This window comes from Streptomyces sp. GESEQ-35 (assembly GCF_017948485.1).
Lineage (GTDB): Bacteria > Actinomycetota > Actinomycetes > Streptomycetales > Streptomycetaceae > Streptomyces.
On sequence record NZ_JAFFSX010000020.1, the window covers coordinates 1 to 57,309 of the forward strand.

The 57,309-nt window shown below is 69.6% G+C and carries 48 protein-coding genes and 4 pseudogenes (1 of these 52 only partly in view); 28 read left to right on the forward strand and 24 right to left on the reverse strand.

Translation table 11 applies throughout. The features are described from left to right. The coding region (locus KCH87_RS31425) for an ATP-binding cassette domain-containing protein (protein ID WP_210590108.1) at positions 1-811 on the forward strand (811 nt) is incomplete at its 5' end. Positions 812-878: 67 nt separating this feature from the next. Here KCH87_RS31425 and KCH87_RS31430 read toward each other — a convergent pair. After that, positions 879-1,880 carry a LacI family DNA-binding transcriptional regulator gene (locus KCH87_RS31430; RefSeq protein ID WP_210590529.1) on the reverse strand — a complete coding sequence of 334 codons (1,002 nt, stop codon included), beginning with the start codon at positions 1,878-1,880 and terminating at the stop codon, positions 879-881. A 205-nt stretch (positions 1,881-2,085) separates the two neighbouring features. On the opposite strand from KCH87_RS31430, the gene iolC reads away from it, so the two are divergent. The 9 genes from iolC to KCH87_RS31475 are packed head-to-tail and all read left to right on the forward strand — an operon-like array spanning position 2,086 to position 12,532. Beyond that, positions 2,086-3,069: a 5-dehydro-2-deoxygluconokinase gene (gene iolC, locus KCH87_RS31435; RefSeq protein ID WP_210590531.1), complete on the forward strand. Its 984-nt coding sequence runs from the start codon at positions 2,086-2,088 to the stop codon at positions 3,067-3,069. Positions 3,070-3,073: 4 nt separating this feature from the next. Continuing rightward, a complete protein-coding gene (locus KCH87_RS31440) occupies positions 3,074-3,946 on the forward strand; it encodes an aldolase (RefSeq protein ID WP_210590111.1) in 873 nt (290 codons plus the stop codon). Then, a complete protein-coding gene (gene iolB / locus KCH87_RS31445) occupies positions 3,943-4,815 on the forward strand; it encodes a 5-deoxy-glucuronate isomerase (protein WP_210590114.1) in 873 nt (290 codons plus the stop codon). The genes KCH87_RS31440 and iolB overlap by 4 nt, the downstream gene beginning before the upstream one ends. After that, entirely contained in the window at positions 4,815-6,692 is a 1,878-nt protein-coding gene (gene iolD, locus KCH87_RS31450) for a 3D-(3,5/4)-trihydroxycyclohexane-1,2-dione acylhydrolase (decyclizing) (RefSeq protein ID WP_210590117.1), read from the forward strand. Before iolB ends, iolD begins: the two co-directional genes overlap by 1 nt. 12 nt (positions 6,693-6,704) lie before the next feature. Next, the gene (locus KCH87_RS31455) at positions 6,705-8,201 is read left to right on the forward strand and encodes a CoA-acylating methylmalonate-semialdehyde dehydrogenase (protein WP_210590120.1); all 1,497 of its coding nucleotides are present in this window, start codon (positions 6,705-6,707) and stop codon (positions 8,199-8,201) included. A gap of 34 nt (positions 8,202-8,235) precedes the next feature. Beyond that, positions 8,236-9,189: a TIM barrel protein gene (locus tag KCH87_RS31460; protein WP_210590123.1), complete on the forward strand. Its 954-nt coding sequence runs from the start codon at positions 8,236-8,238 to the stop codon at positions 9,187-9,189. Positions 9,190-9,198: 9 nt separating this feature from the next. Next, a complete protein-coding gene (locus KCH87_RS31465; protein ID WP_210590126.1) occupies positions 9,199-10,647 on the forward strand; it encodes a sugar porter family MFS transporter in 1,449 nt (482 codons plus the stop codon). A gap of 2 nt (positions 10,648-10,649) precedes the next feature. Then, positions 10,650-11,666: a Gfo/Idh/MocA family protein gene (locus tag KCH87_RS31470; protein WP_210590129.1), complete on the forward strand. Its 1,017-nt coding sequence runs from the start codon at positions 10,650-10,652 to the stop codon at positions 11,664-11,666. Further along, positions 11,663-12,532, forward strand: coding sequence for a sugar phosphate isomerase/epimerase (locus KCH87_RS31475; protein WP_210590133.1), 870 nt, complete (start codon positions 11,663-11,665; stop codon positions 12,530-12,532). The genes KCH87_RS31470 and KCH87_RS31475 overlap by 4 nt, the downstream gene beginning before the upstream one ends. Before the next feature lie 150 nt (positions 12,533-12,682). On the opposite strand, the pseudogene KCH87_RS31480 reads toward KCH87_RS31475, so the two are convergent. Then, positions 12,683-13,111 (reverse strand): annotated as a pseudogene (locus KCH87_RS31480) (hypothetical protein); the annotation flags it as partial. A gap of 120 nt (positions 13,112-13,231) precedes the next feature. On the opposite strand from KCH87_RS31480, the gene KCH87_RS31485 reads away from it, so the two are divergent. The 5 genes and pseudogenes from KCH87_RS31485 (at position 13,232) to KCH87_RS49415 (ending at position 17,212) form a co-directional block, all read left to right on the forward strand. Further along, on the forward strand, positions 13,232-13,810 hold the full coding sequence (locus KCH87_RS31485) for a TetR/AcrR family transcriptional regulator (RefSeq protein ID WP_210590138.1): 579 nt from the start codon (positions 13,232-13,234) through the stop codon (positions 13,808-13,810). A gap of 112 nt (positions 13,811-13,922) precedes the next feature. Then, positions 13,923-15,218 carry a hypothetical protein gene (locus KCH87_RS31490; protein WP_210590141.1) on the forward strand — a complete coding sequence of 432 codons (1,296 nt, stop codon included), beginning with the start codon at positions 13,923-13,925 and terminating at the stop codon, positions 15,216-15,218. Positions 15,219-15,256: 38 nt separating this feature from the next. Next, positions 15,257-16,138: an alpha/beta fold hydrolase gene (locus tag KCH87_RS31495; protein ID WP_210590144.1), complete on the forward strand. Its 882-nt coding sequence runs from the start codon at positions 15,257-15,259 to the stop codon at positions 16,136-16,138. 165 nt (positions 16,139-16,303) lie between these two features. After that, positions 16,304-16,842 (forward strand): annotated as a pseudogene (locus tag KCH87_RS31500) (winged helix-turn-helix domain-containing protein). After that, positions 16,839-17,212: pseudogene (locus KCH87_RS49415) on the forward strand (IS630 family transposase). The pseudogenes KCH87_RS31500 and KCH87_RS49415 overlap by 4 nt, the downstream one beginning before the upstream one ends. Positions 17,213-17,309: 97 nt before the next feature. Here the strand turns inward: KCH87_RS49415 and KCH87_RS31505 are convergent. Further along, positions 17,310-18,038 carry an SDR family oxidoreductase gene (locus KCH87_RS31505; protein WP_210590147.1) on the reverse strand — a complete coding sequence of 243 codons (729 nt, stop codon included), beginning with the start codon at positions 18,036-18,038 and terminating at the stop codon, positions 17,310-17,312. Positions 18,039-18,114: 76 nt separating this feature from the next. On the opposite strand from KCH87_RS31505, the gene KCH87_RS31510 reads away from it, so the two are divergent. Next, entirely contained in the window at positions 18,115-18,492 is a 378-nt protein-coding gene (locus KCH87_RS31510; RefSeq protein WP_210590149.1) for a MerR family DNA-binding transcriptional regulator, read from the forward strand. A 334-nt stretch (positions 18,493-18,826) separates the two neighbouring features. On the opposite strand, the gene KCH87_RS31515 is transcribed toward KCH87_RS31510, so the two are convergent. Then, the gene (locus tag KCH87_RS31515) at positions 18,827-19,711 is read right to left on the reverse strand and encodes a helix-turn-helix domain-containing protein (RefSeq protein WP_210590152.1); all 885 of its coding nucleotides are present in this window, start codon (positions 19,709-19,711) and stop codon (positions 18,827-18,829) included. A 144-nt stretch (positions 19,712-19,855) separates the two neighbouring features. Between KCH87_RS31515 and KCH87_RS31520 the strand changes: the two genes are divergently transcribed. Both KCH87_RS31520 and KCH87_RS31525 read left to right on the forward strand, forming a co-directional pair. Beyond that, on the forward strand, positions 19,856-20,866 hold the full coding sequence (locus tag KCH87_RS31520) for an aldo/keto reductase (RefSeq protein WP_247197117.1): 1,011 nt from the start codon (positions 19,856-19,858) through the stop codon (positions 20,864-20,866). Between the two features lie 154 nt (positions 20,867-21,020). Further along, on the forward strand, positions 21,021-21,956 hold the full coding sequence (locus tag KCH87_RS31525) for a PhzF family phenazine biosynthesis protein (RefSeq protein WP_210590153.1): 936 nt from the start codon (positions 21,021-21,023) through the stop codon (positions 21,954-21,956). Between the two features lie 52 nt (positions 21,957-22,008). Here the strand turns inward: KCH87_RS31525 and KCH87_RS31530 are convergent, their stop codons facing one another. Both KCH87_RS31530 and KCH87_RS31535 read right to left on the reverse strand, forming a co-directional pair. Beyond that, a complete protein-coding gene (locus tag KCH87_RS31530; RefSeq protein WP_308298961.1) occupies positions 22,009-24,588 on the reverse strand; it encodes a transcriptional regulator in 2,580 nt (859 codons plus the stop codon). Positions 24,589-25,349: 761 nt separating this feature from the next. Continuing rightward, on the reverse strand, positions 25,350-25,925 hold the full coding sequence (locus KCH87_RS31535; protein WP_210590156.1) for an ABATE domain-containing protein: 576 nt from the start codon (positions 25,923-25,925) through the stop codon (positions 25,350-25,352). A gap of 104 nt (positions 25,926-26,029) precedes the next feature. Between KCH87_RS31535 and KCH87_RS31540 the strand changes: the two genes are divergently transcribed. Next, positions 26,030-27,202 carry an epoxide hydrolase family protein gene (locus KCH87_RS31540; RefSeq protein WP_210590158.1) on the forward strand — a complete coding sequence of 391 codons (1,173 nt, stop codon included), beginning with the start codon at positions 26,030-26,032 and terminating at the stop codon, positions 27,200-27,202. 457 nt (positions 27,203-27,659) lie between these two features. Here KCH87_RS31540 and KCH87_RS31545 read toward each other — a convergent pair whose 3' ends face one another. From KCH87_RS31545 to KCH87_RS31585, 9 genes are all read right to left on the reverse strand, one after another. Beyond that, the gene (locus KCH87_RS31545; RefSeq protein WP_210590161.1) at positions 27,660-28,802 is read right to left on the reverse strand and encodes an MSMEG_0565 family glycosyltransferase; all 1,143 of its coding nucleotides are present in this window, start codon (positions 28,800-28,802) and stop codon (positions 27,660-27,662) included. Further along, positions 28,799-29,635 (reverse strand): carbon-nitrogen hydrolase family protein, encoded by an 837-nt coding sequence (locus KCH87_RS31550; protein WP_210590163.1) that lies wholly within the window; start codon positions 29,633-29,635, stop codon positions 28,799-28,801. Before KCH87_RS31550 ends, KCH87_RS31545 begins: the two co-directional genes overlap by 4 nt. Further along, complete coding sequence (locus tag KCH87_RS31555; protein WP_210590166.1) at positions 29,632-30,480, reverse strand: carbon-nitrogen hydrolase family protein; 849 nt, start codon at positions 30,478-30,480, stop codon at positions 29,632-29,634. Before KCH87_RS31555 ends, KCH87_RS31550 begins: the two co-directional genes overlap by 4 nt. Then, the gene (locus KCH87_RS31560) at positions 30,477-32,063 is read right to left on the reverse strand and encodes an MSMEG_0567/sll0787 family protein (RefSeq protein ID WP_247197118.1); all 1,587 of its coding nucleotides are present in this window, start codon (positions 32,061-32,063) and stop codon (positions 30,477-30,479) included. Before KCH87_RS31560 ends, KCH87_RS31555 begins: the two co-directional genes overlap by 4 nt. Beyond that, on the reverse strand, positions 32,033-33,130 hold the full coding sequence (locus KCH87_RS31565) for an MSMEG_0568 family radical SAM protein (RefSeq protein WP_308298962.1): 1,098 nt from the start codon (positions 33,128-33,130) through the stop codon (positions 32,033-32,035). Before KCH87_RS31565 ends, KCH87_RS31560 begins: the two co-directional genes overlap by 31 nt. 10 nt (positions 33,131-33,140) lie before the next feature. Beyond that, positions 33,141-33,662, reverse strand: a complete 522-nt coding sequence (locus tag KCH87_RS31570) for an MSMEG_0572/Sll0783 family nitrogen starvation response protein (RefSeq protein WP_210590169.1) — start codon at positions 33,660-33,662, stop codon at positions 33,141-33,143. 69 nt (positions 33,663-33,731) lie between these two features. Beyond that, on the reverse strand, positions 33,732-34,547 hold the full coding sequence (locus tag KCH87_RS31575; RefSeq protein ID WP_210590170.1) for an amidohydrolase family protein: 816 nt from the start codon (positions 34,545-34,547) through the stop codon (positions 33,732-33,734). 15 nt (positions 34,548-34,562) lie between these two features. Then, complete coding sequence (locus KCH87_RS31580; protein ID WP_210590173.1) at positions 34,563-35,876, reverse strand: MSMEG_0569 family flavin-dependent oxidoreductase; 1,314 nt, start codon at positions 35,874-35,876, stop codon at positions 34,563-34,565. Next, positions 35,873-36,178: an MSMEG_0570 family nitrogen starvation response protein gene (locus tag KCH87_RS31585; RefSeq protein WP_210590175.1), complete on the reverse strand. Its 306-nt coding sequence runs from the start codon at positions 36,176-36,178 to the stop codon at positions 35,873-35,875. The genes KCH87_RS31580 and KCH87_RS31585 overlap by 4 nt, the downstream gene beginning before the upstream one ends. A 250-nt stretch (positions 36,179-36,428) precedes the next feature. On the opposite strand from KCH87_RS31585, the gene KCH87_RS31590 reads away from it, so the two are divergent. Then, positions 36,429-37,460, forward strand: a complete 1,032-nt coding sequence (locus tag KCH87_RS31590; RefSeq protein WP_210590178.1) for a Dyp-type peroxidase — start codon at positions 36,429-36,431, stop codon at positions 37,458-37,460. 71 nt (positions 37,461-37,531) lie between these two features. On the opposite strand, the gene KCH87_RS31595 is transcribed toward KCH87_RS31590, so the two are convergent. The 4 genes from KCH87_RS31595 to KCH87_RS31610 are packed head-to-tail and all read right to left on the reverse strand — an operon-like array spanning position 37,532 to position 44,130. Next, positions 37,532-38,533: a D-2-hydroxyacid dehydrogenase gene (locus KCH87_RS31595; protein WP_210590180.1), complete on the reverse strand. Its 1,002-nt coding sequence runs from the start codon at positions 38,531-38,533 to the stop codon at positions 37,532-37,534. Further along, on the reverse strand, positions 38,526-39,989 hold the full coding sequence (locus KCH87_RS31600) for an NAD-dependent succinate-semialdehyde dehydrogenase (protein WP_210590183.1): 1,464 nt from the start codon (positions 39,987-39,989) through the stop codon (positions 38,526-38,528). Before KCH87_RS31600 ends, KCH87_RS31595 begins: the two co-directional genes overlap by 8 nt. Continuing rightward, positions 39,986-42,877: an FAD-binding and (Fe-S)-binding domain-containing protein gene (locus KCH87_RS31605; RefSeq protein ID WP_210590186.1), complete on the reverse strand. Its 2,892-nt coding sequence runs from the start codon at positions 42,875-42,877 to the stop codon at positions 39,986-39,988. Before KCH87_RS31605 ends, KCH87_RS31600 begins: the two co-directional genes overlap by 4 nt. Next, the gene (locus KCH87_RS31610) at positions 42,874-44,130 is read right to left on the reverse strand and encodes an aspartate aminotransferase family protein (protein WP_210590187.1); all 1,257 of its coding nucleotides are present in this window, start codon (positions 44,128-44,130) and stop codon (positions 42,874-42,876) included. The genes KCH87_RS31605 and KCH87_RS31610 overlap by 4 nt, the downstream gene beginning before the upstream one ends. 304 nt (positions 44,131-44,434) lie before the next feature. Here KCH87_RS31610 and KCH87_RS31615 point away from each other — a divergent pair, with 304 nt between their 5' ends. The 4 genes from KCH87_RS31615 (at position 44,435) to KCH87_RS31630 (ending at position 49,695) form a co-directional block, all read left to right on the forward strand. After that, entirely contained in the window at positions 44,435-45,790 is a 1,356-nt protein-coding gene (locus KCH87_RS31615; protein WP_210590190.1) for an MFS transporter, read from the forward strand. 30 nt (positions 45,791-45,820) lie between these two features. Further along, complete coding sequence (locus KCH87_RS31620; protein WP_210590193.1) at positions 45,821-46,486, forward strand: HAD-IA family hydrolase; 666 nt, start codon at positions 45,821-45,823, stop codon at positions 46,484-46,486. 37 nt (positions 46,487-46,523) lie between these two features. Continuing rightward, positions 46,524-47,918: an FAD-binding oxidoreductase gene (locus KCH87_RS31625; protein ID WP_210590196.1), complete on the forward strand. Its 1,395-nt coding sequence runs from the start codon at positions 46,524-46,526 to the stop codon at positions 47,916-47,918. 157 nt (positions 47,919-48,075) lie between these two features. Next, a complete protein-coding gene (locus KCH87_RS31630; RefSeq protein WP_210590197.1) occupies positions 48,076-49,695 on the forward strand; it encodes a PucR family transcriptional regulator in 1,620 nt (539 codons plus the stop codon). Positions 49,696-49,830: 135 nt separating this feature from the next. Here KCH87_RS31630 and KCH87_RS31635 read toward each other — a convergent pair whose 3' ends face one another. Further along, positions 49,831-50,763, reverse strand: a complete 933-nt coding sequence (locus KCH87_RS31635; RefSeq protein ID WP_210590199.1) for an endo-beta-N-acetylglucosaminidase H — start codon at positions 50,761-50,763, stop codon at positions 49,831-49,833. 481 nt (positions 50,764-51,244) lie between these two features. On the opposite strand from KCH87_RS31635, the gene KCH87_RS50810 reads away from it, so the two are divergent. After that, positions 51,245-51,448 carry a hypothetical protein gene (locus tag KCH87_RS50810; protein ID WP_210590568.1) on the forward strand — a complete coding sequence of 68 codons (204 nt, stop codon included), beginning with the start codon at positions 51,245-51,247 and terminating at the stop codon, positions 51,446-51,448. Between the two features lie 163 nt (positions 51,449-51,611). Then, entirely contained in the window at positions 51,612-52,307 is a 696-nt protein-coding gene (locus KCH87_RS31645) for an alpha/beta fold hydrolase (RefSeq protein WP_210590201.1), read from the forward strand. 15 nt (positions 52,308-52,322) lie between these two features. Here the strand turns inward: KCH87_RS31645 and KCH87_RS31650 are convergent, their stop codons facing one another. After that, positions 52,323-52,913 carry a helix-turn-helix domain-containing protein gene (locus KCH87_RS31650; RefSeq protein ID WP_210590203.1) on the reverse strand — a complete coding sequence of 197 codons (591 nt, stop codon included), beginning with the start codon at positions 52,911-52,913 and terminating at the stop codon, positions 52,323-52,325. 87 nt (positions 52,914-53,000) lie between these two features. Next, positions 53,001-53,612 carry a TetR/AcrR family transcriptional regulator C-terminal domain-containing protein gene (locus KCH87_RS31655; protein WP_210590205.1) on the reverse strand — a complete coding sequence of 204 codons (612 nt, stop codon included), beginning with the start codon at positions 53,610-53,612 and terminating at the stop codon, positions 53,001-53,003. Positions 53,613-53,731: 119 nt separating this feature from the next. Between KCH87_RS31655 and KCH87_RS31660 the strand changes: the two genes are divergently transcribed. Both KCH87_RS31660 and KCH87_RS31665 read left to right on the forward strand, forming a co-directional pair. Continuing rightward, a complete protein-coding gene (locus tag KCH87_RS31660; protein ID WP_210590542.1) occupies positions 53,732-55,210 on the forward strand; it encodes an FAD-dependent monooxygenase in 1,479 nt (492 codons plus the stop codon). A 15-nt stretch (positions 55,211-55,225) separates the two neighbouring features. Continuing rightward, positions 55,226-55,980 (forward strand): annotated as a pseudogene (locus KCH87_RS31665) (SDR family oxidoreductase). A gap of 126 nt (positions 55,981-56,106) precedes the next feature. On the opposite strand, the gene KCH87_RS31670 reads toward KCH87_RS31665, so the two are convergent. Beyond that, the gene (locus tag KCH87_RS31670) at positions 56,107-57,051 is read right to left on the reverse strand and encodes an alpha/beta hydrolase (protein WP_210590208.1); all 945 of its coding nucleotides are present in this window, start codon (positions 57,049-57,051) and stop codon (positions 56,107-56,109) included. 78 nt (positions 57,052-57,129) lie between these two features. Continuing rightward, positions 57,130-57,309, reverse strand: the final stretch of a protein-coding gene (locus tag KCH87_RS31675; protein WP_210590211.1) for a RidA family protein. Its footprint extends 225 nt past the window's final position; only the last 180 of its 405 coding nucleotides appear in the window; its start codon lies beyond the right edge, outside the window; its stop codon occupies positions 57,130-57,132.

Below are 57,309 nucleotides of genomic sequence, written 5' to 3' on the forward strand. Positions count from 1 at the left end.
GGAGCTGCGCAACGCGGGCAAGGCCTACGGCAACATCCATGCCCTGCACGGGGTCAACCTGAGGGTCCATCCCGGCAACGTCACCTGCGTGCTGGGCGACAACGGCGCCGGCAAGTCCACCCTGATCAAAATCATTTCCGGGCTGCACCAGCACACCGAGGGCGAGTTCCTCGTCGACGGCGAACCGGTGCACTTCTCCACCCCGCGCCAGGCTCTCGACCGCGGCATCGCGACCGTCTACCAGGACCTCGCCGTGGTCCCCCTGATGCCGGTGTGGCGCAACTTCTTCCTCGGCTCCGAGATGACCAAGGGCCCCTGGCCCGTCCGCCGTCTCGACATCGAGAAGATGAAGAAGACCGCCGACGAGGAACTGCGCAACATGGGCATCCTCCTGGACAACCTGGAACAGCCCATCGGCACCCTCTCCGGCGGCCAGCGCCAGTGCGTGGCGATCGCCCGCGCCGTCTACTTCGGCGCCCGCGTCCTCATCCTCGACGAGCCCACCGCCGCCCTCGGCGTCAAGCAGTCCGGTGTCGTCCTCAAGTACGTCGCCGCCGCCCGCGAGCGCGGCCTCGGCGTCATCTTCATCACCCACAACCCCCACCACGCCTACATGGTCGGCGACCACTTCAGCGTCCTGCGCCTCGGAACCATGGAACTGAACGCCTCCCGCGACGACATCAGCCTCGAAGAACTCACCAACCACATGGCCGGCGGCACCGAACTCGCCGCCCTCAAGCACGAGTTGTCCCAGGTACGCGGCGTCGACGTCGAAGAACTCCCCGATGAGAAAGACCTCGCAGCCCTGTAGCGGCATATCCCCAGCAGGGCAAGGCCAAAAGCCCCAACTGCTGGGGGACTTGCCCCGTTGGCCGACGTCAGAACGACGTGTCCGGTGCCGCGTCACTGGTGCCTCGTACCACCAGCTTCGGGTCCAGCACTGCCTCCCGGGCTTCCAGCTCCGGATTCTCCAGCCGCTGCACGGCGAACCGCACGGCGTGCTCTGCCATGAGAGCAGCGTCCTGGCGGACGGTGGTCAGACCGATCGGCATCAGATGGGAGAGGTGGCTGTCGTCGTACCCGACGACGGACATATCGCGTGGGACATCAACGCCCGCCCGCGTCAACGCCATCAACAGGCCCCACGCACACCGGTCGTTGCCCGCGAGGACCGCCGTCGGCAGGCGTTGCCCCTGATCGCGCTCCGCCAGGAGAAGTCGGCCCGTCTCGATGCCCGACTCCTCCGTGTGCTCCCCGGGGATCACCCGCACCTCGGACTCCAGCCCGTGCCGGCGCATCGCGGCCCGGTAGGCACGCCGCCGCTCGGCCGATCCGGGTCCCCGGCCGCCGTCGATGTGCACGATCCTGCGGTGCCCCAGTTCGACGAGATGCTCCATGGCCTGCTGCACACCCTTGCCCTCGGCGCTGTGCACGAAGTCCACGCGGGCGCGGGGCACTCGGCGGCTGACCGAGACGGTCACCACCCGGTGTCCGAGTTCGTCGAGATACCTGGCCTCGGCCTCGGGGCCGAGCAGGATCAGCGCCTCGCAGCGGTGACTGAGCAGCGCCTCGGCCGCCTTCGCCTCGCTACGGCCATCGGTGGCCGCGGAGAGCAGGACGTCGTAGCCGAGGCGTTCGGCCTCGGGGTATATCCCCTGGATGAGGTCCGCGTGGAAGGTCTGGTGCACGGTGAACATCACGCCGAGCGTGCGGCTCCGGCCGCGGGCCAGCAGCCGGGCCGCGCTGTCGGGGTGGTAGCCGATTTCGTCGGCGACCCGCAGCACGCGCTCCCGGGTCTCCTCGCTCGCCCCTGGCTGACCGCGGAAGATGATCGAGACGAGCGCCCGGGACACCCCCGCTTTCGCGGCGACGTCCACCATCGTGGGCCGCCGCTTTCCCGACGCATCCACCTGTGATCCACCCTTCGACGTGCCCACCCTACGGCCCTCTCGAAATCTCCCAGCAACAAGGTATTGACATGACATTTGGACAGGGGTCATCGTACACAGACTAGAGCGCGCTAGTAGAGCGCGTTAGCGAACCTTTGAGAATCCCCGTCTCTGGCACGAAAAGGAAACCAGCGTGATGCCGTTCGAAGTGCTGACCATGGGCCGCGTGGGGGTGGATGTGTACCCGCTCCAGACGGGTGTGGGGCTGGCGGAGGTCACGTCGTTCGGCAAGTACCTGGGTGGCAGCCCGACCAATGTCGCCGTGGCCGCCGCTCGGTACGGCCGCTCGTCGGCCGTGATCACGAAGACGGGCCGGGACCCGTTCGGGGACTTCGTCCGTACGGCCCTGGAGGGTTACGGCGTCGACAGCCGGTTCGTCGGTACGTCGGACATCGCGCCGACGCCGGTGACGTTCTGCGAGATCTTCCCGCCGGACGACTTCCCGCTGTACTTCTACCGCCTGCCGAAGGCTCCCGACCTGGACATCCAGCCGGGCGAGCTGGACCTGGACGCGATCCGCGACGCACAAATCTTCTGGATCACCGGCACGGGGCTGAGCGAGGAGCCGAGCCGCTCGGCCACGCTCGCCGCGCTGGCGCACCGGGCGAAGTCCGGCCGGACGGTCTTCGACCTGGACTGGCGGCCGGCGTTTTGGAAAGGCACAGCCTGGGCCGACGCGGACCAAGCCCGCACCTACTACGCGGAGGCCCTGCGCCACACCACCGTCGCCGTCGGCAACCTCGACGAGTGCGACGTCGCCACCGGTGAGCGTGAGCCGTACGCCGCCGCGAAGGCGCTACTCGCCGCCGGCGTGGAGCTGGCCGTGGTGAAGCAGGGCCCGAAGGGCGTCCTGGCCATGGACCGGGACGGTTCGGCCGCCGAAATACCACCGGTCCCGGTGGACGTCGTCAACGGGCTCGGTGCCGGTGACGCCTTCGGCGGCGCGCTCTGCCACGGTCTGCTCTCCGGCTGGGACACCCGCCGCACGGTCGCCTTCGCCAACGCGGCCGGCGCCCTCGTCGCGGGGCGGCTCTCCTGCTCCGACGCGATGCCCACCGAGGACGAGGTTGACGCCAAGCTCGGCGAGGCGACCACCACCCCCATCGAACGAAAGGCGTGACGACGTGCCGTCCGACAAGCTGAGCCGGATCGTCGACGCCCGGGTCAACGACCCCGGCGCCATCGCGACGGCGGCAGCGCGCCGTGTGAAAGCCTCCTCGCTCCTCGGCGCCCACGGCAAGGCGATGATCGTCGCGGCCGACCACCCCGCCCGCGGCGCCAACGGCGTCGGCGCCGACCCCACCGCGATGGCCGACCGCTTCGAGTTGCTCGACCGCCTGTGCACGGCTCTGGAGCGGCCCGGCGTCACAGGTGTCCTCGGCACCGCCGACATCCTGGAGGACCTGCTGCTGCTCGGCGTCCTCGACGGCAAGAGCGTCTTCGGCTCCATGAACCGCGCCGGCCTCGCAGGCTCCGCCTTCGAGATCGACGACCGTTTCACCGGGTACGACGCCGGGACGATCGCCGCGATGGGCTTCGACGGCGGCAAGATGCTCACCCGTATCGCCCTCGACGACCCGGCGACGCCCTCGGCCCTGGAGACCACCGCCCGCGCCGTCAATGAGCTGAACGACCGTCAACTCATCGCCATGATCGAGCCGTTCCTCTCGACCTGGCAGGACGGCAGGATCCGCAACGACCTCTCGACGGACGCCGTCGTCAAGTCGATCACCATCGCCTCGGGTCTGGGCCGTCGCACCGCCTACACCTGGCTGAAACTGCCCGTCGTCGACGACATGGAACGCGTCCTGGCCTCCTCCACCTTCCCGGCACTGCTGTTGGGCGGCGAGGTCAGCGACCCCGAAGCGGCCTTCGCGTCCTGGGGCAAGGCCCTCAAACAGCCCACCGCACAGGGCCTGGTCGTCGGCCGCTCCCTGCTCTATCCCTCCAGCGGCGACGTCGCCGGCGCGGTCGACAAGGCGGTGAGCCTGCTGTGAGCAGCAAGTACCACCTGCCAAAGGGGGCTTCGGCCGACGTGCCCTACGACCTTGTGATCACGCCCGAGTCGGCGGGCTGGGGATACTCCGGCCTCAGGATCCTGACCCTGGGGCCGGGCGAGGCGCACACCCTGTCCACCGGAGAGTCCGAGTTCCTGGTCCTGCCGCTGACGGGCTCCTGCACCGTCACCACGGACGGCAGGGTGTTCGAACTCGCCGGCCGGACAGGCGTGTTCGCCTCAGCCACCGACTTCGCCTACCTCCCCCGCGAGTCGGAGGCCCTGATCAGCAGCGCGCACGGTGGGACGTACGCGCTGCCCTCCGCCCGTACCGAGCGGAGCTCACTCTCCGCTCGGTACGGGCCCAAGGAGGACGTGCCGGTCGAACTGCGCGGCGCCGGAGCCTGCTCCCGCCAGGTCAACAACTACTGCCTGCCCGGCACCTTCGCGGCCGAGCAGCTGCTGGTGTGCGAGGTGCTCACACCCGGCGGCAACTGGTCCTCCTACCCACCCCACAAGCACGACGAGGCCCGGCCGGGTGTCGAGTCGGAGCTGGAGGAGATCTACTACTTCGAGGTCGCTGGCGAAGGCGGCTTCGGCTACCAGCGGGTCTACGGCACCGTGGAGCGGCCGATCGATGTGCTCGCCGAGGTCCGCTCCGGCGACACCGTGCTGATCCCGCACGGCTGGCACGGCCCGTCAATCGCGGCGCCCGGCTACGACCTCTACTACCTCAACGTCATGGCAGGACCGGGCCAGGACCGCGCCTGGCTGATCTGCGACGACCCCGCCCACGGCTGGGTGCGCACGACGTGGGACTCGCAGGACATCGATGACCGGCTGCCGTTCGGAGCCGAGGAGACCGAGTGATGGAAACGATCAGGCTCACCACCGCCCAGGCGCTCGTGCGTTTCCTGGCCAACCAGTACAGCGAGCGCGACGGCCAGGAGCAGCGGCTGATCCCCGGGGTCTGGGGCATCTTCGGGCACGGCAACGTCGCCGGCATCGGACAGGCACTGCTACAGGCCGCTGTCACCCAAGAGGCCGATCTGCCCTACTACCTGGCCCGCAACGAACAGGGCATGGTGCACGCCTCCGTCGCCTACGCCAAGATGCGCGACCGGCTCGCCACCTTCGCCTGTACGGCGTCGACCGGCCCCGGCTCCACGAACATGATCACCGGGGCGGCTCTGGCGACGACCAACCGGCTCCCCGTTCTGCTGCTGCCCAGCGACATGTTCGCGACCCGGGCCGCCGACCCGGTGCTCCAGCAACTGGAGGACACCCGGGGCGGGGACGTCACAGTCAACGACGCTTTCCGCGCCGTATCGAAGTACTTCGACCGCGTCTCGCGTCCCGAGCAGCTGATCCCGGCCGCCCTGGCCGCGATGCGGGTGCTGACCGACCCGGTGGAGACCGGCGCGGTCACCCTCGCCCTGCCGCAGGACGTGCAGGCGGAGGCGTACGACTGGCCACTCGCCTTCTTCCGGCGGCGGGTCTGGCACGTGGGCCGCCCGGTCCCGGAGCCGGCCGCCGTCGAACGGGCGGCACGGCTGCTGCGCGGCGCGAAGAAGCCGCTCGTCGTGGCCGGTGGGGGTGCTGTGTACTCCGGTGCCGAGACCGCGCTGCGCGCCTTCGCCGAGGCCACCGGCATCCCGGTCGCGGACACACACGCGGGCAAGGGCACGGTGCCGTGGGACCACCCGCAAGCGGTGGGCGGCATCGGCTCGACGGGCTCGTACGCGGCCAATGAACTGGCTCGCGAATCCGATGTCGTGCTCGGCATCGGCACCCGCTACTCCGACTTCACCACCGCCAGCCACACCGTCTTCGGCAACCCGGACGTCACCTTCGTCAACCTCAACGTGGCCCGCCTGGACGCCGTCAAGCACTCGGCGGAACCGCTGGTGGCCGACGCACGGCTCGGCATACAGGCCCTCGCGGGCGCGCTGACGGACTGGGAAGTCGACCCGTCCTACCGGACAAGGACCCGCCAACTGATCGCCCGCAACCGGGAGATCGAGGACCGCTGTTTCACCGTCGGCCATGACCCCCTGCCCGCCCAGACCGAGATCCTCGGCGCACTCAACGAGGTCCTGGACGACCGCGCTGTAGTGATCAACGCGGCCGGGTCCATGCCCGGAGACCTCCAACAACTCTGGCGCGCCCGGGATCCCAAGGCCTATCACGTGGAGTACGCGTACTCCTGCATGGGCTACGAGATCGCCGCCGGTGTCGGCGTCAAGATGGCCGACGCCACCCGCGAGGTCGTCGTACTCGTGGGTGACGGCTCGTATCTGATGATGGCCCAGGAGATCGCGACCATGGTCTCCGAGGGCCTGAAAGTCATCGTCGTCCTCGTCCAGAACCATGGATTCGCCTCCATCGGCTCGCTTTCGGAATCACTGGGTTCGCAGCGGTTCGGCACCAAGTACCGCTTCCGGGACGGGGATTCGGGACTGCTCGACGGTGACGTACTCCCCGTCGACCTGGCCGCCAACGCCTCTTCGCTGGGTGCCGACGTGCTGCACGCCGCCTCCGTCGACGAGTTCCGTACGGCGATGGAGAAGGCGAAGGCCGCCCATCGGACCACCGTCGTCCACGTCGAGACCGACTTGTACGGGCCCAACCCGCCCGGCCACGGCTGGTGGGACGTGCCGGTCGGCCAGACCTCCGCGCTGGAGTCCACCCGCACCGCGTACGAGACGTACGCAGCCCACAAGCAAGCCCAGCGGCACTACCTGTAAGGACACCCTCACGTGAAGACCATCCCGCACTGGATCAACGGCAGCCCCGCCCAGGGCTCCGCCGCCAACACCCAGCCGGTGTTCAACCCGGCCACCGGCGCCGAGCAGGCCCAGGTGATCCTGGGCGGCCCGGCCGACGTGGACACCGCCGTCCAGGCTGCCTCCGCAGCCTTCGAGACCTGGTCGGAGTCCTCGCTGACCCAGCGCACCCAGGTCATGTTCGCCTTCCGCCAGCTCCTCGTCGAGCACGAGGAAGAACTCGGCCGGATCATCTCCGCCGAGCACGGCAAGACCGTCGACGACGCCCGCGGCGAGATCACCCGCGGCCGGGAGGTCGTGGAGTTCGCCTGCGGACTCGGCGACGTGTTGAAGGGATCCTTCTCCGACCAGGTCTCCCGCGGCGTCGACGTCCACAACTTCCGGCAGCCGCTGGGCGTCGTCGCGGGCATCACGCCCTTCAACTTCCCCGCCATGGTGCCCCTGTGGATGCACCCGATCGCCATCGCGACCGGCAACACCTTCATCCTCAAGCCCAGCGAACGCGACCCGTCGGCCGCCAACTTCGTCGCCGACCTGTACAAGAAGGCCGGTCTGCCGGACGGCGTGTTCAACGTCGTCCACGGCGGCAAGGACGCGGTCGACGCGATCCTCACCCACCCCGGCATCGAAGCCGTCTCCTTCGTCGGGTCGACACCGATCGCCAAGTACGTACACGAGCAGGCCACTTCGCACGGCAAGCGGGTCCAGGCCCTCGGCGGTGCCAAGAACCACGCCGTCGTCCTGCCCGACGCCGACCTGGAGTTCGCCGCCAACCACATCACCGCCGGCGCCTACGGCTCCGCCGGCGAACGCTGCATGGCGGTGTCGGTGGCCGTCGCGGTCGGCGACGCCGCCGACGCACTGGTGGAGGTGCTGGAACGCAAGGCCCGCGAGGTGAAGGTCGGCCCTGGCCACGTTCCCGGCGTGGAGATGGGACCGCTGATCACCAAGGTCGCGCAGGAGCGCGTCGAGAACGCCGTCGCCACGGCCACCGAGCAGGGCGCCACCGTCGTCGTCGACGGCCGCGGGCTGAAGATCGACGGGCACGAGGACGGCTTCTTCACCGGCCCCTCCCTCCTCGACCATGTCACCGCCGAGATGGACGCCTACCGGGACGAACTCTTCGGCCCTGTCCTCGCGATCGTCCGCGTCGACACGCTCGATGAGGCCGTCGCCGTCATCAACGCCAACCCGTACGGCAACGGCACCGCGCTGTTCACCGCCTCCGGCGAGGCAGCGCGCCGCTTCCAGCGCAACGTCACGGTCGGCATGATCGGCGTCAACGTGCCGGTGCCTGTGCCGATGTCGTACTACTCCTTCGGCGGCTGGAAGGACTCCCTCATCGGCGACTCCCCCATCCACGGCCCCGAAGGCATCCGCTTCTACACCCGGCCGAAGGTCGTCACCACGCGCTGGCCCCAGCGGGCCCAACAGGTCACCGCCGGCTTCGACTTCCCCACCTCCAACTGAGTTTCCCTGTCCCCCCATCCCCGAAGGACACGTCATGGCAACGGCGCCAACAACCCCGCTCCGCACCACCGTCGGCAACCTGTGCCTGGGCTCCGCTCCCGACTCCTGGGGCATCTGGTTCCCCGAGGACGAGCACCAGGTGTCGTACACGCGCTTCCTCGACGAGCTTGCCGCCGCCGGCTACCAGTGGCTGGAGCTGGGCCCCTACGGCTACCTCCCCACCGACCCGCAGCGGCTGAAGGAAGAGCTGGACGCCCGTGGGCTACAGGTCTCCGGCGGTACCGCGTTCGGTGCGCTGCACCGGCCGGAAGGGTGGGACGAGATGCTCGCCCATGTCCGTCAGGTCGCCGCGCTGACCGCTGCCGCCGGCGCGCACCACCTTGTCCTCATCCCGCCCATGTACCGGGATGAGAAGACCGGAGCGTTCACCGAGTCGCCCGAGCTGACCGCCGTCCAGTGGGCGGGCTTCGGCCGCGCCGCCGACCGGCTCGGCAAGTTGCTGCTCGACGAGTACGACGTACGGCTGGTCGTCCATCCGCACGCCGACAGCCACATCCAGACCCAGCCGGAGATCGAGCGGCTGCTCAACGAGTCGGACTCCCGCTTCACCAACCTGTGCCTGGACACCGGACACGTCGCCTACGGCGGCGGCGACAACCTGGACCTGATCCGCCGCTTCGGCGAGCGGGTGGGCTACGTCCACATCAAGCAGATGGATCCCGAGGTGCTGGCCCAAGTCGCGGCCGAGGACCTGTCGTTCGGTGAGGCCGTCAAGCGCGGGGTGTGCGTCTCGCCCCCGGCCGGAGTGCCGAACCCGACCGATGTGGTGGCCGAACTCGCCAAGCTGGACGCCGAGTTGTTCGTGATCGTCGAGCAGGACCTGTACCCGTGCGCTCCCGAGGTACCGCTACCCATCGCGGTCAGCACCCGTGAGCACCTGGCCGGCTGCGGGCTGACGGGTACCCGTCGCCCGAACCCCGCCCGATAGGAGGCTGCCATGGACGTCAGGGACGACGCGACACAGGCAGCCACCGCCGCGCCCGCCGGGGCCGCCCCGCGGACGGTCTCCCGCCGGCTGCGGCTCATCACCGTCATCGCCACCTTCGGCGGACTCCTCTTCGGCTACGACACCGGCGTCATCAACGGCGCCCTGCCCTACATGACCGACGACCTGGGCCTGACGCCGGTCACCGAGGGCATGGTCACCAGCTCGCTCCTGCTGGGTGCGGCGCTGGGTGCGGTGACCGGCGGGCGGTTGTCGGACGCGCGGGGACGGCGCCGTACGATCCTCGTCCTCGCCGTGGTGTTCTTCGTCGGCGCACTCGGCTGCACGCTCGCGCCGAACACCGCCGTCATGGTGGTGGCCCGCTTCGTGCTGGGCCTCGCGGTCGGCGGTGCCTCGGTGACCGTGCCCGTCTACCTCGCCGAGGTCTCCCCAGCCGAACGGCGCGGCGCACTCGTCACCCGCAACGAACTCATGATCGTCAGCGGTCAGTTGCTGGCCTTCACCTCCAATGCCGTCATCGCCCGGGTGGGTGGTGAGTCGGGCGGAGTGTGGCGCTACATGCTCGTCCTGGCCACCGTGCCCGCCGTCGTGCTCTGGTTCGGCATGCTGGTCATGCCCGAGAGCCCGCGCTGGCTGGCCTCGAAGACCCGCTTCGGCGAGGCCCTCGACGTGCTCAAGCAGGTCCGCTCCCAGCAGCGCGCCGAGGCCGAACTCGCCGAAGTCTCCGCGCTCGCGGTCAAGGAGAACCAGCAGAAGCTGGGCGGCTGGCAGGACATGCGGACCACGCCGTGGCTGCGCAGGCTCATGTTCGTCGGCTTCGGCATCGCGATCGTGCAGCAGATCACCGGCGTCAACACGATCATGTACTACGGCACCCAGATCCTCACCGACGCCGGCTTCGCCTCCGACAGCGCACTGACCGCGAACATCGCCAACGGGGTCATCTCGGTGCTCGCCACCTTCGTCGGCATCTGGCTGCTGGGCCGCGTCAACCGCCGCCCGATGCTGATGACCGGTCAGATCGGCACGACAGCCGCCCTGTTGCTCATCGGAGTCTTCTCCCTGCTGCTGCCCTCGGGCGACGCCCGGGCCTTTGCCGTGCTCGCCATGACGGTCACCTTTCTCGCCTTCCAGCAGGGCGCCATCTCGCCGGTGACCTGGCTGATGCTGTCGGAGATCTTCCCGATGAGGATGCGCGGCTTCGGGATGGGTGTCGCGGCGGTGGTGCTGTGGCTGACCAACTTCGTGATCGGTCTCGTCTTCCCGTCCCTGGTGTCGGGGATCGGGATCTCCAACACCTTCTTCCTCTTCGTGGTGGCGGGGCTCTTCTCGCTCACCTTCGTCAAGCTCTACGTCCCTGAGACCAAGGGCCGCAGTCTCGAAACCCTCGAAGCCGAACTACGGGCGCGCTTCTCCCGACCCCTGACGCATAAGGAATGACCATGACCGTACGTGTAGGAGTCATCGGCGCCGGCTGGATCGGCAAGGAGCACATCCGGCGTCTCACCGACACCGTCAACGGCGCCCGCGTCACCGCGGTCACCGACATCGACGCGGCCCGCGCGGAGGAGGCGGCGGCGCCGGTCGGCGCCCGGGTGCTGCCCGACGGCGCGGCCGTGATCGCGGCGGACGACGTGGACGCCGTCCTCGTGACGTCCTGGGGCCCGACCCACGCCGAGCACGTGCTGACCGCGATAGCCGCCGGAAAGCCGGTGTTCTGCGAGAAGCCCCTCGCGACGACGGCCGAGGACTGCCGGAAGATCATCGAGGCCGAGACGGCGCACGGCCGCCGCCTGGTCCAGGTCGGCTTCATGCGCCGCTACGACGCCGGATACCGGCAGATGAAGCAGGCCATCGACACCGGCCGCATCGGTGAGCCGCTCATCGTGCACTGCGCCCACCGCAACCCCACCGTCCCGGAGTCCTACACCTCCGCCATGGCCGCCCTCGACACGGCCGTGCACGAGGTGGACGTCCTGCGCTGGCTGCTCGACGACGAGATCATCTCCACGCAGGTAGTCACCCCGCGCGCCACGAGCAAGCGGTTCGCCCACCTCAAGGACCCGCAGATCATGCTCTTCGAGACCGCCAAGGGCGTCCGCATCGACCTGGAGGTCTTCGTCAACTGCCAGTACGGCTACGACATCCAGTGCGAGGCGGTCGGCGAGAAGGGCCTCGTCCGACTGCCCGACCCGGCCGCGGTCGGCCTGCGCAGCGCGGGGCAGTACAGCACGGAGGTGCTCACGGACTGGGTGGCCCGCTTCGCGGACGCCTTCGACACCGAGTTCCGCGAGTGGATCGCGGAGATCGCCGCCGGCAACGAGCCCACCGGTCCCTCGGCGTGGGACGGCTACGCCGCCACCGTCATCACCAGCGCGACCGTCGAAGCCCTGGAGTCGGGCCGCGTCATCGCCACCGACCTCAAGCCCCGCCCCGCGTTCTACGGAGGAACCGCGTGAAGATCGCCCTCGACCCCTACATGTTCCGCGCCCTGCCCATCGACGACATGGTGCGCACGGTCGCCGAACTCGGCTACCGGCACATCGAGTTGTCACCCCGCGACGACTTCATGCCGTTCTTCCTGCACCCGCGGGCCGACGACGAACGGATCGCGGAACTGAAGAACTCCCTGCGCACACACGGCGTCCAGCTCTCCTCCGTGCTGCCGCTGTACAAGTGGTCCTCGCCCGACGAGACCGAGCGGCAGACCGCAGTCCGCTACTGGAAGCGCATGATCGAGATCACCTCCGACCTCGAATGCCCGCTGATGAACAGCGAGTTCAACGGCCGCCCCGAACACGCCGCCGAGAGCGAGGCCGCGTTCTGGCGCTCGATGGAGGAGCTGCTGCCCCTCTTCGAGCGAGAAGGCATCGCACTCAACCTGGAGGCCCACCCGGACGACTTCTGCGAGGAGAACACCCCCGCCGTCGACCTCGTCCGCGCAATCAACAAGCCCTGGGTGAACTACCTCTACTGCGCGCCCCATTCCTTCCACCTCTCCGGCGCCTCGGAGGTCGGCGCCGACATCGCGGCGATGATGCGCTACGCGGGCGACAAGCTCCAGCACGTCCACGTCGCCGACTCCTTCAACCACAAGGGCTCCAGCGGGCTGCGCTACATCCTCAACCCGCCCGGCACCCCGGCCCGTATCCACCAGCACCTCGACATAGGCCAGGGCGAGGTCGACTGGAACGCCTTCTTCGGCACCCTGCGCGACCTCGGCTTCGACGGCGTCGCCACGGCCTGTGTCTTCGCCTGGGAGGAGCGGGCTCGCGACTCCTCGGCGTTCATGCTCGACCGCATCACCAAGGAGCTCGCCGGGTGATCGACCTCCCCGTCAGGGCGAAATGAAACACCCTCCAGGTGTACGGGAATCGGGTTGGGCTCGGTGACATCTCTCATCGAACCCACCACCCGAAAGCCGAGAGCCCGTCGAGGCTGGGGAGGGTCTTGGACTGGCCGGAGCACCAGGAGTTCAGGCGCCCGCGCAGAGGGGCGCGGCGATCCACCGTCTGACTGGCGACGAGGTCGCAGCACGTGGTGGCCGCTCCATCTCCGTGGTCGTGCCCATGCCGCGGGCGCGGGCGACGTCGTGGACCACCGCCGCCGCGGCAACATCGAGCGCGGCGTGGCCCGTCGACTTGAAGACTGTCAGCTCGGTGGGTCCTCGACGGCCGGGATGGTGGCAGTCGAGGACCGAGCCGAGGAGGGTGATCCGGTGTGGCGGGATGCCCTGGAGTTCGTGGGCCCCGGCCGGTGGAACCGAGGCGGCGACACCCGGCCATTCGACGAAGAGGGATCCGGTACGGACGGTGTCCGGGGCGAGTTCGTGGCCGTGGGAACCTCCGACGGAGCTGATGTGGGCGCCCTTGGCCGGCCACGAGGGGTCGAGCACGGGTTCCCGGGCGCTGGTGCAGCACCCCGACGACGAGTAGCCGTGAGGCCGGCCTGCGGGTCAGCGCATGGTCGGGCGGTCACAGTCCCTTTTCTTGAGCACGCGATCCAGATAAGTTACGGTGGGGTCATGGCAAGGACCCGGGAGTTCGACACCGAGGCGGCGGTGAGCCGCGCGATGGAGCTGTTCTGGACGCGCGGCTACGAGGCCACCTCGGTGCGCGACCTGACCCAGCGGTTGGGGATCGGGCAAGGGTCCTTGTATGCCGCGTTCAGTGACAAGGAGGGCCTGTACCGGGCGGCGCTGGAGCACTACCGCACCACCCTCGCGGCGGCCGCCCTGCGCAGCCTGGAGGAGGGGACGGAGGCCCGGTCGGCGATCCGTACGATGCTGGTCGAGCGGGTCCGTATCGCCGTGGAGGACAACGGCCGGGGCTGCCTGGTGGTCAATGCCGCCTGCGAGCGCCTGCCGGAGGATGCGGCGATCCGGCGCACCGTACGGGACATGCAGGACGCCAGCCGGGATGCGCTCGCCGAGGTGCTGCGGGTCGCGGCGGAGCGGGGCGAGATCGCGCCGCGGCACGACCCACACACCCTCGCCGCTTTCCTCGTCACCTTCCTCAACGGACTGCTGGTCTCCTCGAAGATCACGCCGGACGTCTGCACCCTCGAACCCCTCGTGGAGGTCGCGCTGGCCGCCCTCGACTGACTTTTTCATGCCCGAATTCCGTATCAGTCGATCCAGAAAAGCCGTCGGATCCAGCGCGGGCACAGGATCTGGCGCCGCCCACCCCTGCTTCATCGAAGACTTCGGAGGACCCATGCCCCCTGCACCCACCCCGAGTACGCCCGCTCTCGGCGACAGCCGCTGGAACACCTTCCCCGCGGCCGGCGCCACCCTGACAGCCCGCGACTTCTTCACCGCCACCGAGCCGCTGCTACAGGGCATCATCGATGACAACGCCCTCACCAGCGCCGACAGCGAGGTGCTGGAGGATCAGATCCGCGCGGCACTCGCTCTCGGCACCCGGGAGACCTCCCTCCCGCTGGCCATCGGCCCGGACAGTGCCTCGGCAACGCGTGAACTGGGCACGCAGGCCGAGACGATCGGCCAGGAGCTCGCCTCGTGGTCCACCGAGGCACTGGAGAGGCTGCTCACCGATCCGGTACCGCTGCCCGCCGGTCCGCTGGTCGTCCGCAGCCATTGCTACGGCCACCTGCTCACCCCTCCCGCAGCCGATCTGCTCCGCCGCCGTCGCGGCGGACCGGTCACGATGCAGCTCTACAACGAGTGGCTGCACCAGATCGTCCTGCTGCGCGACGCCCTGCTGCCCTTCACCAACTGGCAGGACGTCCCGCTCCTGATCACACCAACCGGACTGCGGCACATCGAACCGGCCCGCGACGCGTTCCTCACCGAACTCCTGGTCCGCCAGATCCGGCACACCAGCATCGTGGCCTTCGCCCGCAACGTCGTCACCGGCACCTCCGGCCCGGCCGGCTACGGCTTCGAGGCGGGCGGCGGCACCGCCCTGCCCGCCGTCCTCGACCGGCCGCCCCTGACCGCGCCCCGGCACCTGCTGACCTGGCGCCCCAACCCGGCCGTCGACGAAACCGCCACGTATGTCGCCGAGGTGCAGGATTGCTACGCCGCACCCCGCACCCTCGTCGATGACCTGCCGCCCGCCACCACGACATCCGGCCCGCTCTCCGCCCGTACCGTCACCGAGCCGGTCGCCGACGGGACCCGCACCGCCGGCATCGAGATCACCCACGACGGCACCACCGCCCGCGTCGACCTCGGCCAGGCCCTGCGCGGCCACCGCTGCGCCCACCGACCGGGCCCCGCCGCCGGCGACGCACACTCCGATGCCGCGCCCCGCACCGCAGCTGTGTGGTCCGCACTGCGCACACCGGGACTGGTGTGGACGGAAGCAGGCGACGTCACCCTGGACGCCACCGGCCAGGACGACCTCGTCGTACTGGCCCTGCTCGGCCGGCTCTACCCGGAGAACGTCACCCTGCGCCCCGCCGGCCATTCCGCTGCCCTGACAACCGCGGACGGCACCGAACCGAGTCACCTGGTGACCCTCGTCGCCCCTCCGCAAACCCACTGACACCCGCATCGCGAAGCACACCAGGAAGGTTGCAAGACATGATGTTCGACCATGACGGAACGCCCGTCCGCACCGGCCGAGCCGCCGTCAACGGAACGAGTCTGCACTACCGCACAGCCGGGTCCGGCCCCGCGGTGGTGCTCCTGCACGGCGTGCCCAAGACCAGCTACCACTGGCGCCACCTCGTCCCGAAGCTGACGCCCCACTACACCGTCGTCGTCCCGGACCTTCGCGGTCTCGGCGACTCCGCCCGCCCGTCGAACGGCTACGACTCCGCGACGATGAGCGACGACATCGCCGAGCTGATGACCCACCTCGGACACGAGACGTACGCCGTGGCGGGTGAGGACTGGGGCGCGGTGATCGGCTACCAGCTCGCCGCCCGCCACCACAGCCACGTCACCGCTCTCGTGTTCGCCGAGGCCCTGTTCCCCGGATTCGGTTTCGAGGACCACACAGCCCTCACCCCCGAGAACGTCTCCAGCGGCATGCACCTGTGGCACCTGGGCTTCTACTTCCAGCCGGACATACCCGAGATGCTGATCGCCGGACACGAGCGCGAGCTGATCACCTACATGATCAAGTACGAGCGCAGCCACCCCGACAGCGCCACCCCCGACGCCGTCGACGAATACGTGCGCTGCTACTCCATGCCCGGCGGCATCCGCGCGATGCTCTCCATCTACCGGGCCATGCTCGTCGACGCCGAACAGAACCGGCAGTCCGCACAGAAGAAGCTGGACATCCCGGTCCTGGCCCTCGGCGGATCCGCGTTCATCGGCGACCGCAACGAGTCCCAGATGCGCCTCATGGCCCACGACGTCACCGGACATACCTTCGACGCCGGCCACGACCTTGCAGAGGAAGTACCCGACGAGATGGCCGACGTCGTCCTGCCGTTCCTGGCCACCCACCAGTAACCGCACCCGGCCGCCGAGGTTGGCGGGCTCCAAGCACTCCTCAGCGAAACGAAATTGAGCACCGGGCGCAACCCTGGAAACCCGGGAAAACACCGTCTACTGAGGTTGAACTCGTGGTGTCGTAGGAGCTGACGGCTGGCCGTCAGCCGCGGTGTCACCGGAGGCATGCGGTATCCACAAGGGGGCGGGCTGACCGCCGAACGGCAGCAGTTTCGTGAGGAGTTACGGCTCCAGGCGGCGGAACGGTTCGCTCGGATGAGGCGAACTCGGTGATCGCCAAGGACCTGCGGGTGAGCGTCCGTTCGGTGCAGCAGTGGCGACGGACGTGGGACGAGGGCGGTCCCCGGGCGCTGCGGTCGCAGAGGCCGGCATCGTTTCCGAGGCTGAGCGAAAAGCAGTTCGCGCAGTTGGAAGCGGAGCTGGCCAAGGGGCCGGCCGCGCATGGCTGGAAGGATCAGCGGTGGACGCCGGCGCGGGTCAAAACGGTGATCGGCCGGCGCTTCCACCTGACGTACACGATCCAGGGCGTGCGGAAACTCCTGGTCCGCAACGGCTGGTCCTGCCAGGTTCCAACCCGACGCGCTGTCGAGCGGGACGATGACGCGGTCGCCGGGTGGGTCAAGGAGGTGTGGCACTGCGCGGAAGACTCGCGGCGGCTCGTGGAGCCTGGCTCATCTTCGAGGACGAAGCCGGATTCTCCATGACGCCGCCGCAGACGAAGACCTGGTCACAACGCGGACACACACCGGTGGTGGGGGTCCGCGGCCGTTCCCGCAGACGGATATCCATTGCCGCACTGACCTGCTACAACCCCGGCCACCGCTCAAGGCTGATCTACCGGCCACGCAGAGACGACGGCCGACGCGACGGGCACAAAGCTTCTCCTGGCGCCACCTCAACCCCGTCGAAGGCATCTGGTCCCTCCTGCGACGCGGATGGCTCTCCAACGTCGCCTTCAGTACCCCCGAACGCCTCGACCAGTGCATCCGACGCGGCTTACGCCTCATCCAGTACCGCAGTCACCTCATAGACGGCTGCCTCGCCGAGACCGGCCTGATCATCGGACCCGCCTGATCAGCGACACGACACCACGAGTTCAACCTCAAGTAGAGGAGTTCGAGAGGCCGGTGGAGAAGCAGCCGACCGAAGTCCGTGCGGCCCGAGGGACCCCTCAGGCCGCCATCAGCGCCGCCAGGGCGCGGTCCATTGCGGCGTTGAACTCTTCCGGCGTCAGCGGCAGACGGGACTTGACGTCCCGACTCCACTGGTCGGCGAGGACCTCGGCGGAGCCCGCCTCAACACCGTCGAGCGCCGCGTCGGCCAGGTCCGACGGAGCGATCTTGTCCACGGGCCAGCCCGCCGCCATGTCGGTGTCGGCCAGGCCGAGGTGTACCGCTGTGACGAGCGTGCCCTGCTCGGCGAGCTCCAGGCGGACGCCGTTGGTCATGGCCCAGGCGGCGGCCTTGGTCAGGTGGTAGGCATTGGCTCCCTTGCCCCCGAACCACGACATGGCGGAGAGGACGTTGACGATCGCGCCCCCGCCGTTCCTGGCGAGCGCCGGTGCGAACTCCCGGATCATTCCCAGGTGGCCGAACATGTTGGTCTCCAGCTCGTGCCGCACCGCGTCCAGCGAACCGGTCACCAGGTCGGTCCCTGTACTGATTCCCGCGTTGTTGATGAGTAGCGAGACGTCCGGGGCGGCCTCGGCGGCGGCCCTCACGGATGCGGGATCGGTGATGTCGAGGGGCAGCACCTCGACCCCGGGCAGGTCCATGGTCTCCGGTCGGCGGGCCGTGGCGTAGACCTTGCGGGCGCCCCGTTCGAGCAGGCGCTGGGCGAAGGCGCGGCCCAGGCCGCGGTTGGCTCCGGTGACAAGGGCGACGGAGTTGTTGATATCCATGGCCGGTACGCTAAAACCTGACGCTAGCGTCAGAGGCAAGTGCTGGTCGTCAGCGCCAGGGGTGAGAGGAATCACCATGACTGTCACAGTGGCCGCAGCCGAGCGGTTGATCCGCATCGGCGAGGTGGCACGAGGTGCCGGCGTCTCAGTGCGCGCCGTGCGCTACTACGAGCAGCAAGGGCTGCTCATCGCGGAGCGCAGCCCGTCCGGCCAGCGCCTGTACCGGCAGGACGCCATCCCCCTGGTCCGCTTCTTCCAGCAGATGTTCGCCGCCGGCCTCACCAGCCGAAGGATCACCGAACTCCTGCCGTGCTGGGACTCCGGGCACACCGACGCCGAGCAACGAGCCATGCTGCGAGCCGAGCGCGAGCGCATCCAGGCCAAGATCGACGACCTGCAAGCCGCCCTGGACCACCTCGACGAAGTCATCGCGATCACGGACACGCACCCGTAGGCGCGGTCGGCCACACGTCTCATCAGCGATCTAACCCCGCTGTCTTGGTTGGGGCGATGAGGAGTCGTTGAGGGGGAATCGTTTGTCGGATGGCCGACGCGTTTTTCGGTGTTCGGGCAGGGCGGAGACCAGCGCGGTGGTCTGGTTCTCCAGGGTCTTTCCGGTCGTAGGCCGTCAGGGTTTGCCGGTCAGCCGGCAGGACGGTGTAGTGCGGCCATGCGATGGAAGGCCTTGATCGCTGATGGCCAGGCGGTGCGCGGAAGAGGGCGGGTGGGGTGGATGGTGGCCGGTCCATGCTCGGCGCGGTCCTGGACCCGGTACGCGGCGAGCGGCTTCAGGGCCGTGGGGCGTCCGGTTGTGCGGCTGGTGCCGGGTGCTGCGCGGACCGGGACCAGCTGGCCAGCAGCTTCAGGCGTTCCGCGGACGGGGACCCTGGTTCGGCGGTGGAGACGCCCAGGGTCTGCTCGGGGTCGTCGGCGGGGGTGAAGGCCTCGTAGCCCAGGACGAGGTCGCCGACGACGGGATGGTGGAAGCGCTTGGTGCCGTGGGTGCGTTGGAACACGTCGTGGTCGGCCCACCAGTGGCGAAAGTCCGTGTCCTGGACGGAGAGTTCGCCGATGAGCTCGGCCAGGGCGGGGTCATGCGGGTGACGTCCTGCGTACAGGCGAAGTGAGGCGACGATGCCGCGGGCGGCGTCTTCCCAATCGGCGTACAGGGTCCGGAAGTGGTCGTCGAGGAAGACCAGGCGCGCCATGTTGCGGCTGCGGGCGGGCAGGGCCTCGAAGTCCGTGTACAGGGCGCGGGCGAGGTGGTTGGCGGCCAGGACATCCATGCGGCGGCCGTAGACGAGGGCCGGGACGTCGGTGAGGCTGTCGAGCAGCAGTCGCAGACCGGGGCGGACACGCTGCGGGGGCAGTGGGCGGGGACGAGTGCGGGCCGGTTTGGCGATCCGGAACAGGTGGGCGCGCTCGAGATCGGTCAGGCGCAGGGCGCGGGCGATCGCGTCCAGGACGGATGCGGAGACATTGAGGTGGCGTCCGCGCTCCAGGCGGATGTAGTAGTCGACGCTGACGCCGGCGAGCTGGGCGACCTCCTCGCGCCGTAGGCCCGGAACGCGGCGGGCGCCGGGCTGGGGTGCCAGGCCCGCCTCCTCGGGGGTGTTCTTCGCGCGGCGCGAGCGGAGAAAGTCCCGCAGCTCGCTGTTCGGTTCCTGGGCCATGCCACCACCGTAGACCGGGATGACCTGGGAGTAGCTGCGCCAAAGGGGGTCTGCTGGACCCCCGGTCAGAGCGGGTCTCCCGCCCCGGCCGCGAGCGTGTTCGTCTGGTGGAAAGCACAGCAAGCACGCACCTGGAGGCCCCTGATGAAGCGCAGGATTCTCGGCGGCACCGGCATGTCGGTGAGCGAATACGCACTCGGCACGATGATGTTCGGCGCGATGGGCAACACCGACCACGACGAGTCGGTCCGTATGATCCACACGGCACTGGACGCCGGGATCAACCTCGTCGACACCGCGGACGTGTACTCCGGCGGCGAGTCGGAGATGATCGTAGGCAAGGCATTGAAGGGCCGCCGCGATGACATCGTCCTGGCCACCAAGTTCGGGCTGGCGATGGGCGAGGACCCCAACCGGGGCGGCGGCTCGGCCCGCTGGATCCGCCGCGCGCTGGAGGACAGCCTGCGCCGCCTGGACACCGACCACGTCGACCTGTACCAGATGCACCGCCCGGACCCGCACACCGACATCGACGAGACCCTCGGCGTCCTGTCGGACCTGGTCCGGGCCGGGAAGGTCCGTGCCATCGGCGGCTCGTTCTTCTCCCCCGAGGAGACCGTGCAGGCCCAGTGGACGGCCGAGCGCCGCGGCCACCACCGTTTCCGCACCGAGCAGTCGCCGTACTCGATCCTCACCCGCGGTGTGGAGAGCCGGGTGCTGCCCACCGCCCAGCGCTACGGCATGGGCGTGCTGACCTTCGGCCCGCTCAACTCCGGCTGGCTCTCGGGCCGCGCAGATCCCACTGCCGGGCACCGCAGCGCCGGCGCGGGGGCGAAGATGTTCGATCTCACGCAGCCGGGCGTAAAGGCCAAGGCCGACGCCGTGGGCGAACTGACCGCGCTGGCCGCTGAGGCCGGCCTGCCGCTGCCGCACCTGGCCACCGCTTTCGTCCGTGCCCATCCGGCGGTCACCGCGGTACTCATCGGCCCGCGCCGCCCCGACCAGCTGACTGACCTCCTCGCCGCGAACGCATACACCGGTCCCATGGCGGGAAGTCGGCTGGCATCGCCCGCCACACCGGCAGCAGCGGCCGGACGGCCACCCACTCCGCGTCCGTCATGTGCGTTGGGTATCCCGCCTGATGTTGCTCGGTGATTCGCTGTCAACGAGCTGTCCAGGAGGCCGCGTACGTATGCGCCAAGCACCCCACGACCAGCCAATCGGAACTCCTGTTTGACGCGTATGTCACAAGATCGTAAAGATAGAAGTTGCCCAGAGACGAGTTACGCAGAGATGAGGGAGCCGCCCAATGCCGGAACATCGAACCTTGGACGACCACCTGCCGTTCGCCCTGGTCGACGTCTTCGCCGACACGCCACTGACCGGCAACCCGTTGGCCGTAGTCGACGTGAGCCACCTCGACAACGACCCGCCCGTAGCGTGGATGCAGAAGGTAGCGCGGGAGTTCAACCAGGCCGAGACGACGTTCATCGTGCGTCCGACAGCCACTGCGGGCCGGGATGTCGCGGCCCGACTGCGTTCCTTCACTGCCGGCGGGACCGAGGTCTTCGGGGCCGGCCACAACGCCTTGGGAGCATGGTGGTGGCTCTTCGAGACCGGCCGTGTGACACGGCCGGACGATGGTGGCCGTGTCTCGCAGCAGATCGGCGACCGGGAATCGGACGTCCTCGTCCTCAAAGACACGATCGGGATGGTGCAGGAGCCGGCACGCTTCGGCGAGCGGGCGGAGCCGGCGGCCGTAGCCGACGCGCTACGGCTGCACGTTGAAGATCTCGACCTCTCGCTGACCCCGCAGAGCGTCGACACCGGTGCCAATCACCTCCTCGTCGCGATCACCGACACTGCGGCGCTGGCGCGATGTGCGCCCGAGAAGGCCGCGTTGGTCCAGGTGACACGCGCGTGCCACGCACAGGGTTTCTACGCGGTGGTCATCGGCGACGAACGCCCCGTGACCGACGTGTCGGCACGATTCTTCAATCCCGGCTCCGGACTCGACGAGGACCCAGCCACCGGAAGCGCCGCCGGCCCGCTGTGCGCACGCCTGGACCATGTCGGCCTGCTCGGCGTCTCCAAGCGGCTGACCATCGCACAGGGCGAGTCCATGGCTCGGCCCAGCGTCATCAACATCCATCTCGACGACCGTTCCCGGCCCGTGGTCACAGGTCGCTGCGCCATCTCCGTCGAAGGTCGTTTGAGGAGGGGAGAGTTCAATGTGGTGAGGTGATCTGCCTCCCCACAACAGCTGCCAGGACGGCGGAAGAAGGACGAAGGGCTGATCAGGCACCCGCCCAGTCTCTCAGCTCAGCCAGGCGAGCGAGGGCGCTGGGATTGCCGGCGTCAGCAGCGATCCGGGCGAGTTGATCGGCTTGGCGTCTGTCTCCTGCCATTTCGCGCATAATCGCGACCCGTGCCATGGCATGTGTGTCTCCCGCATCAGCCGCAAGCCGGGCCAGTTCCTCGGCCCCTTCCTGGTCCCCCGCGGCTTCCCGCATGTCAGCCAGTCGCACCAGGGCAGTCGTGCTTCCTCTTTGAGCAGCCTGCTGGGCAAGACGGGCTGCGCCTTCCCGATGCCCGGTGAGTTCACGCATCTCGGCAAGTCGGCCGAGGGCGCTGGTGTCGCCGGCGTCAGCCGACAGCCGCGCCAGTTTCTCAGCTCCCTCTCGGTCTCCTGATGCTTCCCTCAGGTCGGCCAAGCGGGCCGCGGCGCTGGGGTTTCCAGTCGCAGCGGCCTCCCGGGCGAGGTGTTCTGCTCCCTCTGGGTCTCCGGCGGCCACTTTCATCTCGACGAGTCGGGCTACCGCGGTGGGATTGCCCGCCTCTGCGGCCTGCTGGAAGAGCCGCTCAGCTCCTTGCAGGTCCCCGGCCGCCTCGCGGATGGCAGCGATACGGATCAAGGCGAAGCGATGACCGGCCTCGATGGCCTGTTGTGCCAGCGTCTCAGCCTCTTTGTATGCACCTGCTGCCTCACGCATCTCGGCGAGCCGGACCAGGGCGAAGGACTGGCCGGCGCGTGCGGCTCGCCGGGCCAGTTGCTCGGCTTCTTCTCGGCGGCCGGCTGTCTCCCGCTCGGCGGCGAGCCGTGCGAGCGCGCTCGCGTTTCCTACCCGGCCAGCGCGTTGGTAGAGACGCTGGGCTTCGCTGCGGGCTGTCGGCCCGCCAGTCTCTCGGATCGCGGCAAGCCGGACGAGTGCCGTGGTGTCGCCGGCCTTGGCGGCCAACTGTCCCAGCCGTTCAGCCCCCTGAGTGGCTCCTGCCAGCTCTCTGATCTCCGCCAGACGGACGAGCGGGCCGGTGTCGCCTGCTGCGGCAGCCCGCATGGCGAGTTCTTCGGCCTGTTTGCGGTTCCCGTCGGCTTCATGAATCTCTGCGAGCCGGCCCAGTCCCCTGGTGTCGCCCGCGTCGGCGGCCCGCTGCGCGAGGGCCTCGGCCTCCTCACTGTGCCCGGCCCTGTGACGTATGACGGCCAGCCGGACGAGGGCAGCGGTACTCCCTGCGTCGGCGGCTTTACGAAGGAGCTGGTCCGCTTCTCCGCCGGCGCCATTTACCCGTCGGATCTCGGCAAGCCGTGCGAGGGCGTCCGTGTTACCCGAGTCGGCAGCCCGTTGGGCGAGTTGCTCGGCCCAATGGAATCGGTGGCGCATCCGGGCAGCGTCAGCGAGATTGATGAGGCTTTCGGGGGTGAGATGGTCGTGTGCTGCCTGCCAGAACGACTCCGGAGGGCACAGGCGTGCGCGGCTGCGTCGTCCGTGTTGTTCCAAGTAGTCGGCGAGCCGATAGGAATGCGACGGTGCAGGCTCCGCCAGGGAGGGTCTTCGGGCGGGACGGGGCCTGATGCGCCGTAGGAGAGCAAGGCGTCCGAGGACAGGTGAGGTCACGTCGCCGAACGCCTGATCAAGCCAGTTGACTGCGAGATCGTCGTAGTCATCGTCGCTGAGGTAGTCGTCAACGGCCTGTTCGAGAAAGCCGACCGGCAGGTGCAGTCCCGCTCCGAGGCGTCGTGCGTCCATGGCGACTTCAAGCAGAGCGCGAACGGGCGGGTCGGCTGTCTCGTAGCGGCGCAAGAGCTCCGGCGCTCCCGCGAGGAACTGGGTCAGCCGGCCGCTGTCGGTGTGTTGCAGCGCATGGGCGAGTTGGCGGTCGCCGGCGGCGGCAAGGGCCCTGGCCTTGTTGATGGCAATGTGATCGAAGCGGTCCGGCAGGGTGATGAGGCGTCCGGCCAGTAACGCGCGAGCCTGCGGGTGCGGGTCTGGACCCCCAGGGCGTGGCAGGGCCATGTAGTCGTTCTGGTACTCGGGCCACAAGGTTCCCAGGACCAGCACCGGGCTGAGCGATACCTCGGTGAGCAGCCGGTGGACGGCGGCAGCAATCCGTTCACCGCTCTCGTCACCGAGGTACTGCTGGGCATCGTTCAGCCAGACGACGGTCCGCGGCTCGACCCGGTGCAGATCGGCAAGTGCGGCTTCGGCCCGTGTGGGATCGAAGGGATGCCACAGCCGCCATCCGAGAGCAGCCAGCGGCTGTACGGCCTCCCAGCAGGCGCGTGTCTTGCCGGTTGACGACGACCCCACCAGGACAGCCATACCGCTGTGCCCTTCGTCGGCCGCCTCGACGACGGTTGCGAGATGCTCGTCGTGCGGGCGACGTACGTAGGCGGGCAGCGTCCCGGTTCTGCCCGGCCCGTTTCGGTCTCTTGGACCGCTGGGGCCGTAGCCTGGAGCCGGTGCCTCGACGGCAAAATGGACTTCCAGATCATAGGGGTCCCACAGGCGGATCGGCCGGCCCAACGCTCCGGTGTCGGCGCTGGCGGCGGGGCCGCGCCCGTATACGGTCTCAAGGAGGCCCAGCAGCACGTTCACGTCCAGGCGCAGAGCTCGTCCCAGCGCTCCGACCGTGTCCGCGGATGGCCCCGGCGCTCCGGGGCTCAGTGCCCGACTGACCGTTGTGCGCCCCAGCCCAGCCGCACGCGCGAGTTGAGTCTGATTGATCCCCCGAGCTATCCGCCCCGTTTCAAGGCGAGACCGTAACTCCGCCAAAGCCGCTGCATCGCGCACATCTTCTGTCCCCACGCGGAGTCCCCCACCCCTGGCCGTGCTCAGCTTGTTCGCCCATGTTCATCTTCGACCAGCGAACCATGATGAACGCTGCATCTCCGAAAGTCGGTGACTCGACAGCACGTATGCCGACCTGTAGGGATGTTCAGCCATGTCCGACCACTGCGCCGTGGTTTTCCTCGCATGTGCCCTGGTGACCCTGACCGGGGTCCTCATCGCAGTCGCAGCCGGCTACCTTGCCCGCCGCGATCACGCCTCATATCCAACGGCAGTGACCCGGGCGGCTGTTGCCTTCACCGCCACCCTCATGCTGGCCACCTCTCTGGTAACGGCTCTCGCCGACGTGGCACGAAGGTGACGGGCCATCCCCATCCTGTGCTCTGCCTCCACCAGCGGGACAACATCGCCGAGGGCCTGCGCCATCACGGGCGTAAACCACAGCACCCGTGCGGAACAAGCCGCGCGAACGCGGCATCCTCACCCGAGATACCCACTGCCCAGGGGTGCACCCAACGCGGCAGATGTGTCGCAGGCGTGGGGCCCACTTGGATGTACCGAGGTAGCGATCACTCTGCTGATCTGGGGTTTTTGCGCTGGTTGGCAGTGAAGCGCGCTTTCTTCTGACGATTCCCGCACGTGTTCATGTCACACCATTTGCGGGTGCGGCTTTGGCTGGTGTCGAAGAAGGCGGCTTGGCAGGTTGGTGATGCGCACAAGGCCAACCTTCCGTCTCGTTCGCCTGCGATGATGCTGATCGCGTCGGCGGCGATCACGCCGAGGGCATCTTCCACGCAGGAAGCCGAGCTGAGATGCCATCGCCGCTTACCCTCGGGCGTCAGGACAGCCGCGGCCCGACCCTGAGCGCTGAAGTCATTGATGACTTGGACAGCAGACGCAGGGAGAGCGTCCTGGAGCGCGGTCGCTGTCGCGGCGGCGTGAATCGACTCCCTCAGTTCCCGGGCGAGGTCGAGCTGGGCGGTGGTGCAGGAGTCCACGGCGAGGCCGTTCACTGCCAGCCAGTCGACGAGTCGGTGCGGCGCGGGAATGCGCTCCACAGCATCGCCGTGACGCTCCGACAGAGTCCCCGTGAAGCTGGTCGCCAGCACGTTGCCGAGGCGGAAGTCAGGGAACCCAGTACGCATGGAACCACCTTAGCTGGTTGCGCGTCGGCAAGGAGGCTTGGTAGAACCGTCTTAGCCGGTTCTCGATAGGTCGTAGCCGGTTCCGCGACGGTCAGGAGGTCCTCATGCCCCGCCCATCCAGCGACGTGCAGGCATTCGAAGCCCACGCAACCGACGCTGACCTCGACGATCTGCGCGCGCGACTGGCCGCGGCGCGACTACCGGAGGCCGAGACGGTGTATCGCGCCGCGCCCGACCCTCGCCGATGGGAACAGGGCGTTCCTCTCGCCGACCTCGTCGATGTCGTGAACTACTGGCGCACCGGGTACAACTGGCGGTCGTTCGAAGAGCGCCTTAACCGCATCGGCCAGTTCCGCACGACCATTGATGATCTGGGAATCCACTTCCTGCACCGCCGATCCGCGCGCGCAGACGCCACTCCTCTGATCTTGACGCACGGCTGGCCGGACAGCATTGCTCGGTTCATCGATGTAGTGGACGAGCTGGCAGATCCGAAGGATGCGGACGCACCGGCGTTCCACGTCGTGGTCCCGTCGCTACCAGGCTTTGGTTACAGCGACAGGCCGGCCACCACCGGGTGGGGAACCGAAAAGATCGCGGCCTCATGGGTGGAACTGATGGGAAGGCTCGGCTACAGCAAGTTCGCAGCCCACGGCGGCGACTGGGGAGGCAATATCACCACGGTCCTCGGCGGCAGGTTCCCGGCGCACGTTCTCGGCATCCACACAACGTTCGCGGAGGGACCGCCCGGGTTGACAACGGACGGGCTGACGGCGGTCGAGCGCAAGTGGGCCGAGGAAACCCGCGATTTCTGGCGCCACCGCGCGGCGTACGCGAAGCAGCAGGCGACCCGACCGCAGACCATCGGCTACTCGCTCGTCGACTCACCGGTCGGGCTACTTGCCTGGATCCTTGACAAGTTCGCCGAGTGGTCAGACACCGAAGACAGCCCGTTCGAGAGGATTTCCAGAGACCGCGTTCTCGACGATGTCACCCTGTATTGGCTGACGCGGACCGGCGCATCGGCGGCCCGCATTTACTACGAAAGCCACAACTCGCTGGACCCCGAACTTCGAGTCGACGTCCCGTCAGCAATCACTGCGTATCCCCGTGACGTCGAGAAGTGTCCGCGCCCCTGGGCACAGGAGCGGTACCGACAGATCGTCCGATGGGCGACACCCGAAATCGGGGGACATTTCCCGTCGCTGGAGGTTCCCGAGCACTTCGTCAAAGATCTGCAAGAGGGCCTCGCGGCAGTGCTGGCCGCTAATCGGTGAACGCGGGGGCACCGCTGGGGGCGGCGCCGTGTGCCGCCCCCAGCGTCCGACGGAGGAGGCGAGAGATGAACGACGGAATAGCCTGGATCGCCAGCGGCGACATTTCCTGGCTCGGGTACTGGCATAACGCTGGCACGCGGCGTGGAGCCTGAGGAACTGGTCACCCGCCTCGCGGGAGATTCGCCCGCCGTCTCTCTGGGCCAGTACGCCGGGCCTGAACTGGACAGCTATCTCGACCAGCGGGATCGGGATCGAGGTACGTGCGACAGCATCGCCGTGCGGCACGGCGCCATCGGAGACCTGGCATTCGCGGTAGCGGACGGCAATTGGCCAGGGCAGATGGGCCCGGGATACACCGACGGCCTGTCGAGGGACGGGGATTGCGCGGATCGGCATCTGCGCGTGAACATGGCAGCCGCCGAGCTGACGATTCGGCGCAGCCGGACGTCGTCGGCACCTACCCAAGGCGGGTGTTCGGCGCAGAAGGCTCGTAGTCGTTCCTCAGCGGCGTCGAGGCAGCTGGGCTGGACCGGTGGTAGAAGCCCAGGTGCCGCTCGGCGGCCTCCGCCCAGGTGTGGCGGGCGGCCAGGTGCCGGCCCGCCTTCCGCCGGTCGGGGTCGGCTTTGGCGAGCGCCTGCTCGAGTGCGGCGGCCAGCCCCTGGGGAGCGTCCGCGAACAGGGCGGCGGGACCGAACACTTCGCGCAGGACCGGCAGATCGCGGACCACAAGCGGCACTCCGGCGGCGAGCGCCTCCATCGCCGCCAGCCCGAAGCCTTCCTTGACCGAAGGGAAGGCGAAGACTTCGGCGGCGGCGACGAGCGGGGGAAGTTCCTCCTCCCCCACGGGCCCGAGGACGACGGGCTCCACGCCCAGTTCGACGGCCCGCGCCTCCCAACCCGCCCTGTAGTCGCGGTAGTCGAAGAGCGTCTCGCCGCCGGCGATCACGAGGCGTACGTCCGGCTGCCGGATGCGCAGGAGTGCGTACGCCTCCAGCAGGTCGAGCGAGCCCTTGCGGGGTTCGATGCCTCCGACGGTGAGGACGTACCGGCCGAGACGCTCACGCCAGGCGGCGCGGGCGACCGGGTCGGTGGTCGCGAAGCGCTCGTAGGCCACGCCGTTGGGGATGACGGCCGGCTTGATGCCCCAGCCGGCCGTCAGTTCGTCCGCGACCGCCCGCGAGACGCAGAGGTGCGCGTACGGCTCGACGATGGCTCGCTCGTGGCAGTCGGCCAGTTCGGGCGTGGTGAAGTGGTCGATGTGGTGGACCGTGCGGATGCAGCGGCCGTCCACGGCGTTGGCGCTGATGCAGTCCTGGGCGTGGACGATGTCGTAAGGGGACGGGTCGAAGGCTGCGCGCAAGGTCGCGATGGAGCGCAGGATGCGTTCCCCTACGGTCTCCTCCGCGGGGCCGTCGGGGAAGGGCACGATCCGTACGCGCACGGCCGGGTCGACGGGCCGGAAGAAGCCGGCGTCGCCACCCCGGCCCAGCGACCAGACCGTGACGTCCTCTCCGGCGGCGGCGAGTGCCTCGGCGAGGGCGAGGGTGTGGACGACGCCGCCGCGCGGCTTGGTGGAGTAGCTGAGCAGGGCGATCTTCACCGCGTGGCCTCCCGGTAGGCGGCGGGCCTGCGCTCGTCGAGGTGGCGCAGGACGCGGCGGGCGCGGTCGATCTCCTCGGACACGTCGAGCTCGGCGACGGCCAGGCCCGCCTTGGCCCAGGTGCGGGCAAGGATGTCGCCGCCGGGGCCGACGACCTTGGACTGGCCGAGGAAGCGCATTCCGCCCATCGCGCCGGTCTGGTTGGAGGAGGCGAGGACGACCTGGTTCTCGGCGGCGCGGGCCTGGTCGTACAGGTCGAAGAGCTTGGCCTGGCGGTCCTGGGCCATGCGCGGGGCGCGGTTGGTGATGCTGGTGGGCCAGGCGGAGAGGCAGGCGAGGATCTCGGCGCCGTCCAGGGCGAGGGAGCGGGCGGACTCCGGGAAGGTCTTGTCGTAGTCGATGAGCATGCCGATCCGGCCGACCGGGGTGTCGAAGGCGTCGAAGCGGTCGCCGGGCGCGTACGCGGCGACCTCGCCGGCCGGGAGATGGACCTTGCGGTGGCGGCCGAGGACTCCGTCGCCGCTGACGCAGACGGCGGCGTTGTAGTGCTCGTCGCCGCCGTCCTCGCAGTAGCCGACGCACACCACCATCTCGGCGGCCAGACGGGCGACTTGGAGGATCAGCGGGTCGTCCGGCTTGAGGGCCGGGGGCAGTGCCTCGGGGTCCGGGTGGCGCAGGTCGGCGAGGTATCCGCCGAGCGCGGCGTCGGGCAGCACGAGTAGTCCGGCGCCCGCGCCCCGGGCATCGTCGACGATCTTGGCGATGCGGGCGAGATCGAACTCCAGGTCGCGGCCGAAGTGGGCGGCGGCGGCCGCGATCCGGATCGTGCTCATGCGTTGACTGCTCCTGCGTGCGTGTAGGTCTCCGGGCGCCGGTCGCGGAGGTGCCCCATCGAGCGGCGGGCGGTCTCCAGCGCCTGGGCGACATCGAGTTCGGCGATCGCCAGACCGGCTTCGACACCGGTGTCGGCGAGGATCTCGCCACCGGGGTCGACGACCTTGGCGCTGCCGACGAAGCGTAGCGACCCGAAGGTACCGGCCTGGTTGGCGGAGATCCACACGATCTGGTTCTCCAGGGCGCGGGCCCGGTCGAAGAGGTCGAACCGGCGCTTCCAGCGGTCGCCCTCAAGATCGGTCACGGCATTGGTTCGTGAGCCGGGCCAAGCCGAGACGACCACGCCGATCTCGGCGCCGTCCAGGGCGAGCGCCCGGGCGGACTCGGGGAACGCCTTGTCGTAGCAGATCATCATGCCGATCCGGCCGACCGGAGTGTCGAAGGCGTGGAAACGGTCACCGGATGCGTAACTGGCGTCCTCGCTGAGCGGCTGGTGGACCTTGCGGTGGTTGCCGAGGACTCCGTCGCCGTTGACGCAGACCACGCTGTTGTAGCGGGCGCCGCCGTCGGCCTCGCAGTAGCCCGCGACAACGGTCATCTCGCCCGCGAGCGCGGCAAGACGGCGGATCTCGGGGCCGTCCAGGGCGAGTGCGGGAGGGCCCTCGTCCAGTTCGCTGTCGTCGTCGAGGCTGAGCAGGTATCCGCCCAGGCAGGCCTCCGGCAGGGCGAGCAGCCGTACGCCCTGGTCGCGGGCCTCCTTGACGATCCGTTCGGCGATCCCGAAGTCCTCTTCGAGGTCCCGGCCGAACTCGGCGGCGACTGCCGCCATACGCAGCGTGCTCATGCGGTCCCCATCCCGGTCACCGTGGAGGTGACCGCTTCGGTGATCTCTCCGTCGGGCCAGCGCAGCCCGACGCCTTGTCCGTCTGCCAACTCCCCGCACACGGCGCCCGTCGCCGGCCCGGCGGGCAGGGGCGGCGCGTCCGGCGCGTCGGTGGTGAGCATCGCGAAGCCGGGGAAACACGTGAACCAGTCGCCGGTTGTCGCGCTACCGGGCCGGGGTACGGCGGCCACGTCGAGGACGGCCCGGCAGCCGCTCGCCTCCGCGAGCATGCCGAGCGTCCCGGCGATCCCCGCCATCGACACGTCCTTGGCGGCGGCGGGCCGTGCGGCGGCCACGGCGCCGATCATGCCGCGCAGTTCATCGGAACGGCGGTGGGTGGTTGAGTCCCACTGGCGGCCTCGGTAGCCCGGGCGCCAGCTGCCGCCGAGGTCGGCGGTGAGCCGCACCGCGTGGCCGGGTCGTCCTCCGCCGCCCGGGACCGGACGGTCCGTGCGGCCGAGGGCGGTCACCGACAGCGCGGCGGGTACGCCGAGTTGGGTGTGCCCGCCGAGGACCGGGATGTCGTACGCCTGTGCCGCATGTCCCAGTCCCGCGAGGATCCGGCCGGCGTGTGCGGCGTCCTTCGCGCCCACCGCGTCGAGCAGGCCGACCGGTGAAGCGCCCATCGCCGCCAGGTCGTTGACGTTGACGAGGACGGAGCACCAGCCCGCCCACTCCGGGTCGCGCTCGACCATCGACGGCACGATCGCGTCACAGGCGGCGATCACATCCGTACCGGGCACCGGTGCACCGTCGTCGCCCACGAAGCCGGCGCCGCCGGGTCCGCCGGGTCCGCCGGGTCCGCCGGGTCCGCCGATGCTGCCAGGGACGGCCCGCGCCACCACACCCAGGGCCCCGCCGACCGGGTCCTGGCCGAGGGCGCGGGCCGCCGTTGGGGGGAGGGCCGCGAGGAGCGGCCCGAGGGGCGACTTGGTGGCCGCCACGAGATCGGTGATCCGGCCGATCGGCCACCGCATCAGCACATGCGGCGCGTCCGCCACCGTCGTCCGCCGCACCGAGCGCCAGCCCAGCCGCTTGAAGAGGGCCTCGTTGCGGGCCTGGACCGTCGCCTCGAAGCGCAGCACGCCCTCGGTCTCGGCCCGCGCGCAGGCTGCCCGGACGAGTGCGCCGCCGATGCCGTGCGGGCCGCGGGCGCCCGGGGCGACGACGAGCCGGCCGCCGGCCCACCAGCCGATGTCGGGGCCATCGGCGACAGGACCGAGCCGTACGCCGCCGACGACGGTGCCCTCGTGGTCCTTGGCGACCAGCACGAGCGTACGAGGGTCGGCGTCCCGGTGGTCGAGGTCGTGGCCCGTGAACAGGCCCTGCTCCTGGACGAAGACGTCCCGGCGCAGTCGGTGATAGGCGGCCAACTCGGCTCTGTCAGCGGCCTGTTCGATGTGGAATACCGGACGGCGAGCGAGTGTGCTGCGGTCGCCGAGCAGCGCCAGGATGTCGACCGGCCTGTCCGCCATGGGCGGTGCCGCCGGGGATCCGTCGAGGTACACGGACATCATCCGCCCGCCGTCTTCAGCACGCTGCATGCCCCGCAGGCCGCGCAGCCGGCCCTCTGGTCGGCTCCGCTCATCCCGGCCGCGCGCAGCTTGGCCGCGACGCCCTCGGTGACGTACCGCAGCAGTTCCGCACTGGGAGGCTCGATCCCGTCCCGGGCTGCGAGGGTGCCGCCCATCGGGCGGAAGGGCACGACGAACGGGTACACCCCCCGGTCGATCAACTCCCCTGCCCCCGCAACGAGTTCATCGGGTTCCTCGCCGAGGCCGACGAGGAGGTAGGTGGATACCCGGTTGGGTCCGAAGACTCGTACGGCCTCGTCCCACGCGGCCTCGTACTCGGCCATCGGGACGCTCGACTTGCCGGGCATCCAGCGCCGGCGCACCTCGTCGTCGAGGGACTCGACATGGATGCCGATGGCGGTGGCTCCGGCGTCGTACAACTCCCGTATCCACACCAGGTCTCCGGGCGGTTCGCACTGCACCTGGATCGGTAGTCCGGGCACCGCTTGGAGGATGGCGCGGACGGAGCGTACGAGATTGCGGGCGCCCCGGTCGGGGCCGGTCGTCGTGCCGGTGGTCATGACCATCTGCCGGACGCCGTCCAACCGGACGGCCACCTCGGCGACTTCGGCAAGCTGGGCCGGAGTCTTGGCCGCCACCGTCGCGCCCGAGCGCAGGGACTCCTCGATCGTGCAGAAGCGGCATCGGTCGGCCTCGGCGTAGCGGATGCAGGTCTGGACGACGGTGGTGGCGAGGACGTCGGCGCCGTGCAGGCGGGCGATGTGCTCGTACGGGATGCCGTCGGCGGTCGTCAGGTCGTAGAACTTCGGGCGCTGTACGGCGGTCAGGCTCAGCCCGGTGTCGGTGAGTGTCCCGGCGTCGTCGCCGAGCCAGACGCGGCCGTCGCGTACGGAGTACGGGCTGTCGGGGTTGGTGGGCAGCGCGGCGTTGGCACCGTCGACGAGAACGTGTCCGTCGTCGCTCGGTCCCGCGCCGTCCGGGCGCCGCACTGGAGCCGGCGTGCGGACTCCGTGCAGGGCGAGTTCGGCGCGGGTCATGATCCGCACGTCCACCGCTGTGTTGGTGCCAACGCTCACGGCTTGCCCCTTACAGCTGGTAGGTCGAGTTGATGATGGCGCCCTTGCGCGCGTAATGGATCAGCGCGTCCTGGACGTCGAGGGGGTGGGTCGGGATGACGCCCTCGATCAGGTCCTCCTCACGGGCGCCGTGCAGGGACAGGCCGAAGCGGCAGCAGAAGACCTTCCCGCCCTCGGCGATGAACGTTTTGAGCTGGTTGTTGATGTTGTGCTCGCCGGGGAAGGCCGAGTTGCCGACGGTCGGGAAGCCGCGGGTGGCCAGGCAGTTCAGCGAACCCGGGCCGTAGAAGTAGATGGCGGTCTCGAAGCCCTTGCGCAGGGCGCGGGTGGCCTGGAGCACGGCGACGAAGGACACCGAGGACTCGTGGGCGATGCCGTGGACGAGGGTGAAGTACGTCTCGCCGTCCTCAGCCTTGTAGTCGGGGAAGACCTTGGTGGAGCCGTAGATGCTGGTGCCCTCGGGCAGGGACGGGTGGGGGATCTCGCTGAGGGACTTCTGCTCGATCTCGCTGAGTTCGACGGTCTCGGACATGGCTCTCTCCTTGAACGAGTTACTACGAGGCGGTGGTTGGGGACGGCAGGGTCAGTCGTGTCAGAGGTGTCAGTCGTAGAGCGCGGCGAACGTGTTCCTGAAGACGAGTTCGCCGAGTTCGCCGCCGCCGGTCGCTTCGGCGAGCCGGGCGTACTCGCCCGTGAAGTCGCCCCAGGGCTGGTCGCTGGCGAAGAGCACCCGGTCGTGGCCGATACCGCGGCGCTCGATCTCCTGGGCCAGCCAGCGCGGTGTGAAGCCGATGGCCCAGGAGAGGTCGGTGTAGACGCGCTTGCCGCCTTCGATCCAGTCGAAGAACCGCGAGCCGACAAGCTTGATGTGGCCGCTCATCCCGCCGCCGAAATGCACGAGATGGACCGGCACTTGGTCGGCGAACCAGTCGACGAGGTGGCCGACCTCGTCGATGTCGGAGGCCGCACCGGGCGACGTGTGGACGTGGACGACCAGGCCATGGCGGGCTGCCGCGGCGAAGATACGGTCCAGTTGAGGGCGGCAGGCCGGGTCCGTGGGGCGCCCGCCGAGCAGGAAGCTGAGCTTCAGCGCCTTCACGCCCCGTTCCCCGGCCAGGGCGAGCGCCTGCGCGGTGCGGTGCTCGTCCTCAGGGCGTGGGGAGACCCACAGGCCGGCCCGGATCCGGTCGTCGCTCTGGGCGGCCTCGATCGCCAACTCGTTGAAGGAGAAGGCGAGATCGGGGTCCGGGACGCCGTAGTTGGGGATGACCAGGGCGCGTTCGGTGCCCTCCGCGTCCAGGTCGGCGACGAGTTGCTTGACCGTGGCGCGGGCGGTGGTGTCGGGGTTGACCGGTGGGCCGCCATAGAAGGGGTACGCGGGCAGGACGCCGATGTGGCGGTGTGCGTCGTAGACCATGATCCGATACCTCCTTCAGCCGATCGGAAGCGCGGAGGCGAGTTCGCTGGGGGCGCCCGTGAGGGTGCCGCAGACGTCGGCCATGCGGCGGGAGGCGTCGATGTGGTTCGCGAGGAACTCGGCGTCCCGGCCCACCGCCTCGAAGCGTCCGGAGCCCCACGAGTGCTGCCACGGCAGGCCCAGGAAGTACAGGCCGGGCGTGCTGGTCGCGCCTCGCCAGTGCATGGGGTAGCCGCGGCCGTCGAAGACGGGTATCTCGATCCACCGGTGGTCGCGGGTGAACCCGGTGGACCAGACGACCGAGGTGACACCGGAGGCTTCCAGGTCCAGTGACGCCGCCTGCTCGGAGGGCTCCCACACCGGTATGTACCGGGGCTCCGCCGGGGCCTCGATCCCCTGCGCGGTGATGTGCGCGTCGATGCTGTCCTTGATGCCCTCGGCCACGGCGTCAGCCCGGTCGAGGTTGACCTTCAGGTCGTCGGCGAACTCCAGCCGCTCACCGTCGATGCCGGTCAGCCGGCCGTACAGCTGCATCCCGTCGCGGGCGAAGGCACGCAGATCGATGTCACGGCCACCGTCCCGCCCGGTCACGTAGTGGTTGACCCGCATCCGGACGGCACCGGCGTCATCGAACTCGTCGATGCTGCGGCCGTAGTAGCCCATGTCGTCGAGCCAGGCCACACAGTCCCGGCCCCGGTAGAAGCGGGCCACGCGGGGTGCGCTGCCGACGGCCAGATGGACCTGGCGTCCGGCGAGGTGCAGATCCTCGGCTATCTGGCAGCCGGACTGTCCGGTGCCGACCACCAGTACGCCGCCCTCGGGGAGTTGGTCCGCATTGCGGTAGCGGGAGGAGTGGAACTGCTCGACGCCGGCGGGCAGCCGCTCGGCCATCCGCGGGACGGACGGGGTGTGGTAGGGGCCGGTGGCCACCACCACTTGGTCGGCGGTGAAGTCGCCGTCCGATGTGGTCAGTTCGAAGACGCCGCTCGGGGATCGCCGCAGCCCGTCGACGGACACTCCCTCCGCCAGCGGGGGTTGGAAGAAAGCGACGTACTCCTCCAGGTACCTGATGATCTCGTCGCGGACCATGAAGCCGTCGGGGTCATCCCCCTGGTAGGGGAAACCGGGCAGCTTGCACTGCCAGTTGGGGGTCACCAGACAGAACGAGTCCCAGCGGCGCTCGCGCCACTCGTGGCCGACCCGGTTCCGCTCGACGACGACGTGCTCGACACCACGCTCGCGCAGACAGTAGCTGACCGACAGACCGGCCTGACCGCCGCCGACGACCGCCACCGGGTAGTGGACACCGGCCAGCCGCCGCGGGCTCACCGCGCACTCCCGTCAGCGTTGTGCAGGGCCTCGACCGTGACCTCGGCCCCGTCGAGGGAGGCGTACGCGGCCGCGGTCTCCTCGATCTGCGCCAGCTGGTCGGACGCCCCGGTGCACGCGAACCCGTACTTCTCGCGTACCCGGTCGCTCGCGATCCCGAGCGCCGTCCGGCTCCGTTCCACGAAGTCGCCGAGCTCGTACACGCCACCGGGGGTGAGGTAGTTCTCGACTACCGTGGAGGGTGAGTAACAACGCTGGGTCGCACCGTCGGGCCAGCGCACACGGAAATACAGCTCGGGCATGAAATCCTCCATGCGAGGCGCCGAGGTATCGGCACCTCGCCGCTGCTTGTGACGACCACTCCAGCCAGCGCGAATTACCCAACGAGGTCATCCGGAATAAAGCGGAGTTACAGAGTCCTCACGGTGGGTGCGGAATCGAGTACGCAGAGTTGCCTCAGAGGCAAATTGGGTACGCCGAATGCCGTGCTGCCACGGATAACGGAACTTGCCTGCTTACCTGGGAGACATCACGCCCATCGAAGGACAAGGAGTGTCCGTGCCCGAGCCGCAACCCGTCCCGCAGGCAGTACTGAGCCCGCTCACCAGCTCCGCCGTCTTTCTGATCGTGACGGTCGATCCCGACGGGGAGCAGGTCGTACGGGAATTGCTGACCGACCTCGCCGGTCTGGTGCGGTCCGTCGGTTTCCGGGTCCCGGAAGGTGCGCTGGCCTGTGTCACCGGCATCGGCTCCGACGCCTGGGACCGGCTGTTCGCCGGTCCGAGGCCGGCCGAGCTGCATCCCTTCCGGGAAGTGGCCGGCGCCCGGCACACCGCGCCCGCCACCCCGGGGGACCTGCTCTTCCACATCAGGGCCCGGCAGCCGGACCTGTGCTTCGAGCTGGCCACGCAGCTGATGGACCGGCTGCGCGGCAGCGTCACCGTCCAGGACGAGGTGTCCGGTTTCAAGTACTTCGACGAACGCGATCTCCTCGGCTTCGTCGACGGCACCGAAAACCCCACCGGACCCGCCGCGAACACCGCCGTCGTGATCGGTGCCGCCGATCCGGAACAGGACCCTGCCTTCATCGGCGGCAGCTACGTCGTCGTGCAGAAGTACCTGCACGACCTGCCGGCATGGAACGCCCTGCCGGTCGAGGCACAGGAACGCGCGGTCGGCCGCCGCAAGCTCTCCGACATCGAACTGCCCGACGACCTGAAGCCTGCCGACTCGCACGTAGCGCTCACCACGATCACCGACCCCGACGGCACCGAACGGCAGATCCTGCGCGACAACATGCCCTTCGGCGCGCCCGGGCGCGGCGAGTTCGGTACCTACTTCATTGGCTACTCCAGTACCCCGTCGGTCATCGAGCGCATGCTGGAGAACATGTTCATCGGCGATCCGCCGGGCAGCCACGACCGGCTGCTCGACTTCTCAGCGGCGGTCACCGGCACCCTGTTCCACGTACCCACCGCCGACTTTCTCGACGACCCGCCCGCAGCGCCGGAACCGACGGTCAGTGCCCAGGCCGCCGACGGATCCCCGGACATCGGCGACCTCAGGAGGAACACCCTCCGATGAACAATCTCCAGCACGGGTAGTGCTCGCGGTCTTCGGCGGCGTACGTCGGGGGTCGTCGCCCGGACCGGAGGTCACCACGAGTGAGTCATGGGCGTCTTTTCCTCCCTGACGTAGCCCTTGTCCTTGTCGACCACGTTCCGCAACGGCCGGCCTTCCTTCCTGCGTCCGAGGTTGTCCAGGAACAGGTCCGCCAGGTCGATGCGCCAGCCGGTGACCTCGCCCGCCGTGTGCGGGGAGACGATCACTCCGGGCAGGTCCCACAGGGGTGAGGCTGCGGGCAGTGGTTCCTGGGCGAAGACGTCCAGGGCCGCTCCGGCGAGACGGCCGTCGGCGAGGTGACGGGCGAGCGCCTCCTCGTCGACGAGGGCGCCCCGGCCGATGTTGACCAGCCGGGCGCCGGGCTTCATCGCGGCGAGGACGGAGGCGTCGACCATGAGACGGGTGGCCGGGGTGAGCGGGGCGGCGAGGACGACGTAGTCCGCGTCGGCGAGTGCGGTGCGCAGGCCCGTGCCGCCGCCCGCGTGCACCGTGCCGAAGTCGGGGTCGTCGACGCGTGCGGTGCGCCCGGCGCCGGTCACACGCATGCCGACGGCGCGCAGCATGCGGGCGATGGCCCGGCCGATCGGACCCGTCCCCCAGACCAACGCGGTGCGTCCGCCGATGCGTTCGCTGTCGCGGGGCCGCCACTCGCGGCGCCGCTGGTGTTCCCAGGTGCCGGGGAAGTCCTTGGCGAGGGCGAGGATCAGGCCGAGGACGTATTCGGCGATGGCCTGGTCGTAGACACCGCGCGAGTTGGTCAGCAGCACGCCGGGGTTGCCGACCAGCGCGGGGAAGAGCTGTGAGTCCACTCCGGCGGCGGCCACATGGACCCAGCCGGGGGCCAGAGCGGGGTCCTCGGGCCAGGCGGCGGCGACCGCCGGGGTGATGGAGTGCCAGCAGAACAGGACGTCCGCGCCGGGCAGCAGGAGCGGCAGTTCCTCCTCGGTGGCGTACACCGTGTCCGCGAGTCGTTCGATGTCCCCGGCGTTCGGCGGCAGGATGCCACGGTGCAGGACGACGAGCCGGTCAGCCACGGGCGTCCACCACGGGGATGGCGAGGTACTTGTACTCCAGGAACTCGTCGATGCCGACGCGCCCGCCCTCACGCCCGAGCCCGGACTGCTTGACGCCGCCGAACGGCGCCGCCGGGTTGGAGACCAGCCCGGTGTTGATGCCGACCATGCCGGTCTCCAGCCGCTCCCCCACCCGCAGCGCCCGATCGAGGTCCTGGGTGAACAGGTAGCCGACCAGGCCCCATTCGGTGTCGTTCGCGGCACGCACGACCTCCTTCTCGTCGTCGAAGGTGAGGATCGCGGCGACCGGTCCGAAGATCTCGGCCTGCATCAGCTCCGAGTCCGCTCGAACCTCGGTGATCACGGTCGGCGGGTAGAAGTGGCCCGGTCCGTCCGGGACTTCGCCCCCGGTGATCACCTTAGCGCCGCGCGTCACGGCGTCCTGGACAAGTCCATCGGCCTTGGACCGCCCTGCCGCGTCGATCAGCGGGCCCACCTGCGAGCCGGGCTGGGTGCCGGGCCCGACGGTGAGCGCCGCCATCCGCTCGGCGAGCCGCGCGGCGAACGCGTCCGCGACCGAGCGGTGGACGAAGAACCGGTTGGCGGCCGTGCACGCCTCCCCCATGTTCCGCATCTTCGCGACCATCGCGCCCTCCACCGCCCGGTCCAGGTCGGCGTCCTCGAACACGATGAACGGCGCGTTGCCACCCAGCTCCATCGACGTCCGCACTACGGTGTCGGCGCACTGCGCGAGCAGCAGCCGCCCGACCTGGGTGGAGCCGGTGAAGGACAGCTTGCGCACGCCTCCGCCGCGCAGCAGGGGTTCGACCACTCCGGCGGCGTCCGTGGTGGTCACGACGTTGAGGACGCCGTCCGGGAGTCCGGCCTCGGTGAGGATGCCGGCGAGGGCGAGGCTGGAGAGCGGGGTCTGCGGGGCGGGTTTGAGGACCATGGTGCAGCCGGCCGCGATCGCGGGGCCGATCTTGCGGGTGCCCATGGCGAGGGGGAAGTTCCAGGGCGTGATCAGCAGACAGGGGCCGACGGGCTGGCGCATGACCAGGACGCGGTTGGCGCCGTCGGGGGTGCGGGTGAGCCCGCCGTCGATGCGTACGGCCTCCTCGGAGAACCAGCGGAAGAACTCGGCCGCATAGCCGACCTCGCCGCGCGCCTCCGCGAGCGGCTTGCCCATCTCCAGCGTCATCAGCAGAGCGAGATCCTCACGCCGGTCGAGAATGATCTCGTAGGCGCGGCGCAGGATTTCACTTCGTGCGCGCGGGGCGGTCGCCGCCCAGGCGTCCTGTGCCGCCACGGCCGCGTCGAGGGCGCGTTGCCCGTCGGCGGGCGAGGCGTCGGCGACCTCGCACAGCCGTTGCCCGGTCGCGGGGTCGTCCACGGGGAAGCGGGCGCCCTCGGCGGCGTCCTGCCAACTCCCGTCTATGAACAGCTGCTTGGGGACGGTGTCGATGACCTTGGTCATGAGGGGGTGCCTCCGGGCGGGTTCGGGTCGAGCAGTTGGGCCAGGTGCCGGGCCTGCGGTCCTTCGGGGCCGGTGAGGTGGGCCGCCTGGGTGCGGCAGCTGAAGCCGTCGGCGAGGACGGTGTCGGTCGCTTCGAGGGCGGCGAGTTTCGGAGCCAGGGAGAGACCGGCGACGGTCATCGAGGTGGCGTAGTGCTCGGCCTCGAAGCCGAAGTTGCCGGCGAGTCCGCAGCAGCCGCCCGCCTCGTCGACGTCCTGGACTCCGAGCCGACGCAACAGCGCGGACTGGGTGGTCTCGCCGAAGACGGCGTACTCGTGGCAGTGAGTCTGGAGAGTGACGCGTTCGGGTACGACAGCCGGTTTCCAGTCGGCGTCGGCGAGTTCGGCCAGGGCGGAGGCGAAGCTACGGACGCGGGCGGCGACGCGGCGCGCGGCCTCCGTGCCCAGGAGGGCGGGTGCGTCATGGCGTAGAGCGGCGGCGCAGCTCGGCTCGGGGACGACGATCGGCAACTCGCCCTCGCCGTCGAGATGTTCGACAGTACGGGTCAACGTGCGCCGCGCGATGTCGAGTTGGCCCGTCGTCAGCCAGGTGAGCCCGCAGCACAGTCCGCTGCGCACAGTCGCCGGGACCCCGGCGTCGGCGAGGACCCGAGCCGCCGCTCCGGCGACCTCCGGCCGGAAGGCGCGGGTGAAGGAGTCGACGAGCAGGACTGCGGCGGGTTCTTCGGGCTGCGGGGGCAGGTGTCGGCGCAGGGCTCGGCGCGGGGCGAAGTCCGGGATGGTGCGCTCGGCGGTGACTCCGCCGAGCCGCGCGACGAGCCGGCCCAGAGGTCCGCCGAGCACGGCGTTGACGGGCCCGGCAATCCAGCGGGCGAGCGCCGACCACCAGGGCAGCCAGCCCAGGCTGTAGTGGCTGCGGGGGCGCAGCCGGTGCCGGTAATGCCGGTGCAGGAACTCCGACTTGTACGTCGCCATGTCGACGCCGACCGGGCAGTCGGCGGCGCAGGCCTTGCAGGACAGGCACAGGTCGAGGGCATCGCGCACATCGGTGGAACGGCTGCCGTCGGCGATCACGGTGTCCGGGCCGTCGCGCAGCATCTCCTGGAGCAGCCGGGCCCGGCCCCGCGTGGAGTCGCGTTCGTCGTGGGTCGCGCGGTAGCTGGGGCACATGGATCCGCCGACGTCACTGCGGCACCGGCCGACACCGATGCACCGGCCGGCCGCCTCGGCGAGGCCGCCGGGGTCCTCCGGGAAGGTGAAACCCGTCGAGGCCGCCCGCGAGGTGATCGGATACAGCGCCAGGTCGGCGTCGACGGCCGCCGGATCGACGATCACACCCGGGTTGAGGAGGCCCTCGGGGTCGTACAGCCGCTTGTAGGCGGCGAACGCGGCGCGCATCCGAGGGCTGTACATGGTGGCGAGGAGTGCGCTGCGGGCGCGTCCGTCACCATGTTCGCCGGACAGGGTTCCACCGTGGGCGACGACCAGGGCGGCGGCCTCCTCCAGGAAGGCCCGCATGGCCGCGGCGCCCTCCGCGGTGGCGGGGTCGAAGTCGATACGGACGTGGACGCAGCCCGCCCCGAAGTGCCCGTACAGCACGCCGGTGAAGTCGTGCTCGGCGAGCAGAGCACGGAAGTCGCCCAGATAGTCGGCGAGTTGGTGAGGGTCGACGGCAGCGTCCTCCCAACCCGGCCAGGAGGTACCACCGTCCACGAGACGCGCGGCGAGCCCGGCACCGTCCTCACGCACCCGCCACAGGGAACGCCGCTCGGCCGGGTCTGCTACGACCCTGCCCGCCACCATCCGCTCCCCCGCGCGGAGTTGACCGAGCAGCTCGGTCGCTCGCCGGTCGGCGTCAGCCTGGTCGGCGCCGTCGAGTTCGACGTACAGCCAGGCGGCACCTTCAGGAAGACCGGTGACGGCTTCCGAACCGCGCCGATGGCGCAGGGTCGCGACGATGGCCTCGTCCATGCCCTCGACGGCGGTGGGCCGGTGGAGCAGGATCGCGGGGACGTCCCGGGCGGCGTCCACCACGTCCCGGTAGCCGAGCGCGAGCAGGGTCGTGGCCTGGGGCACCGGGTGCAGCCGCACGGTGGCGCGGGTGACGACCGCGCAGGTGCCCTCGGTGCCGACCAGGGCTCGGGCGGCATGACGGCCGTGCTCGGGCAGCAGGTGATGGAGCTGGTAGCCGGAGACCTGGCGGGGGATGCGACCGAGTTCGGTGCGCAGGGCGGCGAGGTTGTCGTCGACGAGTCGGGTGAGCGCGGTGTCGAGTGCGGCGATCTCCGAGGCTTCCCCGGACCGGCCCCCGGACCCGGCCACCGCCCGGACATCCATGGAAAGGCCCCCTGCCCCGGCCACCACCCGAACTCCGCCGGCCGTGACGATCTCCAACTCCTCGACGTGCTCGACCGTACGGCCGTATCGCACCGAGTGGTTCCCGCAGGCGTCGTTGCCGATCATCCCGCCGAGGGTGCAGCGGCTGTGCGAGGAGGGATCGGGGCCGAAGAACAGGCCGTGCGGCGCCGCCGCGCGCTGGAGGTCGTCGAGGACGACGCCGGGTTCGACGACGGCCATCCGGGTTGCGGGGTCGATCGAGATCACCCGGTTGAGGTGACGGGAGAAGTCGAGGACCAGGCCGGGTCCGACGGCGTTGCCGGCCATGCTGGTGCCGGCCCCGCGCGCGGTGAGCGGGATGCGCAGTTCGCGGCAGGCTCGGACCACCGCGACCACGTCCTCGGCGGAGCGCGGGAAGGCGACGGCGAGCGGCGGCACCCGGTAGTTGGAGGCGTCGTACGCGTACTGGGCGCGCCGCCCGTCACCGGTGTCGACCGTGAGCCCCGGCGCCGTACGCGCCAGCAGGTCGACCAGGAAGCGAGCGTCACTCATCCGGCTGTGCCCACCGCGACCGCCGCCGACCAGGCACGCAGCCCCTCGTCGATCCCGGCCTCGTCGACGATCAGCGGCGGGATCATGCGGACGACGTTCCCCCACGGGCCGCAAGGCAGCAGGAGCAGCCCCTCCTCCACGGCGGCCCGCAGCACCCGGGACGCCGCCCCGGGGTCGGGCTCGCCGCTCTCCGTCACGAACTCGCTCGCCAGCATCAGCCCCAGACCCCGCACATCACCGATTGCGGGATTCTTCGCGGCGACCTCGTCGAGTCCGGCACGCAACCGGGCCCCCATGGCGGCCGCGTTGGCGACCAGTCCCTCCTCCTCGACGACGTCGAGGGTGGCGATGGCCGCAGCGCAGGCGACGGCGTTGCCGCCGTAGGTGCCGCCCTGCGAACCGGGCCGGGCCTTGCGCATCAGCTCGGTGGACGCGGCGATCCCGGACAGGGGGAAGCCGCTGGCCAGGCCCTTGGCGGTGATCAGGATGTCGGGGGTGACGCCGAAGTGCTCGTGGCCCCAGAAGCGGCCGGTGCGGCCGACGCCGGTCTGGATCTCGTCGAGGATCAGCAGGATGCCGTGCCGGTCGGCACGCTCCCGCAACCCCTTCAGGAAGGCGGAGTCGGCAGGCACATAGCCGCCCTCGCCGAGCACCGGCTCGACGATGATCGCCGCGGTGTCGTCGGGGTCGGACACGGTCTGGAGCAGCTGGTCGAACTCGCGCAGCGCGAACCGGGTCGCCGTCTCCTGGTCCCAGCCGTAGTGGAAGGCGTGCGGGAAGGGCGTGATGACGACGCCACCCATCAGCGGGGCGAACCCGGTGCGCATCTTGGTACCGGAGGTGGTCATCGAGGCGGCGGCGACCGTACGGCCGTGGAAACCGCCATGGCACACGACGATGTTGGGCCGCCCGGTGGCCTGGCGGGCGAGCCGCAGCGCGGCCTCGACCGCCTCGCTGCCGGAGTTCGCGAAGAACAGGCTGTCGAGCCCCTCCGGCAGGACCGTACCGAGCCGCTCGACCAGGCGTTGCAGCGGCCGGTGCATGATCGTCGTGTACTGACCGTGGATCAGCGTGGCGACCTGCTCCTGCGCCGCGGCGACCACTTTGGGGTGGCAGTGGCCGGTGCTGGTGACGCCGATGCCCGCGGTGAAGTCCAGGTAGCGGCGGCCGTCCGCGCCGTAGAGGTGGACGCCCTCTCCGCGTTCGGCGACGACGGGTGTGGCCTGGCGCAGATGCTCGGACAGTTGGCTCATACGGCAGCTCTCCCACGGAGTGAGAAGGGTGCGGGGGACACTTATCACCCTGCGGGCAGTGCGGCCGGGGCGTCAACGAACAGACTGTCCACTCGGCGTTCTCCGGCGGAACACGGTGTTCATTGACGGTGGCCGTCCGCTGAACCAGGGTGATGTGCAACCCCGGACCGCCCTCACCAGACCCCCTGTGAGCTGTCGGTCTCTCCGGCGTACAGCGGCGTACGCACTCCCTTGCTGCACACACGCCTTCCAATGCTTGACGCACGACCTCCTCCGCCCTGCGTCCCCCCCAGGAGCCTCAAGCATGTCCGTGACCTCATCCACCACCGGTGGGGCCGCGTCGCTCGACGACGCGCCCGTCAGTCCCTTCCACCGCCGGATCATGGCCGTCGCCATGGGCGGCCCGTTCTGCGACGGCTATCTGCTCGGCGTGATGGGCGTCGCCCTCGGTCTCATCACCCCGGCCCTCGCCCTGGACGCCCTGTGGACCGGCCTCATCGCCGCCTCCGTCCTGATCGGTGTGTTCATCGGCGGCGCGGTCTTCGGACCGATCACCGACCGAGTCGGCCGCCATCTGATGTACGTCCTCAACCTGGCGACCTTCGTGGTCTTCTCCGCGCTCCAGTTCTTCGTCACCGAGGCCTGGCAGCTGATGGTGCTGCGGCTGCTCATCGGCATCGCGATCGGCGCCGACTACCCCATCGCGTCCGCCCTCACCACCGAGCTGGTCCCCCGCAGGCTGCGCGGCCCGGCGCTGTCCGGCCTGGTGCTGGCCTGGTGGCTCGGGTACGGCGTGAGCTACTGGGTGGGCTGGGCGCTGACCGGCCTCGGCGACGACTCCTGGCGCTGGATGCTGGCCTCCGGCGCGATACCCGCGCTGGTCTTCCTCGTCTTCCGGGCCGGCATCCCCGAGTCGCCGCGCTGGCTCGCCTCGCGCGGCCGGATCGACGAGGCGAAGGCCGTCGTACGCAAGCACCTCGGCCACGACATCGACACCGCCGAACTCCTCTCCGAGACCCGGCAGGAGCAGCGCGGCGGCTCCGGCCTCGGCAATCTCGTCGAGATCTTCAAACGCGGCTACACGGTCCCCGTCGTCTTCTGTTCCGTCTTCTGGATCTGCCAGGTCGCGCCCGCCTTCGCGGTCCGCTCCTTCCAGCCGCAGATGCTGTCCGCGTTCGGGGTGGAGAGCACGTACGGCGCCAGCGCGCTGATCACCACGCTCGCGGTCGCCGGCATCGCACTCGGCCTGGTGGTCGTCAACCGGATCGGCCGGCGCTCGCTGCTGATCAGCACGTTCGTCTGCATCAACGTCTCGCTGTTCGCGCTGGCCGTGCTGCCGGTGCACTGGGCGTTCCTCGTAGTGGCGCTGTTCGCCGCGTTCCAGTTCTTCGAAGCGGCGGGCAGCGGGCTCCAGTTCGTCTACCCGAGCGAGCTGTTCCCGACCGACCTGCGCGCCACGGGCGTCGGCATCGCCACCGCGATGAGCCGCGTCGGCTCCGCCACCTCCACCTTCCTGCTCCCGATCGCCGCCGACGACCTCGGCGTGCGCGGCACGCTCGGCATCGCGGTCGTGATCACCCTGATCGGCCTCGCCGTGTCGTACTTCCTCGCCCCCGAGACCAAGGACCTGGGCCTGGCCGAGGCCAGCAGCCGGTCCTGAACACACCCCCCTCATCAAGGAGTTCACTGCATGCGCAAGGTCGTCAGCTTCGACTGCTACCGCACCCTCATCAACTTCGACACCCGCGCCGCCACCCACGAGATCGTCAAGGACCGGCTCGCCGAACTCGGCGTGGACGCGGACCAGTTCCACCATGACGCGTACGTCATGCGCTTCCAGGGCGTCGTCGACGAGTACCGTCCCTACCGGGAGATCGTCCGCCGGACTCTGCGCAACGTCATGCTGCTGCACGGCCTGGACTACCGGGACGAGGACGGCGACGCGCTGATCGAGGCCATCAAGAAGTTCCAGCCGTTCCAGGAGGTCCCGGACGCGCTGCGCCGCCTGAAGAGCGAGTACGACATCGCGATCCTCTCCAACAGCGAGGACGACCTGATCCAGTACGCGGTCGACGAGCTCGGCGTCGAGTGGGACTACGTCCTGACCGCCGAGCAGGCGGGCGCCTACAAGCCGCTTCCGCAGGCCTTCGAGTACCTGATGAAGGCCACCAGCCGCGGGCCGGAGGACATCATCCACACGGCCCAGGGCTGGGAGTACGACATCATGCCGACCAAGCGCTACGAGGGCATGCGGCGGATCTGGGTGAACCGGTACGGCTTCCCGGGCTCGGCCGCCTACCAGCCGTACGAGGAGATCAAGGACCTCTCCGGGCTGCCCCCGCTGCTCGGCGTCTGAACCCGGCCCTTCAGGAAGGACGTTGAAAGGATATTCCGTGAGCACCCGCACGCTCGGCCGCCCCGAGCCGGTCAACGGCCGGATCTCCCACTGGTTCGCCGAACTCCCCGCACCCCGACCGGCGTTGCCCGGTGACCGCGACGCCGACGTGTGCATCGTGGGCGCCGGTCTGACCGGCCTGTGGACCGCGTACTACCTGAAACTGGCCGATCCCTCGCTGCGGATCACCGTCCTGGAAGCCGAGTTCGCCGGCTACGGCGCCTCCGGCCGCAACGGCGGCTGGGCGTCCGGACTCGTCCCCGGCAACCGCGACCGGCTCGCCGAGCAGTACGGCCGCGACGCCGTACTCGACCACCAGCGCGCCATGAACGAGACCGTCGACGAGATCATCGCCGTTGCCGCACGCGAGAACATCGACGCCGACATCGTCAAGGGCGGCACCCTGCGCGTGGCCCGCACCCCGGCCCAGGCCACGCGGCTGCGACACAAGACCGAGGCCGACCACGAGTGGGGGGTCACGGACGCCGTGATGCTCACACCCGAGGAGGCCGCGGACCGCATCCGCATCGCCGGCATGACGGCGGCGGCCTGGACCCCGCACTGCGCGCGACTTCAGCCCGCGGCCCTGGTCCAGGGGCTCGCGGAGACGGTCGTACGGCTCGGAGTGACCCTCTACGAGAAGTCACCCGTCACGGTCATCGAACCGGGCCGGGCGGTCACCCCGCACGGCACCGTCACCGCGCCCGTCGTACTGCGCGCCACGGAGGGCTTCACCGCGTCCCTCAAGGGGCTGCGGCGGGCCTGGCTGCCCATGAACAGCTCGATGATCGCCACCGAGCCGCTGCCGAAGGAGCTGTGGGAGGAGATCGGCTGGACGGGCCGGGAGACACTCGGCGACACCGCGCACGGCCACCTGTACGCGCAGCGCACCCCGGACGACCGGATCGCGATCGGCGGGCGCGGAGTGCCGTACCGCTTCGGCTCCCGCACCGACACCGACGGCCGCGTGGACGACCGTACGATCGCGCAGCTCACCGAGACCCTGTACGCGGCGCTCCCGCAGACCACCGGCGCCCGCGTCGACCACGCCTGGTGCGGGGTGCTCGCGGTCCCCCGCGACTGGTCGGCGACGGTGGGCCTGGACCGCGCCACGGGCCTCGGCTGGGCAGGCGGCTACGTCGGCCACGGCGTCACCTCGACGAACCTCGCCGCGCGGACGCTGACCGACCTGGTACTGGGCCGCGAGTCCCGGCTGACCCGACTGCCGTGGACGGGCCACCGCCCCGGCACCTGGGAGCCGGAGCCGTTCCGGTGGCTGGGGGTGCGCGGCCTGTACATCGCCTACCGACTGGCGGACCGCCATGAGAAGGGCGGCAGGGCAAGGACGTCACCAATAGCCAAGTTCGCAGATCAAATCGCACGCCGCCCATAGCCGACCCAGTGGCGCGGGGAACTGCGCGACCAGCCACAACGAACCCGCACCCGCCGACGCACCATGGCACCCCACGACGAACAGGCGCACCTTGCGCAGCCCGCGCAGCAAACCGCAGAGTGGTCACCCTGCACCACGTCTCCGGAGGAGCCCGCCCATGCCGTTCCTCACGGTCGCCGACGTACTGCGCCTGCCGGTCATCACCGCGGGCCTGCCCCGGGTGGCGGCCGGCGAGGAGCAGCTGGACCGAACCGTCCGCTGGGTCCACGTCACCGAACTGCTCGACCCCGCCTCCTTCCTGGAGGGGGGCGAGCTGGTGCTGACGACGGGCATGCCGCATCCGTCGGATCCGACCCAACTGCGCGCGTACGTGGACCAGTTGGCCGACGTCGGTGTGGCGGGCCTGGTCGTGGAGCTGGGCCGCCGCTACCAGCAGGCGCCACCAGAACTGGTCGGCGCGTGCCGGGAGCGGGACCTGCCCCTGATCGTGCTCACGCGCGGGGTCCGCTTCATCGAGGTCACCCAGACCGTGCACGCACTGATCCTGGACGCGCAGGGCGAGCTGCTGCGCCGCGCCCAGCACGTGCAGGAGCTGTTCACGTCGCTCACCCTGCGCGGTGCGGAAGCCGAGGAGCTCGTGCAGACCGCGGCCGACCTCGCCGAATGTCCGGTGGTGCTGGAGAACCTGATCCACCACGCGGTGATCTGCGCCCAGGCCGGCCGTACGGACGGGCAGGTCCTGGAGGCCTGGCCGCGCCGCTCGCGTACCGCCGCGACGCCGGACCGGGCGGCGGTCAGCGGGCCCGAGGGCTGGCTGGTGGCACCGGTCGACGAACGGGGCAGCCGATGGGGCCGCCTGATCATGCTGCCCCTGGCGTCCGGGCCACCCTTCGATCCGGAGCACACGATGATCCTGGAGCAGGCCGCCACCGCCCTGACCCTGGCCCGGCTGACCGGCCGCCCCGCCTGGGACCGGCGTGCCCACAGCTCGGTCCTGCTCGATCTGCTGCACTGGCGCTACCGCAGCCGCACCGAGGCACGGCTGCGGGCCGAGGCCCTCGGACTCCCGACGACGGGCCACCGCCTCCTCCCAGTCGTCGTCGACCACACGGAGGCGACGCGCGGCGGCACCTCGGTGACCGACCACCTCGCCGGGGAACTGCCCACATCGGGCGTCAAAGCTCTGGTCGGGGATCTCTCAGAGCGGCGTACCGGGCTGCTGATGGCCTTGGCCCGGGCGAGCGCGTGGCAGCCCGTCGTCGAACGCGTGGCCCGCGATCTGCGCGCCGTGTTCGGCGAGGGCGTCGTCGTCGCGGTCGGCCCGTCGGTCACCGAACTCGGCGAGGTCACCCGGTCGTTCCGCGAGGCCGAAGAGGTCGCCGACGCCGTCGGCCCCGCGTCCTGGGGCCGAGCGTTCCACGTCGCCTCCGATGTGGGCCTGCCGGAACTCCTCTACTCCCTGCGCGACGACGTCCGCGTCCAGAAGTACGTGGAACGGCAGCTCGGCCGCCTCGTCCAGCACGACGCCCGGCACGGCAGCGACCTGCTGACCACCCTGCGCGCCTACCTCGACGCCGCCGGCAACAAATCGATCGCCGCCAAGCACGTCGGCCTGTCCCGCCAGGCGTTCTACCAACGCCTGCACAGCATCGAACGTCTCCTGGCCACGAACCTGGAGTCCGGCGCCCAGCGCACCCAGCTCCACGTGGCGTTGACGGCATTCGAGGCACTGCACGGTCACACGGCAGGACATCCGTTCGGCGAGCCTCCACCCTGACCGACAACCATCACGAATGGTCAACCCGCACCGCGCCCCCGACATCGTTGTCGAGGGCGCGGCCTGTACGGATCGCGGCCCTAAGGGATTCGGCAAGCCCCGAGGGAGCACCGCGCGCCGGGGCGTGCGGTCGCCTTACGGCGTGTAGACGGCGTCACTGCCGTACAGCTCCCGGCTGAACGCGGAGACATCGGCCCTGCGGTCGGCGCCGTCGAGGTTGTACGTCAGATAGACGCCGTACCCCTCGCTGACGGTGCGGCGGGCGAGGTCGGCGACCGTGCTCTGCGAGGTCCGGCCGATCTCGACGGCCGCCGGGGACAGCTTCGACTTGGGCAGCGCGATGCCGGGGACCTGCCATGAGCCGTAGTACGGGTTCCAGGCGTAGTCGAACTTCGACGAGACGTCGACGCCGCCGTAGGAGAGACGGGACGCGGCCGGGCCGATGTTGTAGAGACTGATGATCTTGTCCGGCATGTTCGCGCGCAGCGCCGTCACCAGGTGCACGAACGAGCTGGCGTTGGGCTGGCCGGTGCCGTTGTTGCCGTACTCGGCGTACTCGTCGTCGAAGTCGATCCCGTCGAGGCCGTACTTGGTCACGGTGTCCGACATTTGTTTCGCGAACGCCGAAGCAGCTTGCTGGGACGGGAAGTTCGCGAAGCCTGCGCCCTGGTGGTTGCCGAGCACCGAGAGGACGACCTTGATGCCCTTCTGCTGCAACGGCCTTATCTCCGTGACAGCGTTGTCGAGGACTCGCTGCACGTTCTCGTTGAAGTGCAGATACGCCGCCTTCGTACCCGTGTCGTAGTTGATGTTCGCCGCGAAGATCACGGCGACGTCGAAGACGTTGCCGCCGCCGTTGGCGAGGGTGTACTTGCCGACGTTCAGCATGCTGTTGTTGTTCACCTCGACGTACGCCACCGAGGTCGGTCCCTGTTTCGCGGGAGCGGGAGCGGGTGCCGCTGACGCGCCGGTCGTGGCGGCCGTGGCGGCCGCGCCGAAGCCGAGGGCCGCGACGGCCGAGAGCGCGAGCGCGGCCGTCCGCACTCTGCTCCGTACCAGAGTGAACATCGTTGATCGGTCTCCCATCGCATGGATCGGCGCCCGACCTGTTCGAAAGCGCCGAGTGAGCCATCCGAGTTTTCCTCTCCCGTGACCGAATCCCAAGAACCGCGCGCAAAATCTTCACGACTCCCACGCACCTCGCGACACAACCCGGCCCCTGCGTAAGGGAGTTGGTGCGTTCAGACCCACGGTCGAGATGCTCCGGAGAGAGTTCGGCGGCCCGGTCTGAACGACTCCCCCATCGGCATGCCGGCCCTGCTGCCGCAGCGGTGGAGGAAGTGGAGCGACAAGAACGGCGACTTCGAGAAGGCCTTCCCGGCGACTTCATCCTCACCCGGGCCACCACCTTCTGGGCGACGGAGTCCATCGGTACGTCGCTGCCGCTCTGGCCGACTTCATCACTGAAGGCGACTGACGCCGACCAAACTCGGCGGCAAGCCACGTTCAGGCGCCTCTGCCGAAGGTGGCGGCCGCAAGGGAAACACTCATGGCAAAGGCAGATCGTATCGACGTCCACACCCACGTGGTGCCACCGTTCTGGGGCAAGGCGTTGCCAAGCCACGGTGGAGACCCGTCGGCGAAGAAGGCCTACGCCGCCTTCCGGATCTCATTGGCTCGCCACAGTTCGGCGTTCTCCGCCTTCAGTCGCTTGATCTCCGCGACCTCCTCCGACGAGGTGCCGGGACACTGACCGGCTTCCACCTCGGCCTTGTGGACCCGGGTCCACGCCCTCCGGGGCGAGCCAAATTTGCCTACCGGGCAAATAGTATCGCCTCGGAGGTTGACCGTGTGTTCTGCTCGGCCGATCCTGGGAGCGTCCGCAGGGACCCGCGACGTGCAGGAGGAAGAGCAAGATGTCGACGTTCGTGCTGATTCACGGTTCCTGGGGTGGAGGCTGGGTCTGGGACCGTATGCGGCCCGTCCTGGAAGAGGCCGGCCACCGTGTACTGACTCCCACGCTCACCGGGTTCGCCGAGAAACACGACTTGTCCCGGCCGGAGGTGGGGCTCTCCACCCATGTCCGGGAGATTGCCGACCTGCTCACCATCGAGGAGGTCGACAACGCGATCCTCGTGGGCCACAGCTACGGCGGCATGGTCATCACGGGGGTGGTGGCCCTGGTCCCGGATCGCATCAGCCAGATCGTGTACGTCGATGCCTTCGCCCCCATCACCGGCGAGTCGGCCTTCGCGGTGCTGCCCTGGCTGGAAGACGCGTTCACGGCCCCCGAGGGAGGCCCGGACTGGGAGGTCGCCCCACTGGACCCGCGCGCGCTTGGCGCGGACGAGGACGGTGCCACGTGGCTGGAGGGCCGCTTGACCCCCATGCCGCTCCTCACCCATGCCGAACCGCTGGGCCCGGGCAGCGAGGACGTCCTTGAGGGCAAGGAAGTGACCTACATTCACTGCGCGGCCCAGGAGTTTTTCAACGACACCGCAGCTGCCGCGGCCAAGCGCGGCTTTCGCCTCGTCACCCTCACCGAGGTCACTCACGTCGAGGTGCTGGTGCAACCGCGGGTCCTGGCCCGCGAACTGCTCTTGCTCCTCTGACCGGTGGGCGAATGGTCAGCGCCGGGCTTTCGCTGACGGCACCGGGTGATGCATCGGCATCGTCGCGGCGGTCGAGGCGACCAGCACGGTGGCGGGCTTCTCGCTCTTGTTGGTCAAGCGGTGAACCTTCGACGAGTCGAAGTGAAGCGAATCGCCGGAGCTCAGGGTGATGTCCTTGCCGTCCAGGCGGAACAGTACGTCGCCCGAAAGGACGTGCAGCCACTCTTCGCCCGCATGCTTGGCGTCCCTGGTCGACTTTCCGGGCTCCACCTCCACACGGATGACCGCGATCGTCGATCCCGGGCCGCTCAGGACGGTGTAGTGCCCGTCCGGCCCGGGGTGCTCGACCACATCGCTGCCTCGTACGAGGTGGTAGTCCTCCGGCTCCTGCTCCTGGATCAGCTCACTCACCGAGATCCCGTACACCCGGGCGATCTGGAGGAGGCTGCCGATGGACGGCTGCCGGTGCCCCTTCTCCAGGCGGGAGAGGTGTGTGACGGAGATACCGGTCTGCTCGGACAAGGTCACGAGCGTGATGCCGCGTTCGCTGCGCAGGTCTCTCAGCCGATGACCTACCCAGGCGTCTACCTCGTTCTCGTGCGCCATGGCCGTAACATACACACCTCACAGACAAAGCAGGTTGCCGAGGTGGCGAATATCGCGGGGCGGCCGAACGGTCCCGGCCGGCCCCCCTCACCGCCCGGCAAGGATCGTAGCCACCCCGGATTCGAACCGTTCGTCGAAGGACGTCGGCGCGAGATGTCCGGCCACGCGGTGGAGGGAGGGATAGGTCTTCTCGGAGATCGCCCTGGCCAGGATGGAGCCCAGTGGGCGCTGGTCGACCGCCTGCTCCTCCTGCGTGAGGCCCAGGGTGAAGTAGATGACCGCCCACGCCGTCCACGCGGCCTCGCGGTCACCCGGGCCGCACTTCAGCAGCGCCTCCACCAGGGTCTCCGCGAAGCGCAGGGTGTGCGGCTCGGCGGCGTACGTGCCCACTACCAGTGCGGCACCGTCACGATGGGACAGCAGGGCGCGGCGGTAGCGGCGGGTCAGCTCACGGGCGCGTTCGTCGGGGGCGGCCGGCAGGTCGGTCAGCGGAATTTCGCCGAGTACGGCGTCGGCCATGAGCTCCAGCATTCGGAGCTTGGTCTTCACATGCCACTGCACCGTGTTGATCCGCACGCCGAGCCGGTCGGCGACCGCTCTCGTGGACACCGCGTCCAGGCCCTTTTCGTCCAGGAGGTCCAGTCCCGCGCGGATCACCGCGGCCGGATCCAGTCGGTCACTCTGTTGCCTGTTGGTCACTGACCTAGTTTACTGCACCCAAGGGCTCTTGGTCAGCGACCAAGAGGCTGCCCAGGAGCCTTCGCCGTGCCAGAAATCTGGTCACCAACCAAAAGGGTGGTCCCGTGGAAACACAGCAGGTGGAAGCAGCGCAGGTCGTCATCGCCGGAGGCGGCCCCGTCGGGCTCTGGCTCGCCGCCGAACTGCGGCTGAACGGCATCTCCGTCACCGTCCTGGAAGTACGCACCGAGATCGACCAGCGCTCCAAGGCGCTCACCGTGCACCCGCGTGGCGTCGAGGTGCTGGCCTCACGCGGGATCCACCAGCGGTTCCTCGACGAGAGCCTGAAGATCTCCAACGGCCACTTCGCCAACCTCGCCAACCGGCTCGACTTCTCCGTCATGGACACCCCGTTCCCGTACACCCTCTTCATCCCCCAGGCCCGCACCGAGGCGCTCTTCGAGGAGTACGCCCTCGGCCTCGGCGCCACCATCCGGCGCGGGCACCGCGTCACCGGCTTCACCGAGCACGCGGACTCGGTGACCGTGCGGGTGGAGGGGCCGGAAGGACCGTACGAGATCCAGGCCGAGTACATCGCCGGCTGTGACGGCACCAAGAGCACCGTGCGCGAGGCCGCCGGCATCGACTTCCCCGGCACGCCCTCCACCTACCTCGGCTGGCTCGGCGATGTCCTCTTCGACAACCCGCCCGCGCCCGGTTTCAACCGCTTCGGCGAGCACGGCGGGCTGATGATCATTCCGCTGCCCGACAACCAGTGGCGCATCGCCGGCACCAGCCCCGACGGCATGACCACCGAGTGGCCCGGCGACCTCACGTTGGACGAACTGCGGCAGAAGGTCATCGACATCGCCGGTGATGACTTCGGCATGCGTGACCCGTCCTGGCTCTCCCGCTTCGGCAACGCCACCCGGCTGGCCACCCACTACCGGCGCGGACGCGTCGTGCTCGCGGGCGACGCCGCCCACCAGCACTACCCCACCGGCGGCGTCGGCATGAACGTCGGCTTCCAGGACGCCTTCAACCTCGGCTGGAAGCTGGCCGCGACGATCGACGGCTGGGCTTCGGACGGGCTGCTGGACAGCTACCACAGCGACCGGTACCCGGTCGGTGAGCAGCTGATGGAGCACAGCCGCGCGCAGACGTACCTGTTCCACGCCTTCTCGCCCGAGGGACTCGCCCTGCGCGACCTGCTCAGCCGGATGGTCCCCCAGTCACGGGAGTTCAGCGACGTGCTGGCCGGCCGGCTCACCGCGCTCGACGTCGCCTACCCGAGCACCGACCCGACGGCCCACCCGGTGACCGGCACCCGCGCCCCCGACCTCACCCTCACCGGCACGGAGAGCACCCTGTTCGGCGCGCTGCGGGCGGACTCGTACGTGCTGCTCGACCTCACGGCAGGCGGAGCGCTCGCCGACCGCGCTCAGGAGCGGATCACCGTGCACGGCGGGGCGCCCGACCGGACGCGGGACGCCTGGGGGGACGTACGCGCCGCCCTGATCCGGCCCGACGGACATGTCGCGTGGGCCTGGGCGGAGGAGGACGACACCAAGCTGGGGGCACACGTGGACGCCGTCATCGCCAGCGCACTGGGCCGCTAGAAGGGGACCGGGTTCATGGATCTCGGACTGAAGGACAGGGTGTACGTCCTCACCGGCGGCACACGCGGGCTGGGCTACGCCGTCGCGCGCGAACTGGTCGCCGACGGGGCCAAGGTGGTCGTCACCGGCCGCGACGAGAAGCGCGCCGCCGAGGCCGCGGCCGAGCTGGGGCCGAACGCGGCCGGAGTCGCCGTGGACAACTCCGACCCGCAGGCGCCGCAACAACTGATCGCCACCGCACGGGAGTTGTTCGGCGGCTTCGACGGCATCCTCGTCAGTGTCGGCGGACCGCCCGCGGGCAACGTGGCGGACAACACCGACGAGCAGTGGCAGGCGGCGTTCGAGTCGGTGTTCCTGGGCGCGGTACGGCTCGCCCGAGCGGCCGCCGCCGAACTGAAGGACGAGGGCTCCATCGGGTTCGTCCTGTCCATCACGGCGCACGAGCCGGCCCCCGGGATGGTCATCTCCAACGGACTGCGGCCCGGACTCGCCGGGTTCGCCAAGTCACTCGCGGACGAGCTGGGCCCGCGGGGCATCCGCGTTTCGGGCTGCTACCGGGGCGGATCGGTACGGATCGCATGCGCGAGCTGGACGGGCTGTCCCCCAATCCCGAGACCAGGCGGGCCGCCAACGAGTCCGGGATTCCGCTGCGGCGGTACGGGGCGCCGGAGGAGTTCGGACGTGCGGGCGCGTTCATGCTGTCGCCGGCGGCTTCCTACGTGACCGGGGTGATGCTGTCGGTGGACGGCGGGGCCCGGCGCGGCTTCTGACCTTGTTCGGCCACAGGGCGCGGGGCGCTTGCACAGCTCCCCGTGCCCATTGCCATCGAGGTCGACCCGAGGCGAAAAGCAGCGGCCATCGCGGGAACTCGCGATGGCCGCCCTGTGCTGGGGAAATCAGGCGGAGTTCGCCTCAGGCCCGCCTGCGAGCAGCGCGCGCCACCGGTCGACGATGCCGTCGACCCCCGCGTCGCCCTCGGGAATGAGATCACCCAGCACCGGGAAGTCGTGGACCTGCCCGGCGACTCGGAGCAGGGATACGTCGACCCCGGCCGCCTGCAGAGCGCGGGCGTACTCCTCCCCGGCGTCGCGGAGTGGGTCGTACTCGGCCGTGACGACCAAGGCAGCAGGTGTGCCCGCCAGGTCGGTGGCGGCGGCCGGGGACAGTTGAGGGTCCGACAGATCCTGTCCAGGTGCGTAGAGGCTGATCCAGTACTCGAATTCGCTCGTCGACACGAAGTAGCCCTTGGCGAACTCGACGTAGGAACCATGGCGTTGGACAAGGTTCACCGCCGCGCAGATGAGCAGTTGAGCGCGGACCGTGAAGTCGTCCGTGAACCGCGAGGCCTGCGCGACGACCGCGGCGAGATTGCCCCCGGCGCTGTCACCACCGACGAGGATCCCCGGTCCGCCGGCGTTGAGATCTGCGGCGTTCCGGTTGAGCCAGGCCGCTGCGGCGAATGCGTCCTCGACCGCGGCGGGGTACGGGTTCTCGGGTGCCAGCCGGTAGTCGACGTTCACCACCACTCCCCCGCTGCGAGCGGTGAGCTTGCGGCACACGGCGTCAGAGGTCTTGAGCCCACCGACCGACCATCCGCCGCCATGGAAGTACAGCAACGGCGGCAGGCCGGAATGGTCTTCCGGGTGATACACCCTCGCGGGGACGGCTCCTGATGGCGTCGGGATGTCGACATCGGTGGTGGAGCCGACCTGGTCACCCGCGCCGAAGCTCGCCGCCAACGTGTCGAGCTGAAGCCGGGCCTGCTGGATGGGAATGTCCGCCAACGACGGACCGTCCGAGGCCATGTCGATGAGGCGCTGCACGCCAGGGAGAAGCGGCACCAGGACTCCTTTGCCGTAGACCCGCGGATACGCGGGAAGCGGACGTGCCCGAGTGGCGAGGTCGCTCGGCGTGCCTCACTACAGCACCGCGAACCCATCGACCTCGATGAGCCACTCGGGCAGACCGAGCGTCTGCACACCGAGGAAAGTGCTCGCTGACACCGGCCACTTGCCGTCGAAGGCACGGTGACCCGCGGCGAAGATGGGACCGATCAACTCGGGTTTGTGACCTACGACGTGAATCGTGTTCTTGATCAG

What these genes read in the sequence shown, in the direction of transcription:
- KCH87_RS31550 (WP_210590163.1), bottom strand. Translation starts at nt 29,635, where the DNA reads ATGAGCACGATCCGGATCGCGGCCGCCGCCGCCCACTTCGGCCGCGAC.
- KCH87_RS31535 (WP_210590156.1), bottom strand. Translation starts at nt 25,925, where the DNA reads ATGCGTACTGGGTTCCCTGACTTCCGCCTCGGCAACGTGCTGGCGACC.
- iolD (WP_210590117.1), top strand. Translation starts at nt 4,815, where the DNA reads ATGGAAACGATCAGGCTCACCACCGCCCAGGCGCTCGTGCGTTTCCTG.
- KCH87_RS31465 (WP_210590126.1), top strand. Translation starts at nt 9,199, where the DNA reads ATGGACGTCAGGGACGACGCGACACAGGCAGCCACCGCCGCGCCCGCC.
- KCH87_RS31555 (WP_210590166.1), bottom strand. Translation starts at nt 30,480, where the DNA reads ATGAGCACGCTGCGTATGGCGGCAGTCGCCGCCGAGTTCGGCCGGGAC.
- KCH87_RS31650 (WP_210590203.1), bottom strand. Translation starts at nt 52,913, where the DNA reads ATGGCGCACGAGAACGAGGTAGACGCCTGGGTAGGTCATCGGCTGAGA.
- KCH87_RS31575 (WP_210590170.1), bottom strand. Translation starts at nt 34,547, where the DNA reads ATGGTCTACGACGCACACCGCCACATCGGCGTCCTGCCCGCGTACCCC.
- KCH87_RS31615 (WP_210590190.1), top strand. Translation starts at nt 44,435, where the DNA reads ATGTCCGTGACCTCATCCACCACCGGTGGGGCCGCGTCGCTCGACGAC.
- KCH87_RS31600 (WP_210590183.1), bottom strand. Translation starts at nt 39,989, where the DNA reads ATGACCAAGGTCATCGACACCGTCCCCAAGCAGCTGTTCATAGACGGG.
- KCH87_RS31490 (WP_210590141.1), top strand. Translation starts at nt 13,923, where the DNA reads ATGCCCCCTGCACCCACCCCGAGTACGCCCGCTCTCGGCGACAGCCGC.
- KCH87_RS31605 (WP_210590186.1), bottom strand. Translation starts at nt 42,877, where the DNA reads ATGAGTGACGCTCGCTTCCTGGTCGACCTGCTGGCGCGTACGGCGCCG.
- KCH87_RS31560 (WP_247197118.1), bottom strand. Translation starts at nt 32,063, where the DNA reads ATGCAGCGTGCTGAAGACGGCGGGCGGATGATGTCCGTGTACCTCGAC.
- KCH87_RS31460 (WP_210590123.1), top strand. Translation starts at nt 8,236, where the DNA reads ATGGCAACGGCGCCAACAACCCCGCTCCGCACCACCGTCGGCAACCTG.
- KCH87_RS31470 (WP_210590129.1), top strand. Translation starts at nt 10,650, where the DNA reads ATGACCGTACGTGTAGGAGTCATCGGCGCCGGCTGGATCGGCAAGGAG.
- KCH87_RS50810 (WP_210590568.1), top strand. Translation starts at nt 51,245, where the DNA reads ATGGCAAAGGCAGATCGTATCGACGTCCACACCCACGTGGTGCCACCG.
- KCH87_RS31515 (WP_210590152.1), bottom strand. Translation starts at nt 19,711, where the DNA reads ATGGCCCAGGAACCGAACAGCGAGCTGCGGGACTTTCTCCGCTCGCGC.
- KCH87_RS31630 (WP_210590197.1), top strand. Translation starts at nt 48,076, where the DNA reads ATGCCGTTCCTCACGGTCGCCGACGTACTGCGCCTGCCGGTCATCACC.
- KCH87_RS31510 (WP_210590149.1), top strand. Translation starts at nt 18,115, where the DNA reads ATGACTGTCACAGTGGCCGCAGCCGAGCGGTTGATCCGCATCGGCGAG.
- KCH87_RS31485 (WP_210590138.1), top strand. Translation starts at nt 13,232, where the DNA reads ATGGCAAGGACCCGGGAGTTCGACACCGAGGCGGCGGTGAGCCGCGCG.
- KCH87_RS31645 (WP_210590201.1), top strand. Translation starts at nt 51,612, where the DNA reads ATGTCGACGTTCGTGCTGATTCACGGTTCCTGGGGTGGAGGCTGGGTC.
- KCH87_RS31585 (WP_210590175.1), bottom strand. Translation starts at nt 36,178, where the DNA reads ATGCCCGAGCTGTATTTCCGTGTGCGCTGGCCCGACGGTGCGACCCAG.
- KCH87_RS31570 (WP_210590169.1), bottom strand. Translation starts at nt 33,662, where the DNA reads ATGTCCGAGACCGTCGAACTCAGCGAGATCGAGCAGAAGTCCCTCAGC.
- KCH87_RS31540 (WP_210590158.1), top strand. Translation starts at nt 26,030, where the DNA reads ATGCCCCGCCCATCCAGCGACGTGCAGGCATTCGAAGCCCACGCAACC.
- KCH87_RS31430 (WP_210590529.1), bottom strand. Translation starts at nt 1,880, where the DNA reads ATGGTGGACGTCGCCGCGAAAGCGGGGGTGTCCCGGGCGCTCGTCTCG.
- KCH87_RS31520 (WP_247197117.1), top strand. Translation starts at nt 19,856, where the DNA reads ATGAAGCGCAGGATTCTCGGCGGCACCGGCATGTCGGTGAGCGAATAC.
- KCH87_RS31495 (WP_210590144.1), top strand. Translation starts at nt 15,257, where the DNA reads ATGATGTTCGACCATGACGGAACGCCCGTCCGCACCGGCCGAGCCGCC.
- KCH87_RS31525 (WP_210590153.1), top strand. Translation starts at nt 21,021, where the DNA reads ATGCCGGAACATCGAACCTTGGACGACCACCTGCCGTTCGCCCTGGTC.
- KCH87_RS31635 (WP_210590199.1), bottom strand. Translation starts at nt 50,763, where the DNA reads ATGTTCACTCTGGTACGGAGCAGAGTGCGGACGGCCGCGCTCGCGCTC.
- KCH87_RS31505 (WP_210590147.1), bottom strand. Translation starts at nt 18,038, where the DNA reads ATGGATATCAACAACTCCGTCGCCCTTGTCACCGGAGCCAACCGCGGC.
- KCH87_RS31610 (WP_210590187.1), bottom strand. Translation starts at nt 44,130, where the DNA reads ATGAGCCAACTGTCCGAGCATCTGCGCCAGGCCACACCCGTCGTCGCC.
- KCH87_RS31620 (WP_210590193.1), top strand. Translation starts at nt 45,821, where the DNA reads ATGCGCAAGGTCGTCAGCTTCGACTGCTACCGCACCCTCATCAACTTC.
- iolC (WP_210590531.1), top strand. Translation starts at nt 2,086, where the DNA reads ATGCCGTTCGAAGTGCTGACCATGGGCCGCGTGGGGGTGGATGTGTAC.